The sequence below is a fragment of the Leclercia barmai genome (assembly GCF_049312895.1).
Taxonomy (GTDB): Bacteria; Pseudomonadota; Gammaproteobacteria; order Enterobacterales; family Enterobacteriaceae; genus Enterobacter; species Enterobacter barmai.
Genome location: NZ_JBMNWZ010000008.1, coordinates 1 through 57,505, shown reverse-complemented (window position 1 = coordinate 57,505; position 57,505 = coordinate 1). Strand labels below are relative to the sequence as shown.

The 57,505-nt window shown below is 54.1% G+C and carries 55 protein-coding genes (1 of these 55 cut by a window edge); 17 read left to right on the top strand and 38 right to left on the bottom strand.

What is annotated here, in order from left to right; translation table 11 throughout:
• The 4 genes from ACOYA6_RS21430 to ACOYA6_RS21415 form a co-directional block, all read right to left on the bottom strand.
• Positions 1-563: the 5' portion of a flavin monoamine oxidase family protein gene (locus ACOYA6_RS21430; RefSeq protein ID WP_422655369.1), read on the bottom strand. It extends 532 nt beyond the left edge of the window; the window shows 563 of its 1,095 coding nt (coding positions 1-563); it begins with the start codon at positions 561-563; its stop codon lies beyond the left edge, outside the window.
• Entirely contained in the window at positions 560-1,249 is a 690-nt protein-coding gene (locus ACOYA6_RS21425) for a cupin domain-containing protein (RefSeq protein ID WP_422655368.1), read from the bottom strand. The genes ACOYA6_RS21430 and ACOYA6_RS21425 overlap by 4 nt, the downstream gene beginning before the upstream one ends.
• 32 nt (positions 1,250-1,281) lie before the next feature.
• On the bottom strand, positions 1,282-1,626 hold the full coding sequence (locus ACOYA6_RS21420; protein ID WP_422655367.1) for a carboxymuconolactone decarboxylase family protein: 345 nt from the start codon (positions 1,624-1,626) through the stop codon (positions 1,282-1,284).
• Between the two features lie 220 nt (positions 1,627-1,846).
• Positions 1,847-2,761, bottom strand: a complete 915-nt coding sequence (locus tag ACOYA6_RS21415; protein WP_422655366.1) for a LysR substrate-binding domain-containing protein — start codon at positions 2,759-2,761, stop codon at positions 1,847-1,849.
• A gap of 176 nt (positions 2,762-2,937) precedes the next feature.
• Here ACOYA6_RS21415 and ACOYA6_RS21410 point away from each other — a divergent pair, with 176 nt between their 5' ends.
• The 6 genes from ACOYA6_RS21410 to ACOYA6_RS21385 all read left to right on the top strand — a co-directional run bounded on the left by ACOYA6_RS21410 (position 2,938) and on the right by ACOYA6_RS21385 (position 8,403).
• Entirely contained in the window at positions 2,938-3,714 is a 777-nt protein-coding gene (locus tag ACOYA6_RS21410) for an SDR family NAD(P)-dependent oxidoreductase (protein ID WP_422655365.1), read from the top strand.
• Between the two features lie 45 nt (positions 3,715-3,759).
• The gene (locus ACOYA6_RS21405) at positions 3,760-4,230 is read left to right on the top strand and encodes an OsmC family protein (protein WP_422655364.1); all 471 of its coding nucleotides are present in this window, start codon (positions 3,760-3,762) and stop codon (positions 4,228-4,230) included.
• A 38-nt stretch (positions 4,231-4,268) separates the two neighbouring features.
• Complete coding sequence (locus ACOYA6_RS21400) at positions 4,269-4,787, top strand: carboxymuconolactone decarboxylase family protein (protein ID WP_059307824.1); 519 nt, start codon at positions 4,269-4,271, stop codon at positions 4,785-4,787.
• A 27-nt stretch (positions 4,788-4,814) separates the two neighbouring features.
• Positions 4,815-5,843, top strand: a complete 1,029-nt coding sequence (locus tag ACOYA6_RS21395) for an alcohol dehydrogenase catalytic domain-containing protein (RefSeq protein ID WP_164540468.1) — start codon at positions 4,815-4,817, stop codon at positions 5,841-5,843.
• Between the two features lie 4 nt (positions 5,844-5,847).
• Positions 5,848-7,053 (top strand): MFS transporter, encoded by a 1,206-nt coding sequence (locus tag ACOYA6_RS21390; RefSeq protein WP_422655363.1) that lies wholly within the window; start codon positions 5,848-5,850, stop codon positions 7,051-7,053.
• A gap of 189 nt (positions 7,054-7,242) precedes the next feature.
• A complete protein-coding gene (locus tag ACOYA6_RS21385; RefSeq protein ID WP_422655362.1) occupies positions 7,243-8,403 on the top strand; it encodes an IS30 family transposase in 1,161 nt (386 codons plus the stop codon).
• Positions 8,404-8,853: 450 nt separating this feature from the next.
• On the opposite strand, the gene ACOYA6_RS21380 is transcribed toward ACOYA6_RS21385, so the two are convergent.
• Positions 8,854-10,041: a YiiX/YebB-like N1pC/P60 family cysteine hydrolase gene (locus ACOYA6_RS21380; protein ID WP_422655361.1), complete on the bottom strand. Its 1,188-nt coding sequence runs from the start codon at positions 10,039-10,041 to the stop codon at positions 8,854-8,856.
• 396 nt (positions 10,042-10,437) lie between these two features.
• Between ACOYA6_RS21380 and ACOYA6_RS21375 the strand changes: the two genes are divergently transcribed.
• From ACOYA6_RS21375 to ACOYA6_RS21355, 5 genes are all read left to right on the top strand, one after another.
• Entirely contained in the window at positions 10,438-10,698 is a 261-nt protein-coding gene (locus tag ACOYA6_RS21375; protein WP_422655360.1) for a hypothetical protein, read from the top strand.
• A gap of 314 nt (positions 10,699-11,012) precedes the next feature.
• Positions 11,013-11,363, top strand: coding sequence for a hypothetical protein (locus tag ACOYA6_RS21370; RefSeq protein ID WP_422655359.1), 351 nt, complete (start codon positions 11,013-11,015; stop codon positions 11,361-11,363).
• Positions 11,364-11,505: 142 nt separating this feature from the next.
• Positions 11,506-12,039 (top strand): DUF6884 domain-containing protein, encoded by a 534-nt coding sequence (locus ACOYA6_RS21365; protein WP_422655404.1) that lies wholly within the window; start codon positions 11,506-11,508, stop codon positions 12,037-12,039.
• Positions 12,036-12,542, top strand: a complete 507-nt coding sequence (locus ACOYA6_RS21360) for a hypothetical protein (protein ID WP_422655358.1) — start codon at positions 12,036-12,038, stop codon at positions 12,540-12,542. Before ACOYA6_RS21365 ends, ACOYA6_RS21360 begins: the two co-directional genes overlap by 4 nt.
• A gap of 599 nt (positions 12,543-13,141) precedes the next feature.
• The gene (locus tag ACOYA6_RS21355) at positions 13,142-13,921 is read left to right on the top strand and encodes a TraX family protein (protein WP_422655357.1); all 780 of its coding nucleotides are present in this window, start codon (positions 13,142-13,144) and stop codon (positions 13,919-13,921) included.
• A 782-nt stretch (positions 13,922-14,703) separates the two neighbouring features.
• Here ACOYA6_RS21355 and repA read toward each other — a convergent pair.
• Complete coding sequence (gene repA / locus ACOYA6_RS21350) at positions 14,704-15,717, bottom strand: plasmid replication initiator RepA (RefSeq protein ID WP_422655356.1); 1,014 nt, start codon at positions 15,715-15,717, stop codon at positions 14,704-14,706.
• A 539-nt stretch (positions 15,718-16,256) separates the two neighbouring features.
• On the opposite strand from repA, the gene ACOYA6_RS21345 reads away from it, so the two are divergent.
• From ACOYA6_RS21345 to ACOYA6_RS21330, 4 genes are all read left to right on the top strand, one after another.
• Positions 16,257-17,960, top strand: coding sequence for a hypothetical protein (locus ACOYA6_RS21345; RefSeq protein WP_422655355.1), 1,704 nt, complete (start codon positions 16,257-16,259; stop codon positions 17,958-17,960).
• Between the two features lie 151 nt (positions 17,961-18,111).
• Entirely contained in the window at positions 18,112-19,101 is a 990-nt protein-coding gene (locus ACOYA6_RS21340) for a tyrosine-type recombinase/integrase (RefSeq protein WP_422655354.1), read from the top strand.
• Between the two features lie 397 nt (positions 19,102-19,498).
• Positions 19,499-20,638: a DNA cytosine methyltransferase gene (locus ACOYA6_RS21335; RefSeq protein ID WP_422655353.1), complete on the top strand. Its 1,140-nt coding sequence runs from the start codon at positions 19,499-19,501 to the stop codon at positions 20,636-20,638.
• Positions 20,631-21,614 (top strand): DUF4928 family protein, encoded by a 984-nt coding sequence (locus ACOYA6_RS21330; protein WP_422655352.1) that lies wholly within the window; start codon positions 20,631-20,633, stop codon positions 21,612-21,614. The genes ACOYA6_RS21335 and ACOYA6_RS21330 overlap by 8 nt, the downstream gene beginning before the upstream one ends.
• A 315-nt stretch (positions 21,615-21,929) precedes the next feature.
• Here the strand turns inward: ACOYA6_RS21330 and ACOYA6_RS21325 are convergent, their stop codons facing one another.
• From ACOYA6_RS21325 to ACOYA6_RS21185, 29 genes are all read right to left on the bottom strand, one after another.
• On the bottom strand, positions 21,930-22,712 hold the full coding sequence (locus ACOYA6_RS21325) for a DsbA family protein (RefSeq protein WP_422655351.1): 783 nt from the start codon (positions 22,710-22,712) through the stop codon (positions 21,930-21,932).
• A gap of 24 nt (positions 22,713-22,736) precedes the next feature.
• Positions 22,737-28,169 carry a conjugative transfer relaxase/helicase TraI gene (gene traI, locus ACOYA6_RS21320; RefSeq protein WP_422655350.1) on the bottom strand — a complete coding sequence of 1,811 codons (5,433 nt, stop codon included), beginning with the start codon at positions 28,167-28,169 and terminating at the stop codon, positions 22,737-22,739.
• A complete protein-coding gene (gene traD, locus ACOYA6_RS21315; RefSeq protein ID WP_422655349.1) occupies positions 28,166-30,781 on the bottom strand; it encodes a type IV conjugative transfer system coupling protein TraD in 2,616 nt (871 codons plus the stop codon). The genes traI and traD overlap by 4 nt, the downstream gene beginning before the upstream one ends.
• Positions 30,782-31,003: 222 nt before the next feature.
• Positions 31,004-31,735: a conjugal transfer complement resistance protein TraT gene (traT, locus tag ACOYA6_RS21310; RefSeq protein ID WP_181726319.1), complete on the bottom strand. Its 732-nt coding sequence runs from the start codon at positions 31,733-31,735 to the stop codon at positions 31,004-31,006.
• 160 nt (positions 31,736-31,895) lie between these two features.
• A complete protein-coding gene (locus ACOYA6_RS21305) occupies positions 31,896-32,453 on the bottom strand; it encodes a hypothetical protein (RefSeq protein ID WP_181726318.1) in 558 nt (185 codons plus the stop codon).
• Positions 32,454-37,022, bottom strand: coding sequence for a conjugal transfer mating-pair stabilization protein TraG (gene traG, locus ACOYA6_RS21300; RefSeq protein WP_422655348.1), 4,569 nt, complete (start codon positions 37,020-37,022; stop codon positions 32,454-32,456).
• Positions 37,022-38,386, bottom strand: coding sequence for a conjugal transfer pilus assembly protein TraH (traH, locus tag ACOYA6_RS21295; RefSeq protein ID WP_422655347.1), 1,365 nt, complete (start codon positions 38,384-38,386; stop codon positions 37,022-37,024). Before traH ends, traG begins: the two co-directional genes overlap by 1 nt.
• The gene (locus ACOYA6_RS21290) at positions 38,379-38,648 is read right to left on the bottom strand and encodes a hypothetical protein (RefSeq protein ID WP_181726316.1); all 270 of its coding nucleotides are present in this window, start codon (positions 38,646-38,648) and stop codon (positions 38,379-38,381) included. The genes traH and ACOYA6_RS21290 overlap by 8 nt, the downstream gene beginning before the upstream one ends.
• 17 nt (positions 38,649-38,665) lie before the next feature.
• Positions 38,666-39,265, bottom strand: a complete 600-nt coding sequence (gene trbB, locus ACOYA6_RS21285; RefSeq protein WP_181726326.1) for an F-type conjugal transfer protein TrbB — start codon at positions 39,263-39,265, stop codon at positions 38,666-38,668.
• Complete coding sequence (locus tag ACOYA6_RS21280; RefSeq protein WP_258559865.1) at positions 39,255-39,476, bottom strand: hypothetical protein; 222 nt, start codon at positions 39,474-39,476, stop codon at positions 39,255-39,257. Before ACOYA6_RS21280 ends, trbB begins: the two co-directional genes overlap by 11 nt.
• A 70-nt stretch (positions 39,477-39,546) precedes the next feature.
• Positions 39,547-40,329 carry a type-F conjugative transfer system pilin assembly protein TraF gene (gene traF / locus ACOYA6_RS21275; protein ID WP_181726315.1) on the bottom strand — a complete coding sequence of 261 codons (783 nt, stop codon included), beginning with the start codon at positions 40,327-40,329 and terminating at the stop codon, positions 39,547-39,549.
• Positions 40,326-42,185 (bottom strand): type-F conjugative transfer system mating-pair stabilization protein TraN, encoded by a 1,860-nt coding sequence (traN, locus tag ACOYA6_RS21270; protein ID WP_422655346.1) that lies wholly within the window; start codon positions 42,183-42,185, stop codon positions 40,326-40,328. The genes traF and traN overlap by 4 nt, the downstream gene beginning before the upstream one ends.
• On the bottom strand, positions 42,182-42,799 hold the full coding sequence (gene trbC, locus ACOYA6_RS21265) for a type-F conjugative transfer system pilin assembly protein TrbC (RefSeq protein ID WP_422655345.1): 618 nt from the start codon (positions 42,797-42,799) through the stop codon (positions 42,182-42,184). Before trbC ends, traN begins: the two co-directional genes overlap by 4 nt.
• 9 nt (positions 42,800-42,808) lie before the next feature.
• A complete protein-coding gene (gene traU / locus ACOYA6_RS21260; RefSeq protein WP_422655344.1) occupies positions 42,809-43,810 on the bottom strand; it encodes a conjugal transfer pilus assembly protein TraU in 1,002 nt (333 codons plus the stop codon).
• Between the two features lie 74 nt (positions 43,811-43,884).
• Positions 43,885-44,094: a hypothetical protein gene (locus ACOYA6_RS21255; protein ID WP_333854385.1), complete on the bottom strand. Its 210-nt coding sequence runs from the start codon at positions 44,092-44,094 to the stop codon at positions 43,885-43,887.
• Positions 44,095-44,169: 75 nt separating this feature from the next.
• On the bottom strand, positions 44,170-44,694 hold the full coding sequence (locus ACOYA6_RS21250; RefSeq protein WP_422655343.1) for a hypothetical protein: 525 nt from the start codon (positions 44,692-44,694) through the stop codon (positions 44,170-44,172).
• On the bottom strand, positions 44,685-44,981 hold the full coding sequence (locus ACOYA6_RS21245) for a hypothetical protein (RefSeq protein WP_172693784.1): 297 nt from the start codon (positions 44,979-44,981) through the stop codon (positions 44,685-44,687). Before ACOYA6_RS21245 ends, ACOYA6_RS21250 begins: the two co-directional genes overlap by 10 nt.
• Entirely contained in the window at positions 44,978-45,613 is a 636-nt protein-coding gene (traW, locus tag ACOYA6_RS21240; RefSeq protein ID WP_148569923.1) for a type-F conjugative transfer system protein TraW, read from the bottom strand. Before traW ends, ACOYA6_RS21245 begins: the two co-directional genes overlap by 4 nt.
• Entirely contained in the window at positions 45,610-46,014 is a 405-nt protein-coding gene (trbI, locus tag ACOYA6_RS21235; RefSeq protein WP_148569922.1) for a type-F conjugative transfer system protein TrbI, read from the bottom strand. Before trbI ends, traW begins: the two co-directional genes overlap by 4 nt.
• On the bottom strand, positions 46,011-48,611 hold the full coding sequence (traC, locus tag ACOYA6_RS21230; protein ID WP_422655342.1) for a type IV secretion system protein TraC: 2,601 nt from the start codon (positions 48,609-48,611) through the stop codon (positions 46,011-46,013). Before traC ends, trbI begins: the two co-directional genes overlap by 4 nt.
• Complete coding sequence (gene traV, locus ACOYA6_RS21225; protein WP_422655341.1) at positions 48,608-49,171, bottom strand: type IV conjugative transfer system lipoprotein TraV; 564 nt, start codon at positions 49,169-49,171, stop codon at positions 48,608-48,610. The genes traC and traV overlap by 4 nt, the downstream gene beginning before the upstream one ends.
• A gap of 57 nt (positions 49,172-49,228) precedes the next feature.
• The gene (locus ACOYA6_RS21220) at positions 49,229-49,624 is read right to left on the bottom strand and encodes a hypothetical protein (protein ID WP_422655340.1); all 396 of its coding nucleotides are present in this window, start codon (positions 49,622-49,624) and stop codon (positions 49,229-49,231) included.
• A gap of 30 nt (positions 49,625-49,654) precedes the next feature.
• The gene (locus ACOYA6_RS21215) at positions 49,655-50,116 is read right to left on the bottom strand and encodes a hypothetical protein (protein WP_422655339.1); all 462 of its coding nucleotides are present in this window, start codon (positions 50,114-50,116) and stop codon (positions 49,655-49,657) included.
• Positions 50,110-50,550 (bottom strand): hypothetical protein, encoded by a 441-nt coding sequence (locus tag ACOYA6_RS21210; protein ID WP_422655338.1) that lies wholly within the window; start codon positions 50,548-50,550, stop codon positions 50,110-50,112. Before ACOYA6_RS21210 ends, ACOYA6_RS21215 begins: the two co-directional genes overlap by 7 nt.
• A gap of 10 nt (positions 50,551-50,560) precedes the next feature.
• Positions 50,561-51,964, bottom strand: coding sequence for an F-type conjugal transfer pilus assembly protein TraB (traB, locus tag ACOYA6_RS21205; protein WP_422655337.1), 1,404 nt, complete (start codon positions 51,962-51,964; stop codon positions 50,561-50,563).
• Positions 51,961-52,701 carry a type-F conjugative transfer system secretin TraK gene (gene traK, locus ACOYA6_RS21200; protein WP_181726304.1) on the bottom strand — a complete coding sequence of 247 codons (741 nt, stop codon included), beginning with the start codon at positions 52,699-52,701 and terminating at the stop codon, positions 51,961-51,963. The genes traB and traK overlap by 4 nt, the downstream gene beginning before the upstream one ends.
• A gap of 11 nt (positions 52,702-52,712) precedes the next feature.
• Positions 52,713-53,297: a type IV conjugative transfer system protein TraE gene (locus ACOYA6_RS21195; RefSeq protein ID WP_181726303.1), complete on the bottom strand. Its 585-nt coding sequence runs from the start codon at positions 53,295-53,297 to the stop codon at positions 52,713-52,715.
• Between the two features lie 5 nt (positions 53,298-53,302).
• Positions 53,303-53,605, bottom strand: a complete 303-nt coding sequence (gene traL, locus ACOYA6_RS21190; protein WP_172693773.1) for a type IV conjugative transfer system protein TraL — start codon at positions 53,603-53,605, stop codon at positions 53,303-53,305.
• 3 nt (positions 53,606-53,608) lie between these two features.
• Complete coding sequence (locus tag ACOYA6_RS21185; protein ID WP_172693772.1) at positions 53,609-53,962, bottom strand: type IV conjugative transfer system pilin TraA; 354 nt, start codon at positions 53,960-53,962, stop codon at positions 53,609-53,611.
• Positions 53,963-54,159: 197 nt separating this feature from the next.
• Between ACOYA6_RS21185 and ACOYA6_RS21180 the strand changes: the two genes are divergently transcribed.
• The gene (locus ACOYA6_RS21180; RefSeq protein ID WP_422655336.1) at positions 54,160-54,801 is read left to right on the top strand and encodes an Arc family DNA-binding protein; all 642 of its coding nucleotides are present in this window, start codon (positions 54,160-54,162) and stop codon (positions 54,799-54,801) included.
• Positions 54,802-54,839: 38 nt separating this feature from the next.
• Here the strand turns inward: ACOYA6_RS21180 and ACOYA6_RS21175 are convergent, their stop codons facing one another.
• The gene (locus ACOYA6_RS21175) at positions 54,840-55,226 is read right to left on the bottom strand and encodes a relaxosome protein TraM (protein ID WP_172693770.1); all 387 of its coding nucleotides are present in this window, start codon (positions 55,224-55,226) and stop codon (positions 54,840-54,842) included.
• 610 nt (positions 55,227-55,836) lie between these two features.
• Here ACOYA6_RS21175 and ACOYA6_RS21170 point away from each other — a divergent pair.
• Positions 55,837-56,376 carry a lytic transglycosylase domain-containing protein gene (locus ACOYA6_RS21170; protein ID WP_262660939.1) on the top strand — a complete coding sequence of 180 codons (540 nt, stop codon included), beginning with the start codon at positions 55,837-55,839 and terminating at the stop codon, positions 56,374-56,376.
• A gap of 27 nt (positions 56,377-56,403) precedes the next feature.
• Here the strand turns inward: ACOYA6_RS21170 and ACOYA6_RS21165 are convergent, their stop codons facing one another.
• Entirely contained in the window at positions 56,404-57,225 is an 822-nt protein-coding gene (locus ACOYA6_RS21165; protein ID WP_394854202.1) for a DUF932 domain-containing protein, read from the bottom strand.
• A gap of 11 nt (positions 57,226-57,236) precedes the next feature.
• The coding region (locus ACOYA6_RS21160; RefSeq protein WP_422655335.1) for a hypothetical protein at positions 57,237-57,505 on the bottom strand (269 nt) is incomplete at its 5' end.

The window sequence follows — 57,505 nt, the reverse complement described above, 5'->3', positions numbered from 1 at the left end:
GTGGGTTTGAAAACAATTTTTGCCGCCTGTGCGGGGGGCAGAGCCAGCAGGACGTGATCGCAGGCGAAGGCCATGCTTTTACCATCTTCCGCTCGGCTATGCACCAGTACTTCTTGACCTTTACTGGAGACAGTCATGACCTGTTGGCCAAGCATAATTTTCCTGGACGGGATCTGATTTTTCAACGCAGATGTCAGGGCCTGCATACCGCCTTTGAGCCTAAATGATGCTGGTGATGTTTGATACGATGGATAACGTTGTGGTGCAGAATGGCGCTGGCGCTCAAACAGCATTTCTCCCGGGCGAGTCTGCGGGATAAGAGAGAGGCCGAGCGCATTAACAAGGCGTGCGAGTTCGGGCTGCATTTCTGGCCAGAACCATGTGGCCCCCATATCGACATGAAGTCCGTCAGGGGTGTTTGCTAACATCTGGCTTGAAAGCACACGCCCGCCGGCTCTATCTCTTGCCTCCAGTATCGTATAGGCCACACCCGCCTTTTCAAGTAATGTCGCGGCGTATAAACCACTCACACCTGCGCCGATAATAACAACTTTGCCGCTCATGAAGTGACTCCGATCAGGGTTTCAGGGCTAAGATGCCCCGTTTTCAAATAGAGAAGAGTATCCGTCCCAGCGGCCAGCAATGCGGGCATATCTCCTGGCGGCAGCCGTAACCAACTACCTTTCTCATATTCACCTTGCGGATCTGTGAGGGTCCCTTCCAGTATCATCAGCTCCGCTCCTCCAGTCAGGGGAGTACAAAAGAGACGCTCGCCTGGGGCGATTTTCAGTAGCATGACGGTTTCAGATGCACTGGAGAAAAGAGGGCACACTTGTCTTCTCGGTTGACCGTGCCAGTTCGACATATCCTTCGTATTGATTCTTAAAGGCTGCCATTCTTCAGGATTCATCTGGCGCAGCTTCACGAAAATGGTCGTACCGCCATGACTCGAAGGTTGATGAGAAGAACCATCCGGGCTGCGCAGATACCAGCCTGCCGGGTAATCAATCCCGTTCTCTGTAAAGATACCGCTCAGGACCAGAATTTCTTCTCCACCAGGGTGATTGTGTACGGGAAAAGTAGAGTCAGGGGCATACCTGACAAGACTGGTCGCCCGGGCCTGTTCGCGACCGATTCTGTCGAGCATCACTCGCTCGACACCAGGCTGAGGGGAGGCTACCCACTGGTAGCGGTCAGGCGTCATTACAGCACGCTGTGAGAAATCTGAATTCAGTAACATCATATTCATAATACGGCACCCTTGCAGGTGCCCTTTGGGGGTTAATTGTTCGGCAGGCTGTCGTAAACATCCAGGGCACGTGCAGTGTAAGTCAGCGCTGCACCAGTGTTCAGGTTAATGGCGACGGCCAGTGCCTCTGCAATCTCTTCACGGGTAGCACCGTGCTTAACCGCAGCATCAACATGTACGGCAAGACATCCATCGCAGCGCGTGGTGACAGCAACGGCCAGCGCTATTAATTCGTGTGTCTTAGGATCAAGATGTTTGTTTTCAGATGCGCCTTTGTCCATCTGCTGAAAGCCTTTCATAAATTCTGGCTGCAGTTTGGCAAATTTACCGATGGTTGCGAGCAGGCCGCTGCGATATTCATTCCAGTTTAAAAACATGTCGGGCTCCGGTTGGTATAGGTTTTAGATAAAAATGACGTCCCTGGCCAATGCCTCTGGCGCATTTGCAAGGTTCTATATCATTCACTGGAGACGATTATCAGAAAGCCCGGTAACTTCAACAAATCAGATATTCTTGCGAAGCGGTGAAGAAATTCTATGTCGTGATGTTGGTAGCGGAAGAGGCATTACGCGATCGATTGATGCCTGTGCCTGGATATTATTCAGTTTCCGACATGACGTCCTGAAGTAGCCAGTCGTGAAAAATATTAACTTCACTACGCATAACCTGCTGCTGCGGGGTTACCAGATAATACGACCATTTTAGCGGCCAGCGATAGTCGGGCTGCAGCTGCGCAAGCTGTCCGGTTTCGATAAGTTTCTTCACCAGAGCATATCGTACGATAGCTACACCGCGACCGCTCAGAGCGGATAGAATCACCGCTGAGGTTGAATTGATATGAAGTCCGCTTTCAAGTGCCTCGGGGGCATTCACAGTCTGGAGCACCTTGTCCCACGATGGAAAATCTGCGCCGGGATGAGGGGTATCATCATAAATAAGCTTTTGCGTGGCGAGCCACTCACCACAGGTTAATTTGCCTTCCGGAACAATACGCGGACTGCATACCAGCACGGCTTCTTCATCCATCAGCCAAGTTTTATTGACGCCCGGCCAGTCCCCCTGTCCACAACGGATACCGATATCCGCCTCCCCGTGCGACACGTCCATCAGTTTTTCCGTAACGTTAAGCCGCAGGTCGATACTTTCATGGGTTTCTGAGAACCGGTTCAGTCGTTCCATTAGCCAGTTCATCATCAGTACCTGAGAGGCGGTTACTACAACGACCGAACGCGCGCGACGTCCGCGTAGTTTGTTCAGGCCAGATTCCAGTTTGTCCAATCCCTGGGTGATGTCCAGCAGGGCTTCTTGTGCTTCATCAACCAGCGTCAGGCGCTCCTTCCCTGAACGGGTGCGGTGAAGAAGCGGATGTCCCACCCAGTCTTCCAGTGCGCGGACAAGCTGGCCTACTGCGGCTGGCGTAACGCCCAGCTCCTGTGCCGCGCCAGTAAAACTTCCATGCCGGGCTGTAGCTTCAAAAGCATGCAGCCATTTCAGCCGATTTAGCGATCTCATTTCATATTTCCTGACTCATTATTTTCTTCAGTATACGTTAACGAGAAAGATTTTCTTTCCTGCTTCGCAATTTCTTCTCATTCGTCAATACCGGGGGAGGGTGGCATTCTGATTTCACAGGATGAGGGGGCTGCCTTCTCATCAATGACAATCCAATGAATGTAAAGAGGTTAGCGATGAACGCATCTTTCTCCGGTAAAAAACTGTTAGTGGTCGGTGGTACAAGCGGTATGGGTTTCGAAACGGCGAAGCTGGTTCTGAAAAACGGTGGCAGCGTTGTGCTTGTTGGCAATCGCCAGGACAAAGCCGAGCAGGCTCGCCAGGCGCTGGCTGCAGACGGTCAGGTTTCTATCATCGTTGCCGACCTGATGACAGAAGAAGGGATGCAGCACGTAGTGAACACTGTTAACGCCGAACACAAAGATATCAGCCTGCTGGTGAATGCGGCTGGCGTATTCTTCCCGAAACCGTTCACCGAACACGAGATGTCTGATTACGACATGTACATGAACATCAACCGCGCGACCTTCTTCATTACCCGCGACGTGGTGCGCAACATGGTTGAGGCCGGCATTAAAGGCTCTATCGTCAATATCGGCTCCATGTGGGCGCAGCAGGCTATCGGTGCCACTCCGTCTTCTGCCTACTCCATGGCGAAAGCCGGTCTGCATGCACTGACCAAAAACCTGGCGATTGAGCTGGGTGAAAAAGGCATCCGCGTGAATGCCGTTTCTCCGGCCGTTGTTCACACGCCGATTTACGAAGGCTTCATTCCGAAAGACGACGTGAAGGACGTGATGAACAGCTTCGACAGCTTCCACCCGATTGGCCGCGTGGGTACCCCTGTCGATATCGCGGAGACCGTTGCCTTCCTGCTTTCGGACAAGACTGGCTGGGTCACCGGCGCCATCTGGGATATTGATGGCGGCGTGATGGCTGGCCGTAACGCCTGATGACTCTGCCGCACGCGGGCGACCGTGTGCGGCACTGGAGTACTTATGCAAATCCAGACCGCAAACTATGACCTTGTCACCACATGGCAGGGGGGTATGGCCAGCCGCACGCGTTGCCAGTCTATGACGGGTGACAAGCGCCAAAGTCACGTTATCGATTCAGATGAACCTGTCGCGCTGGGTGGCGAAGGGCGGGCGCCCGGTCCTCAGGATCTGCTGCTGGCAGCTTTTAACGCCTGCATGACGGCTGCCTTTGTTCAGGAAGGCATTGGTGCGGGCATCACGCTGACCCATCTTGATATTGAGACCCGCGGTGAGCTTCCGACGGGAATATCCCGGCACTGTGAAAAAACCACAGATATCTCTGCTGGCAGGCTGCAGTATGTCATTCACGTCAGCGGGAACGGGACGGCCCATCAGTTCGAATGCATCCATCAGCGGGTCATCAACGCCTCCCTTAACCGGTGGTTACTGGCTCAGAACATGACGATAGAGGGTGATTTAATTCTTATCTGATGCGGTCCGGATACCCTGTTTAACCTGGAGAAAACACCATGACCACACCACGCGTGACCCCCTGGCAGGATGGTGAGCCTGTCGATGCGGACCTGCTTAACGCGATGAAAGCCCGACGTCCCGGTGGGGAACTGATTGGCATTGACCGCATATTGCTTAAAAGCTTTCCGCTGGCCACAGGCTGGAATGAACTGATGGTCCGGGTTCGTCAGCAATTTTCCCTCAGCCTTGAATACCGGGAACTGATCATGTTGCGTGTTGCCTCACTCAACAAAGCAGAATTTGAATGGAACGTGCATTACCCTGCTTATCTGGATGCAGGCGGAACGGCTGAAAAAGCGGCTGCACTTGAGCCTGCCTCAGTGTCATCCCTGTTTAATGAAACCGAAACCCTGCTCATCCGGCTTACCGACCAGTCAACGCACGGAGTGGTCGTGGATGCAGACATCATCGACGAACTGAAACGCCGGCTTGGGGAAAAAGAGACCGTGGAAGCTGTCGCGACCGTTGCGGCCTATAACATGGTGTCGCGTTTCCTTGTCGCCCTTGCCATCTGATACTCCCCCTTTTTACCGGTGCAATTTATGAATAAAAAATATCGCGCTATGCAGATCGTTGCCCCCGGTGTGCTGGAAATGACAGAGCGACCGATACCCGCTCCCGGCCCGGATGAGGTGCTTATCAAAATTGATGCATGCGGAGTATGCGGTGCCGATCTCCGGGACGCGGAAAAAGCGCCGCAGGAGGGCCAGCCCGGGCGTATCCCGGGACATGAAATCGTTGGATACATTGCGCGCAAGGGCGACAGGGTGCCCGATATCTGGCAAACCGGCCAGCGAGTCGGGGTCGGGCGTCTGGGCGGTTACTGTCAACACTGCAACCCCTGTCGCAGCGGACTTTTTCATCTTTGCGAAAACCAGCTGACGCCAGGTCTCAGCTGCGATGGCGGCTATGCCGAGTACGTTGTCATGCGTTATACCGCGCTGATCGCTATTCCCGCAGAACTCTCTTCCGTGCATGCCGCCCCGATCCTCTGCGCCGGTACGGCTACCTTTAACGCGCTGCGTCATTCCGGCGCCAGGGCAGGCGACAGAGTCGCTGTTCTCGGGATGGGGGGACTGGGCCACATGGCCGTTCAGTACGCCCGTAAAATGGGTTTTGAGGTGACGGTAGTGGCGCGTGGCCATGAAAAAGAACGTGCGGCCTTTCAGCTGGGCGCGCATCACTACATCGATGCGCTCAGTGAAGACGCATCAGCGCGCCTTAAAGCTGACGGCGGGGTGAATTTTATTCTGGCCACGGCTTCGGATTCAGAAAAGGTCTCAGGCCTGCTGCCTGCTCTGGCCCCCCAGGGGAAAGCGATCCTGTTGGGGACCGGACGAACGCCCCTGCAGATTATGCCGGGCATGATGATTGGCGCGGAACGCGCGCTGTCAGGTTCCTTCGTCAGCACGCCCGCTCAAACCGAACGTGCGCTGCGTTTCAGCCACCTCTTTCAGACGTTGCCCGTCACAGAACAACTGCCGCTTGAGCAGGCCAATGAGGCGCTCAACAGGCTGAAGATGGGTCAGGCGCGTTACCGGATGGTGCTCACAATGAATCAGGATAATTAATCCCATGTCCACAGAACCGTTCCTGCCTGTTGCAGACCAGAACAATAATATCATTCGCCTCTCGGCCGCCCAGGCTCTCGCCGGTGCTAACTCGGTGGTTTTTTATGCCACGGGGGCCATTGTGGGTAACGCTATCGCGCCCAGTAGTTCTCTGGCTACGCTGCCCATCACCATGTTTGTTCTGGGCATGGCGGCCTGCATCCTGCCGTTAGGTTCACTGGCGCGAAAAAATGGCCGTAAGGCTGCCTTTATGGTCGGCACCGGGGCGGGGGTGATTACCGGACTGATCGCTGCACTGGCCGTCCTGATTGGCTCATTCATCCTCTTCTGCGTTGCCGCCTTTATCGGAGGGGCATATGCAGCCGTGGCGCTCAGCTTTCGTTTCGCCGCCACCGATGGTGTGACACCGGAACGACGGGCACGGGCGTTGTCGCTGGCGATGGGAGGAGGGGTGATCGCCGGTGTGGTGGGCCCCATGCTGGTTTCCGCAACAATGCATCTCTGGCCACCTCACACCTTTGCCGTCACCTTTCTTGCCCAGGCGTTCGTGGCCATCATCTCGGCGTTTATCCTCAACGGCGTGAAAACAGCCGAACCTGCCAGTGCAGCCAGAGCGGGTGGGCGGCCTTTGCGCGAAATAGTGCGTCAGCCGGGCTTTGCCAGAACCGTATTTAGCGGCGCGGTCACCTATATGGTGATGAACTTCCTGATGACGGCTGCACCGCTGTCGATGCACATGCACGGCATTTCTCAGCAGGCGTCCAATCTGGGGATTCAGTGGCACGTTATTGCCATGTACGGCCCGGGATTTTTCACCGGCAAGTTAATCAGCCGTTTTGGTGCCATGCGTATCGCCGCGACGGGTCTGCTTATCACTGCATGCTCTGTCCTGGCCGGTCTTGGTGGAACCGATATTTTCCATTACTGGCTGTCGTTGATTTTACTGGGCCTTGGCTGGAATTTTGGCTTCACTGGCGCATCGGCGAAAATCATTGAATATCACCGTCCCGAAGAGAAAACCCAGGTCCAGTCCCTGAACGACTTTGTGGTGTTCGGGGTGATGATCGTCGGGTCATTTTCTTCAGGAGCGCTGCTCAGTCTCTACGGCTGGAACGCCGTCTTGTGGGGATCTCTTGTTCCCGTCGGTCTTGCTTTTTTAGGTATTGTTAAGGAGTTGCAGGCAAAAAAACAGGATAAATTAAGCTTCTGATGCAGTTTTATCAGCAACCTGGCAGCGGGTTATGTTGATGTGCAAAGTATTTAAAGCCCAAAATCAACGAGCATGATTATAGGCATACTTGTCGATGCTCACTGGCCCCATGATCTCATTAATGTCCGCTTTTCGCTGTGAGTTCAACGGGTCGATGCAACGCTATCCTTAATCAAGGGGGACGTTGCCATGAAACGAAGAACGCGCATTTACTACACGCCAGAGCAGAAGGCGATTATCTGGGACAGATATAAGCAAGGTGATTCCCTGCATGATATCGCAAGGATGTTCGACAGATATCATTCTTCTATCATGCCCACTATCCACCAGACTGGTGGATACCGCCCCCCTGTCCGAAAGCGACACAGGTTAGCGCTTTCGCTTGATGAAAGGGAGGAAATATCCAGAGGACTGGTAGCAAAACGCAGCATCAGGGACATCGCTGCCAAATTATCAAGAGCGCCCTCAACGATTAGCCGCGAGGTCAGTAGGCACGGTGGTGCAAAACAATACCGTGCAGCAAAAGCCGATGCTACTGCGTGGGAAAGTGCTTTGAGACCAAAACCTTGCAAGCTAATTAGAAGTTCCACGTTGTGTAAAATCATTGCAGAAAAGATGCATCAGGACTGGTCGCCGGAACAGATCGCCGGTTGGCTGAAACGCTGTTATCCGGATAATCAGGAAATGCATGTGTCACATGAAACGATTTATAAAACGCTTTTTATACAAACCCGGGGAGCATTAAAAAAAGAACTGCAGCAATGCCTCAGAAGTGGAAGAGCGGTGCGTAGATCCCGAACGTCATCCCTTAAAGGGAAAGGATTAGGGAAAATCCCGAAGGCGATACCTATCAGCGAAAGGCCACCGGAAGCCGCAGACAGAGCCATACCGGGTCACTGGGAAGGCGATCTGATCCAGGGCTCGAAAAACTCCTATATCATCACCCTCGTAGAACGTCATTCCCGTTTTGTTATGCTGGCGAAGGTCCGAGACAACAAGACCATAACGGTTATATCTGCACTCATCAGACAAGCCCGGGAATTACCTGCTGAGCTTTATAAAACATTAACTTGGGATCGTGGTGCTGAAATGACCAGCCACACACGATTTACTGTAGCGACAGACATTCAGATTTATTTCTGTGATCCTCAATCTCCCTGGCAACGTGGCTCAAATGAAAATACGAACAGATTGCTCAGACAATATTTTCCAAAAGGAACTGACTTATCGGTTCATAGCCAACAACGACTAAACAGTATTGCCAGGCAGCTCAACGAGAGGCCGAGAAAAACGCTAGACTATGAATCACCGGCAGAACGGTTCAATAAGTGTGTTGCGTCCATCAGTTGAACTCACAGCTCAAAGCGGACCTTCGGTTTACACCTGTATTTAGCTTTGAACTCCCTCCTGCCGTATCTCCTTCACCTTTCCTTACGATGGCTCAGTCCAGATCCGACTTTGAAGGTTTTCAGATCTCTGCTGAAATGAGAAGCGAAAACAAAAAGCACGGTAACCTCAGCATCACTTTAAGCAATTACTGCTCCATCACAAATTACAGCTTTGAAGGACAGAAATTAGTAACGCATTGCATAAATGCTAGGTTTGCATAACGAGCAAAACAAAGATGATAGTTGTGAAAGATCAGCAGTCTGAAACAGCAGGCGGCCCTTAAGGGCCGCCGGTAAATATGTTAGCTCATGGCAAGCGGGGGTTATCTTCAGAAGGGATCTGGTATCTAAGACTCAGCCGCGACAACCGGCACATATTGAATGTGTTCTGCGCTATACAGTATTGATCCTCTCAGGAAATCGCAATCTCCGGCGCATACTTTCTGATTTCATTTAAAATAGCATTACTCAGTTCATTTATTTCACTGAAAAATGGAATATCTTTTTTTAAAACTGAGTACTCTACTATGATTACGGTACGGTCATACAGCGCCTGCAATAAGCCTTCATATATAGAAAATTCAGCTTCAAAATATTTCAGACCCCATACAAGATTATCTCTGCCGCTTATGTATGACTGCAGGCGGGGCACAAGAACCTGAGCTTCTTTGTTGACCTCTCCCCAAAGCCTCTCAGAAATTTCATTACCGTCAGCATTTTTGCTAATGCGGGCACTGAACAGATCAAAATCGTAGCGAAATGGGTTCTGTTGCCTGTCCATTTCAATATGATCTAGATAGCCTGATGCCTGCATGGCCTCTGTCATTTCCCCGTCAAGTCCGGGAGAAGTTCTGTTTTCGAACACGGCCTGCGTAATGTCATTTAACGTCGTGACAGTCACTTCACCGTCTGAGTCCCCCACCGTTTTGATACCATGATTTTTTAAAATAACGAGTGCCGCTTCCACAAAACGAACAGTGTTTTTAGCATGACTGGCGTGCGGCGAAACCTCAAGCGCGAATGCAGCCTCTTGTTCGGAAGCAGGGCGGACCATATCCGGTACTGTCACCAGAAACCCGCTCCGTTCAAGATCAGCTGGCGAGCAGAAATTCGCATCACTGACAAGATTTATGCCTGCTTCTTTATAACATTGCGCCACTAAGCGTGAACAAAACTGTTTTCTGCTGTTTTCTCTGAATTGCCGAGTAAATACAGGACCCTTCACTAAAATGGCTTCAGCAACTGAATACTGACTGCCCACGAGGTAACGAGCCTGATTGCACAAAATTGTTGTTATTTCTCTTCCCGGATCTTTGGCAAGCCTAAGGACTTTGAAATCAGATATGGCCCTTACCGCCGATCGGTTTGGAATCCGACTGAATACGCCCCCGTCCCTTGTTGCTTCAATAATCGTCCCGCCGACGTATATCATTGCATGAGAGTAGTGGCTGCCGGTATTCTTGCAGATTATATCTGAATGCATTTCATATCCCCGCTCCAAAATAATATCTCCGGGACGGAGGCGGTCATGATGCAGTATGAAATACGGGCCATCATACTCATGCGAACTTGTTGATTTTCCCATCTGTTCAATTTCCATGTTTTTATGTGTTGGATCTGTCCAGTTTACAGGAACTCGGCTTTAATAATGGCTTCCTTGATTACGAATAGCGTTGCATCGACCCATTGAATTCACAGCTCAAAGCGGACCTTCCGTTCCCACCTGCCTTTTGCTTTGAACCCCTTTCTGCCGTATCTCGTTCTCCCTTCCATACGTTTAATTAGTCCAGATCCGACTTAGCCTTTTTTTGGATCTGCCAGGCGGCAAGCTGGCAAAGGATATGATTATTGAGCAATGCACACTAAATCATACTTAATGTGATATATGTCGTAATTCATTAACATCATATCTGATATGATCTGTACTTGATAAGTACAAAATAATTCACAATATGATTTTACACCTAACCGGACATTATCAGACGGAGCGTGCAGGATGGAGAAGGAACTGAATTTTTCACTCAGCTATGAGCAACTGACCCGGATAGCGGAAGAGCGTATCCGTGAGTGCGAGCTGGACAGCCAGGGCGCTAAGTACATCAGCGAATCGGGTAAGGCCAGCGCCATTCTGGGATTCTGGTATGAACTGGCCATCAATGGTGCGCCACTGAACAATTACGAACAAACCAAAGCGCTCATTGACGCCGATCAGCAGCGCCTCAGAAAACTCATCTGGCCGGAGACGGATAAGCAATGACTCAGGCACGCCGACCATCACCGCTGCAGCGGCGGGTACTGATTGTGCTGGCCGCACTGGAGGCACGTCATCCCGGAACCCCCGTACCTACCCGTCTCATTGAACGCCTGATGACCGAGGCGGGGGACGCTCCCGTGTACGGGCCAAACCTCCGTGCCTCCTGCCGGCGCATGGAGACCGCGGGCTGGCTGCGCACCCTGCGCGCACAAAATCTTCAGCTGGCCGTCGAGCTGACGGATGCCGGCCGCCAAATCGCCAGTCCACTCCTGGAGGCCGAACAGGCTGCAGAATCAGAACGCCGCCGAAGAGAAAGAGTGGTTGTACTACCTGGCGCTAGCGGTACTGACACTGGCAAGCCATATGACAGAATGGTGGAGCTGGACGGCATCTGTCATATGGCTTGCCGTGCCGACTTTGTGGTGTGCCTTAATGGCCGGACCTGCCTGCAGCTGTGGGACGTCGCGGGCGAAGTTACCCGACTGGAGGGCGATCCCCTTCAGGTGGCGCAGTGGTTCGGCTGCTGCCATGCAGCCGGCATGGCCGTGCGTACGCAGATTAATGAAAGTTCTACTCCGGAAGAAGGTGTTCCGGTACCGGCATCCGATTTCCTTCAGGGCAGTGAGCAGCCCGATTCAGAAGGAAGTGCTTCAGCGGAAAAGTCCTGAGCCGGGCCAGCGGGTCCGGCCGTACTCACCTGATAGTCACCTGCACGCAGCGCAAAACCATAGCAGTCGGTGAGACGGTGTTCCCGTACACAGAAAACGGCAAACCAGCTTATATTAACTGGGGTAAAATGCTGAAACGGTCCTGGAGCACTGGGGGAACTCTGCCGGCGGGAGCGTTGTACACCGGCAGCACTGGCGACGGGCTGTGGCCGCAGCCGCCAGTACCGGGGCGGAACTGTGGGTGATTTCGGCTGGACTCGGATTACTTCATGTCACCGACACTATCGTGTCCTATGAAGCGACGTTTGCATCGATGCCATTCCGCCATCGGGAACACTGGTCTCGCCTGACAACATCCCCGCCAACGGCTCGCCGTTGCGCTTCACTGCAGAAGCTGATGCAGGCATGCCCGCACGATCGCTTTGTTATCGCCGCCTCACCTGTCTATCTACATGCGGTGGAAGAGGATCTGCGTGCAGGAAGCAGGGAGCTTGCCTCTCCAGGACAACTGACCATTGTGACCTCAAAAGCGTGGCAGGGTAATCTGAACGCCCGGGTGTGCGTGACAAACGCCGGAATGATGAATGACCTGCGCACGAATATGACGGGACTGAATATAAGCTATTCAGCACATCTTATTCAAAATGAGAACCAATTACAGGGAACAAGTCCATGAGCAATAAGCTAACCGAGAAAAAAGTCGATGACCTTATTGAAACGTTGAATGCACTTATTTGCGAGGATGACTTACTTAACCGTGAACAGCGTGAAAATATGGTCAGAACGGTGGCGGTAATGGGTGGACTACAAGAAAGGCTGCGTGTCATTTCTGCATCAAAAGAAGCCCGTAAGCAGGCAAAAGCTGATAAAATAAAAAAGCCGCGTGAACCAGATATTGTTTTTCCACGAACCGGTAAAATATGGATCCAGGAAGAATCAGAAACCATTCGGTCCATTATTGACGATATACCTGACCATGATATTAATAATCATATCCTCTGGCTTTCAGAGAAGCTTGGAAGAACGCCTTATGCCATTGCAGTGAAAATTGTCAGCGAAGGTCGGATGGATGAAGAATGGACGAAAACATGGAAGGAAGCCGCAAAAGAGATACGAGAAAGGCATGCGGCTGCGGCTGCGGAACAGCAGCTTCCGGATACCAGTACATCAGATAAATAAGCAGGGGTTAAATCAATGAAAGTTACTATCGATGTAGGGAAACTTTGTAAAGGTGTCGGCTTTTTTACTTTAATGGCCTGTGCTGTCTATTCTCTGGTATATATATTTTTAATGGGAATCAGAATACTTAACACAGAACCGACCTGTATAGGGGAGTTGTGCTTCTCAAGCGCAATGGATGACCCGGTTCTGGGATGGGTGTGTATTTTAATGCCATCTTTTCTACTTTTGTTCGTTTTTTTTAAAATATTCATAAGCCGGGATAACTAAGGCAATAAAGAATGTTATGTAACAGCTAACGATCGAGAGGATGTTTTTTTGATAAGACATACAAACTTTAACCTAAACTTTTTTTCCCTTCTGCCGATAATTATAAGGTCAGGAAGGGAAGTGAATGAACGATTTTCATATTTTAAATATCTGTATACAGAATAAAGATACATCTGGTTGCATGCGGGTTCTGCGCGATAAGACTGAGTTTGCAGCACGTAAGATCCTTGAAAAACTCAGGGTCAGAATATCGAGCCATACAGGCAGGGCTTTCTGGCTATGGGTTCAGACCTGGCTTCTGAATGCCTGCCGTCAGGAGAGTAAAGACTGTGATTCTGCCAGCCCAAATACGTCAATTAAATCTGTTTCCTGCAGGGATCAGTCCTGCCGCTCTGGACCTGGTGAAGGTTCTGGCACTTATGGCCATGCTGATCGACCACGTCAACACGCTGTTTATAACCCCACTCGATCCGCTGATGTATGCGCTTGGCCGGATGGCCTTCCCCCTGTTCACGCTTATATGGGCGATGAACGTGCATGGCAATCCCGAACGCCTGCAGCATCGCGCGAACCGTCTGTGGATGTGGGCATTACTGACCCAGCCGGCGTTCATGCTGGCGTTCCGCCATCAGCTGCCCGGATATGCCCTGAATATTCTCTTCGTGTTTGCCGCCGTAACGCAGCTGCTTGCCCTGAAGCATCAATACGGGAAGAAAGGACTGATGATCGGGGTGATGATCGTTGCCGCTCTGATTGTTCCTTTGACACCCGGGAGCTTCGGAATGGCGGGACTGGCTCTGGCCTGTTCTCTGGCCGTCGTTTACTCACCCGTAATGGAAAAATGGCACCGGGCCGCAGAACTGGCGGCCGTTATCTCCCTGGCATGCCTGAACGGTGTTTCGCATCTTGTTTCCGCGCCGGCGGACACGTTGCTTTTTGTCACACTGCCGACCCTGGTTTTGCCTCTCCTTGCCGTCACCCTGGCACAGAAGCACACCGGCGAAGATGGCCAGCGTTTTATGCCACGAAATTTCTTCTACTTCGCCTATGCCGGCCATCTGTTACTGGCAGGCATCCTGCTCTGTCTTCACATGCCCGCAAGGGCATAAAGGCGACAAATATCGGTATGTCAGTCTCTGTCGGTAAGGGTCGCCGTCACCGGCTTTAGCCGCTGCGGATTGATAGTTTCTGCCTTAACTGACCTTCCCCCTGCAGGGCCATACCCGCTATAAGCGACTCAGTAGCTTCGGTGCGCGATCGGAGTGGTCACGGCGAGGCTTTGCCGAAGCCGGGGCTTATCTCCGCGTTATGCGGCCCGGAGGGCCGCTTACGAGCGTGTCACTCATTCTTTCCAGCTACGCTACTAAAAGCGACTTTATTTCTAGTTACAACATCCCTCGTATAGCGATGCTGTTCCGGCCCTTTGGGCCGGGGCGGCGGCGGTTTTGCAGGGGTAAGGTGTGAGCCTGATGTCGGGTTCTGGCCAGAACGGGACCCGGCGCTTGCGACGGGGGGGAAGCTTTGATTTTATCTGAGCGCGTGGCCGTCAGGCCGCTGCATGCGAAGGCATTATTGATATCCACAAAGTGGCAGAAGACAAAGATCCACTCTGGAATGTAATGAACAGAGTGATAAAAAAGGGGGTTAGATAATTTTGCGGGTTCCCTGTTGTTCATTTCCGGAAAGCACGACTTATCCCTTTGCGGATTTCTGTGGAAAACCTGGATGATCGACATTCTGTGCCGTCAGGATGGGAAGTTTTACTTCTGAATACTCAGGCAGACAATGTGCGGTGAATAATAAATGCGCGACTTTCCCGGAAAAAACCAGCACAAAAAGCCCCGGTCAGGGACATGTATACAGAAAGAGAGCTTAGCGGTTTGTGTCGCTGTTAATCCGGAGGTGACAGAGCCAGATCCAGCTGATACAGATGCTGTACGGCCAACTGGGTCAGTCGTTCAGGCGTACACCAGTACGCTTCATCATGTGAAAGGGTTTTGAAAATCCATTTTTCCATGACATGAAGACGTTCTTCTGCTGGTAGCTTAATCAGATTGTTGGCTCGCTTGCGTTCAGCCCCTTTCTTCCGGCGGTAAGTGAGGGCATCACGCCGCTTCTGAACTGACCAGTACTGTCGGGCCTTATGTGGGGTAATATCATCATGTTCGGTCATCGCACCTTCATGAATCAGTCGTTCACGCTCAGCGCTGAGACGAAGTTTCTTCTCCTGTTCTTTTAGCAGTTTGTCCATATTGACACCCAACATTTTAAAACCAGCGGGAGTGATATAGACATAAACAGGGAGCCAGGAGCGGGATTCACGATCCCAGATACGTTCTTCTGCCAGACCCAGTACGCCAAAGCGTACTTGTTCTTCAATAAGGCGTGACAAGCGTGACACCGTCACCTCGGTTTCCGGTATGACGTTGCCTTTAGAATCTTTCATACTCAGTTCTTTCGCCAGGCGAGAAATACACATGCCGACTGTATGCTTGCCGGCATCGCAGAAACTGACGAGCAGGGGCCAGAGAGCATCAATAAGGCGCTGACGTTCGGGACGGAAACCGTATTTTCGGCCTGCCTTCCGGCGACCAGTAACGTAAAGAGGATGGCGCGAGACGTGACTACGCAGCCTGGACTGCCCAGTCGTCCTGTCAAACATCACGAGCCGGTTGTAGGCATGGCCCAGTTCCCCGGAAAGCTTTTTATAATGCGCCGGGCGATACCACACCGGAAATTCACATTTGGCACGAGTTGAATGGTCACCGCGCGTACGGCGGGTCCGTTTTTTGGCTGGTACGATGAGAAAATCATCCTGAGTTCCGGCATCGACTTCCTGCCAGAAACGGGTCAACTCATCGGCCGGAAGCTCAGACCAGTGGAAAGGTTTTTGATTGTCATTCACGGCGGCCTGTTCTTATGGCGGCCGGGTGTTGTTTTCTATGGTGCATGCGTTATAATCCTTCACAGGCGTCGCGCCTGCTTTTGGACCCCCTGATATCTGACGATTCCGCCAAGTTTCAGACAGATTTCGGGGGGTTTGTGCATTCAGGCTCCGGGGAAACCCCGTCACCTGCTCCTGAACGTTTTAACGGACACGTCCTGTCTCTGTTTGTTTACGGAAGTCCGCATTTCTTCCGTAAAACCATCTTCTGCCACCTAGCTGCCTCACCACAAAGCAGTCAAACCTTCAGTTTGAATTAGGTCACAAAAGTAATCTGAATCAGCAATATGTCCCACCACAAGACGATTGCAGATGTTTCGAATATTACATGTTCGTTAGCTCATTTTCCAGATGAATGTCGATAAGCGTTTGGATAATGTCGTCGATACAGTTTTTCGCTATCAACACTGTATCGAGCAATGAAATTGGTTGCTAGAAAGTAGATGTTTTGTTGCGTATGATTAAAAGTCAACCTTAAAGGCTTCTAACATGGACTTGCTATGGCTTTTGTATCAGAAAGAGAAATTGTAAAAAAGATATTTAGCAAAAAATTTGACTTTGCGTTTCTGGCGTTTTTCTATACTTCCTCGGTGTATTTTCTTCTTTGTAGTGGAGTTCTCTTTCAATATTTTACAGCTGCCTTCACAAAAGGTAATTGTTATGAATGCTCAATGAAACTTGATTACATAAAACAATTTTATTTTTCACAAGGAGCAGCATGGTATCTCATCTCTGCCGTTGCAGTATTTATTGGAACTGTCTTTATACAGCATAGGATTAAAGGTTATTTAACTTTATTAGCTCTCACATGGATCGTACTAACAATAACAGATGTGGTTTTAATACACGCGTTAGACGATATAGCTATGAATAATATTTTACTAAACATACTTTACAATCTTTTTGGAGCGATTTTGTTGTCTCTGTTTGTGTGTTTATCAAACTCGCTCCTTTATTACCTTAATAAAACAAAACAAATCCCAATGGTATTATCGGCAATGCTTCCATTGATTGCTGCAATAATAATAGCAATGTTTATAACCGCCGTTATATATTTGTTATTTGCTAGGCAAGCCGTAGAGATTGAGATGGATGTATCTGAAGGCTCAGACATCGCTTATGTAGGTGTAAAAGATAATGAGGAATCATTTGGGTTTTTAAATGATAAAAAAACAGACACACCAACATATTTGGACGTAATGAAAAATGGTAGTTTGATCTTTAATGATATAAAGGGTTTAAGTGGAGCTGATATCTATATCGTCTCAGGTTGTTATGCACTTCCAAATTTACTTCACAATGTACCGCTTGATGCTAAAAAATCTTTTCTGAATGTGAAAAAGATAGAAATTACACAGAAACTTCCGATGATGGGGTTCATACAAGGTGAATCCGCGGATGTGATACCTAAAGCGGCATCAAGGTTAAGTTTGAGCAAGCAAGATGATGAATATATGCTAGCCTCAAGTGTTACTAATTCTCAAATAACATTTGAATCAAACAATGCGCAATTAATGGTTGCTTTCGCATTTATGCCAATAACTACAAATGGCATTTTGCATGATTATAAATATGATATAGTGATCAATAATAAGAAATATAAAATTGAAAATCATGTCGCTCCCTTGTCTAGGCTTGATAAAAATAAGAAGATGAAATGCGAATATCAGCAAATATCTGAATTAACAAATAGTTATAGCGTTAACGCTAATTATTTGACGGGCTTTTTACTTGTCTTAAAACCAGATGATATTATCAATTACAACAATAGCCCTTACGTACTGCTTAAGACTGACTTTGCTTTCTATAAGAAAACATACCAGAAGCTTGATAAAATTTATGATGATATAAGTAATGGGAAATTAACTTCTCTGAGAGCAACAGGTATCTCCCAGTTTAGTATCAATGGGAAACATGTGTCGTTAAGGCCAGAATCGGAGATAATCATTTCTGAAGGGAATTTGTATGGGCTAGTTAATAAAAGTAAGAAAATTAAAATTTATGGCACTGCAGATCTTGTTTTTGTTGATAATAAGATCATGAATCTTCGGAAAATCACGTATTTACAATCTAAACTTGAGATTTTCGGCTCTTCTATTGTAGATATTTTAAAGTATATATTTGGTTTAGGTCTGCTAGCCATTTCAATAAAGTGCATTTATTCTTACTTTAAGAATGATGTTAATGAAAATTTATTCCTGTAATGCATTTGGCTCCACTAGGGGCCTTTTTTGAGTCTACTTATTAAAATGTACCTTTGAAAAAGTAGACTTTCTGCAGTAAGCTTCACGGGGCCATTTCCCCCGTTTTTTCACGCAGCACGCCGGACGTTTTCCGGCCGGACCGGAGCCTGACATGAGCCTGTTACCTGATGACGGACAGGAACGTAATCTTCTGACAGAAGCGAGCCCGCTGGATGAGGAGTTTCTCCCGGCCCTGTCCTGCCGTGACGCCCCGGTTAATCCGGCCCGGGCCTATCTCCTGTCCCTGAACTCGCCCCGCAGCCGGCAGACCATGACCTCCTTCCTCGGGATCGTCGCCGGGATGCTCGGGGCCGTAAGCGCGGACGCCTGCAGCTGGGGCAGTCTGCGCAGGCATCACATTATGGCCGTCACCGAACTGCTGCGTGACACCGGCCGGGCCACGGCCACCGTCAACACCTATCTGTCAGCGCTCAAGGGCGTGGCGAAGGAAGCCTGGATGCTCCGGCTGATGGACGTGGAGAGCTTCCAGCATATCCGGGCGGTGCGGAACCTGCGGGGCAGCCGGCTGCCGTCCGGCCGGGCCCTGCCGCCGGAGGAGATCCGGGCCCTGTTTGCCATGTGTGATGCGGATCGCAGCAGTCTCGGGCCGCGGGACGCCGCCATGCTGGCCGTTATGCTGGGCTGCGGCCTGCGCCGCTCTGAGGTGGTGGGGCTGGATCTCAGTGACGTTGTCACGCAGGACCGGGCCCTGCGGGTGCTGGGAAAAGGGAACAAGGAGCGGCTGGCCTATATGCCGGCCGGGACCTGGCAGCGGCTGCAGTTTTGGCTGGACCAGGTCCGGGATGGGACGCCCGGGCCGCTGTTCACCCGCATCCGCCGTTTCGACACCCTGACGAACGACCGCCTTACCGACCAGGCCGTGTACCACATCCTGCAGGTGCGCCAGCGTCAGGCCGGGATTGAAAAATGCGCCCCGCACGATCTGCGGCGAACCTTTGCCACCGCGATGCTGGATAACGGGGAGGATCTGATCACCATCCGGGACGCGATGGGCCATGCCAGCGTCACCACGACCCAGCAGTACGATCGCCGCGGTGAGCAGCGTCTGCGTGCGGCGCGGGACAGGCTCCTTATGCCCTGATAAATAAACATCCTGTTATCTTGTTAAGTTAACAGGACAGTACTCCGCCTGAACCTGTTCTTTCCGGTGGCTCCGGATCGCCGTTGCCTGTGCCCTTCCTGCGTGTTACCCGCAACCCTCTGCCTGGATGGAGAAGTAGCCCCCGGACCTATTACTGGAAATTATCAGGCTGTTTGCCACATGTACCCATATCACGTTTTTGCTGAGTTAACCAGGTATTGCCAGTTGACGGAATTTGGCACACGGGCTGGCGAAATGTGAAACAGCCTGGACATATTATGAGGGTTGATGGCCACTATACAGACGATAAGCAATTTTAAAGTGACGATTCATCGGGAGTAAGTGCCTGACTGGTCACTTTGTGGGATGATACACATATGAAAACGGGAGATATTGAGTGAACATAATACCGATTAAGGGCGATTCCGGATGGACCGCGCTGGAATTCTTTGCGGGTATCGGCCTGGCGAGAGCTGGAATGGAACAGGCAGGTATTCAGACAGTCTGGTCTAACGACTATGACCTGAACAAAAAATCGATGTATGAAGGTCACTGGAAATCTCACCAGCTTTTGTTGGCTGACATTCATACTCTGAAAAGTGAAGATCTGCCAGCCGCAGATGTAGCCTGGGCCTCCTCGCCCTGCACAGACCTCAGCCTGGCAGGTAAACGTGTAGGTCTTCGGGGCGGTCGGGAATCATCCGCTTTCTTTGGTTTTACTGATCTGCTTGCCGGCATGAATGAACGCAGACCTGAAGTGATTGTTCTTGAAAATGTCACGGGTCTTGCCTCCTCTCATAACCGGGAAGATTTGCGGGCTGCGGTTAAAGAGTTTAATACGCTGGGTTATGCAGTCGATGCAATCACCCTGGACGCCCGACGTTTTGTGCCACAGTCCCGGCCCCGGCTATTCCTTATAGGAGCAAAAAATCCGATTGATGGCGGCGAACATGATACGTGCCTGAGGCCGGACTGGCTCTCATGGTTACATAAAGACCCTGAAGTACGCACCTTTATGATGCCTTTACCTAAAGCCCCCGATCTGCTCAGTCAGGGCTTTACACTGGAAATTGAGACTATACCCGACAGCGATCCCCGGTGGTGGAATGCTGACAAAATCGCCCTTTTTAAAGAATCGATGACAGCGGTTCAGCGTGAAAGATTAGACCACTTTGTTGCTCTGGACAGTACAACTGCCCGTACAGCCTATCGCCGGACGCGCAATGGCATTCCCGTATGGGAAATGAGGGCAGAAGATATTTCCGGATGTTTGCGCACAGCGCGAGGCGGCTCTTCCAAACAGGCTGTTGTGATCATGGGTCAGGGTGCGCTAAAAATCCGGTGGATGACAGGGCTTGAGTATGCACGACTGATGGGAGCTGGCTGGTACACGCTGGAAAACTTGCGTGACTCCCAGATCCAGTATGGTTTCGGGGATGCCGTTGCGGTTCCTGTTGTTGGCTGGGTGGCCCGGCACATGATCCTTCCGCACCTGGAGGCGGCAAAAAAATCACAGGTAATAAAAGTGAATGAATAAGTTGAGTTACAGCGAAGCATACCTTGCAGCGGCAAAATCCTGGTACGAGGGTGAGCGAGTCAGGAACGGTTCGATAAATACCAACGTCATGAATGCAGGGCTGATTGTTTCACGTATGATGGCTGATGGCATGCCCATTACTGACGAACGACTGTACAGTGAGGGGAAAAGCCAGGTGCGGGGGCTCAGCGGCTCCACCATATCGAAAATTCTGGAACAACATGGCGAAACCCGCATTTTTACTCGTGAAGGGGGACGTACATCCAGGGGAACCATCTTCCTTGCTGCAGCGTTTCGGGATGTGCTGAACAGTACTCAGGTTAATGAAAATGAGCCTGTCGACGTAGCACTGGTTGCAAACCAGCTTGAAGCGTTCTTCACACAATGTGTTCGCCTGGACTATTTTGACAAACAGAGAATAACCGTCGACCTGGATTACAACAAGCCTGTCTCCTCAGTGGTAAACGATATTCTTAAAGCTGCGGCTGAACGTTCTGACAAACCCACCGGTGTGGTCCTCCAGCATCTTATTGGTGCCAAACTTCAGTTACGTTTTCCTGATGTTAAAATTGGCAGTGACAGGGCCAATGCGGCTGATCTGCACACGGATCGTGAAGGTGATTTTCAGGTGGGCACAACTGCATTCCACGTAACCACAGCGCCTATGGAAAAGTTAATATCACGTTGTGTTGAAAACAAACGTGCAGGTTACAGGCCGGTCATCCTGACCCTTGAAAGTAAGGTCATTGCTGCCCGCCAGATGGCTGATAACGTCGGAATGTCTGAGCAGATTTCCGTCCAGGCTGCTGAAACTTTTATAGGCAACAACATTGAAGAGATTGCTATTTATGACGGCGATAAGATCCGAGAAGGCCTCGCAAGGCTTATCCGGACGTACAATGCCCGCATTAATGCCATAGAAATAGATAAATCTCTTATGATCGATGAACCTCGTTGGATCCTTAACATACTCTGACCTGTTTACGAGAGAAAAAAAGGCAAATAAGCTCAACGAGTTGCTTTGTTTGCCACCCGGGCTGAGGCGCAGGTCTATAAGAGCTGACCTCCCTGTTAATTAGCATCACGATGTCAGTAGTGCCTAATCCCGGTACTGGCAGGTGCCGGCTTTAAGCGATAAGCGACCATGGAACCTGTTCGGTCTGCCTGGCCCTACGTTCCGGAGCCCGTCGAAATATCCACACCATGAGGCCATTCAGTAGGAATGGAGAGAATATAGGGAAAAAACTGAAGTGGTTCTCATATGCAGGCCACTTCCGGCTGGCAAGCACCGCTATAATGACGCTTTTTTGATAGCTCCTTCCAGCCTTTCTGCAGGAACCGCTCCAGGGATCACCGTGATATTTTTCGGTGTGGCACCCGTTACTGGCATGATAATGATGCCCGGGGTGCCGGTCAGACTCAGCGCTTTGGCCAGTTCGTCATTTTTCTCAAGCGCTGATGTAAAACTCTCTTTGCCGGAGTCACGCCAGCCGGCTTTTGCAGCGGCCCGATCGATGTCCTCTTTCGTCAGGTTGCCTTCATTTTTTCCGGTAGCATAAATCGCGTTGTGATACGTGACATACGCCTCTGCCCCTTTCTGTTTCCAGACTGACAGTCCGCGTTCGGCGGCCGTCCGTGAGTTTTCCCAGCGATCGGCAAAAATTGGCCACTCCTTAAAGATGTAGCGCACGTCCGGATGCGTCTTCATCACCTTCTCAAGTTCCGGTGCCACCGAGCTGCAGTGAACGCACTGATAATCGAAGAACTCGATGACGGCCACCTTTGCGTTTTCCGGCCCGAAGGCCGGCGTATTCGTGTCGTTCAGCAGGGCCACCTGGTTATCCATGACCCTGACGGCAAACTGCAGCTGCTGTCGCGCCTCCTGCTGCGCCTGCAGCTTCTGGCTGACAGCGACCAGGACCTCCGGGTGTGACACCAGGTATTCCGCGGCAATTTCCCCGATCCTGGCTTCCTGCGCCGGGGTAAATACTGGCTGAGGGGCTGAGGCCTGCGCAACCGAATTAAAGCAAATGTATGTTGTAACTATAAATGACGTTAAGGTATTCAGTTTCATGCTGTGCTCTCCTGAATGTTCGGATTAACGTTCTTTCTGAATGGTGCGCGTGAGGGTCTGCTCTTCGATTTCCGGCATACGGCCACGCCCGCTGTCAGCGGCCTGGCGCACCATATCCTGCTCAACCCGGGCCAGATCCGTAACGACGCGGGAGGCCCGGCTCTCTTCACCGGCAGATTTATCCGGTACCGCGATGTCCTTACGCACACTGTCTGCCAGTTGCATTTCGCGCCCGTCCGCCTGATCACGCTCACGCACACTGGCCAGAACATTGCTGTCGGGTATCAGCTGTGCCGGTTTTTCCGGATTCAGTTCTTCCGGGCGCAGTTTCACGGCCTCTTCTGCCGGCAGTACAATGGCGCGGACGTCGCTCTGCTGCTGACGCACAGCGTCCTGTTCGCGGGCCTGCTCTGCCAGCTTCAGTTCGCTCTGACGCTGGAGTTCATCCTGAGCGGTCAGGGTACTCAGGTTCAGCCGCAGTCCTTCATCCTCACGTACTCCCCCGCTGACCTTCATCAGGTTTGCTGAAGGCGGCTCCTGCCCGGTCTGCCACACCACTCCATCCTTCGGATGCGTTCTGACGGCATCCAGCGCAGCCGCCAGATCGTTTACCACGACCGTATTACCGGACTGGCTTCGCTGCAGGACCGCGCCGCGTGCCCTCTCCGTCATCACCATGCGTACGTCGCCCTGCGTCAGCCTGCCCTCCGGGCTGGATACCAGAGAGACCAGCGCCAGGCCCGCGCTTTTGCCGTTGTTGTCATACACAGGTAACGCCAGCGCCGGCTCCGGAAAACGACGGGTTGCCGGTATAACCTTCGCCGTCAGTGAGGCCTCGCCCATTTCCTGATGTCTCACCCAGGCACGACCAATCGCGGTTTTCGTAACGGGCTGCCCCATTGCCCAGATGGCTTTTGCCTGCTGGCGCTGCGTTTCCGGGGCCAGCGCATCGTGCGCTGTTTTGATATCCCGTTCCGGCGCTGCGACTGCTTTTGTCCAGTCAGCCTTGCCGTCGGTGTAAATCTGCACATGCTCCTTTGCACGCGAGGCGGATATGTAGAAGGCCCGCTTGCTGGCCAGCATTTTGCGGCCCCCCTCGGTACCCTCAAGCGAAATGACGTAGTCTGTGCTCGCGCCCTGCGCGCCGTAACCGGTCACGGCCCAGGCATAGTCAATGTGCTGCTGCGCCCGGACATTGCCAGGATTGATGGTAACTGTTCCCCTCTCGTCCCTGAGCCGGATATCGCCCGTCTGGCTGACCGCATCCACCGTAAAACGCTGATTACCCGTCTGGCCATGTTCGCGGTCCGTGAGCGTGAAGCGCAGCTGGTCGCCTGAGCGCACCTCTATCTGACTGCGCCGGAACAGCTGCACGTCGCCAGTGATAAGCTCTTTTGGCGAATACAGGCCAATTTTTCCTTCCTCGTCCCGCACCGTGACCGTGTTGCCGTTGCGGTCAACGGCCAGCACGTCCTGGTAGCGATCGCCGCGTTTCACCACCAGGTTCGCGTCCCAGGCGGCGGTTTTATTGAACTCATGGCGGGTGTGCGAAATTTTATCGAGTACCGGTACCGTGACGGCTTCCCTGCCCAGCTCCCCGCGTTTAACCAGCTGGTCATGAATACCGGCATTGACGGCATTACGGTCGGCGTTCAGCTGGGTAATGATGAGCGTACGCGCCCGGGCATCCGGCGTGCGGCCTGTCCAGTCGCTGACGATGTCGTTTACCGGGCTACCCGTCTCCTCGAATGCGCTTTGTGGCACACTGGCACCGGCTTCGCGGGCGATACGGTCAGCCGGCTGGGCTTCAATACGCTTCAGGGCGGCGCCGATGCGGTTGTCGATAATGTCGTGCACCGCACCGCGCAGCTGCACGTCTTTCTGGCGGACAATTTCCTTCATGATGACCACGTCCATCGGACTGCGCTCCTGCATCAGCTTAAACGGTGCCCCGGAATCAACAGCCTCAAACTGGTCTGTATCCCCCATCGAGACCGCGCGACCGCCGCCAGCTGCAATGGCCTGAAACAGCGCGGCGGTGTCCTGGTTCCCGGCCATCGAGGACTCATCGATCAGGAACACCTGGCCCTGGTAGTCCGGCTTTTCGCCCGCGGCCTTCGCCTGGTCGTGCTCCACAATAAAGGATTTGATGGTCTGAGCGCGTACGCCAACGTCGCTCATTTCCTTTACGGCCTGGTGCGTCGGCGCAAGGCCGGTCAGCTGTGGTCTCGCATCTGCCGGCAGCGTATCGAGTGCGGCAACCACGGCCTTAATCTGCGTGGTTTTTCCCACCCCAGCATAGCCCTGGATACCTGTGAACTGGTCGGTACTACCAAGAACCAGCGTTGTCGACTGCTTCTGTCCGCTGGTCAGTCCGTTCAGCACCGCCTGCGGGACGTTATCGAGCAGCGGCTGCTGCGTGTTTTTGCCCGCCTCCACCGTGCGCAGAATGGCTTTTTCCATCTCCCAGGTGGCCCGGGCTATCAGCTGAGGCTCACCCCGCACGGACACCCGCAGCAGCTCCCCGCCCTTCACCATTCCTGCGATTTCATTGCCCACGGCAACAAGATCAGGATGATATTCACTGGCCGCCTCCGCCAGCTTCAGTTCGCTGAAGACCACATTGCGCTGGTCATTCACCGCACGCCAGACCGCCAGACCGGCATCGGTGCGTACGGCATCATGCAGGCTTCCCACCGCCTCGCTGACATCCTCTCTGCCGCTGAGGCTGCGGACAAGCTGTACGGGTGAGGCGTTTGTTTTCATGCGCTGCAGACGGGCTTCAGCCCGGTCCTGCACTTCTGCAGTGAACACCTCCGCTCGATGGCCACTTTGTGCCAGCGAGTTCATGGTCTGGGTGGAAATATCACGGGTGTTCAGCGCCGCCAGTACCACACCCGTGTCGTTATCCCGTCCGCCCGGGGCGCTGACATAAGCGTGCGTCACATACAGCGGCTGGTCTTTCGGCAGCGTCAGGGTATCTTCTCCGCGCTTCACCTCAATACCCTTATCGGTAATGGCGGTCACCTCCAGGCGATCTTTTGCCTTCAGGCTGTGTTCGCGATCACCCGCCACAGCCAGCAGTTTTTCACCGGTGGCCACATTCAGGGTTTCACTGCTGAACAGCCGCCAGTCGGCGCTGACCTCCCCGATTTTCATCCGGGTCAGCACCCCGTCGCCATCGATAAGGGACAGGACGCGCGTATCTTCATGCACCCGGTCAATCACGTAGGATTTGCGCGTTCTTGAATCCCGGCGATCCTCAAGGACCATGCCAGGCCTGTACGAGCCGGGCATACGGCGGGTTTTATTGTCGAGCCAGACCGGTTGCCGGGCTTCAATCTCCGCTCCGTCACGTCCCAGCTGGCCGGCATTCTGTAGTGCGTCGCGTACGAGGCCGGTCAGCTGCGCCTGCTCCCGTTTACCGACCACCACCGCGGTGACGTTTTCACTGCCCCCACTCAGCTCCGCAAAGCGGTTGGCCAGCGCTTCATAGCGGTCGCGCTTGTTGGCAATACTGATCACTTCTGCTTCCAGCCCTGGTGCAGGTTCGGTCCGGCGGGACCGGGCCACGCCTGCTGACTCCAGCACCGACATGGCATTGCCGTTCGCCTGGCGTCCGGCGCTGTCGAGAAAGACCAGCTGCGCATCCTGCGCGCGTGCCTCACCCAGCAGGACCAGCGTCTCCTTGAGTCCCAGACGCTCGGCTCCCTCAATAATCAGCGTGCTCTGGGGTTTGAGGTGAAAATCCCCGCTCAGAATATGCTGCCGACTGAGCAGCCGGTCACGCAGCGTGTCAGACCTGGCCAGCGAGATGGCGCGCTCGGCAGAGCTGGCCAGCACCTGAACGTCGCGACCGTTTGCAGCAGAAATATCGGTCAGCTGCACGGTCAGGTCGCGGATCCCGGCCACGCCTGAAGGGGCATTCATCAGGACCAGGGGATCCGTCTCCGCCACCGCCAGTGCAGGCGGCGCATACTGTGCCGGCCGGGTAAAGCTGACAACTTTGGTGGATTTGAGGTGTTCCTGGCTCAGGGCCTGAATGGAGAGTTCATCCAGAAGGTGAATGCGGGAGGTGAAGACCCCCTTTTCGCTGTCCAGGGGCACAATCATGCCGTCCTTCAGGGCTGCATCGATAGCCACACGGATATCCTTGATCTCCGGCAGCTGTTCGCTCAGTTCAGCGGTGGTCAGCATCAGCTCACCGAAGGTAAACCGGGTTCTGGCGTCACTTAACTGCGAGATGGCCAGTCGTACCGACTCCGCAAGTTCAGGCTGAGGTATGTCTGCATGGAGATCCCGCGCCGGTGAGGCCGCGCTGGGTACCAGTGTTTTTTCAGGTTCCTTCAGGGAGGGCTGACGCAGGGTGTCAGCCGGGTGTGATCCGGGCTGGCGTGCCGTGTCGTCCCGCTCCGCCGGCACCTCCGGTGATTCCGGGCTTTTTCCCGTTTTTTCTTCCGGTGCGGAACGCGTCACCGCCCCGGGTTCTGCACGGCTGGCAGGAACCGGTGTAGCCCGGTCTGGCTGCGGGGGCGCATCGCGAAGCCCGGACTCACGCGGGACCACGCTCTCCTGATACGCTTTCAGATCGAACCCTTTTTCCTTCATCTGGCCGAGCCAGCGCTCCATCAGACGCAGGCGGGACGGGTCGACTTTCGCCTGGCGGGTATCCTTCGCGGCCACGTCGCGACTGCGCAGCGTGGCCTCTGCCCCGATAGCCCCCTCGATTTCCCGGCCCCGGGAGGAAAACTCCTCCCGCACCGCCTCCGGTACGCCTTTAATCTCCCACATGCCGTGCTTGCCTACTTCCTCCACCTCGTGGCCAAGGGCCTCCACGCGCTGGCGCAGGGCACCCCGGTAGATTTTGCCGAGCGTGACCTGCATCTTCATGACCGTTTCGATAAAACCGGCGTTGTGAATGTAGTCCGTGGCCAGCGCCTTCCATTTACCGTCATGCTCAGTCATGTTGGCGATGAGAAGGTGAGTGTGCAGCTGCGGATCGAGATTGCGCGAGGTGTCGTGGGTAAAGGCAGCCGCCACCATTTTGCCGGTATGCACAATGGAGGTGATACCGTCCTTTGTGGCTCGCGCGGAGATAAGCTTTTCCACATAGCCTGCCGCCACCTGCACGGCATGGTTATGCGCCTCCACCATCTCCTTGTCTCCGCCAATCAGGCCCAGAATCGAGACGCTTTTGGGTGCCGAAAACGTCAGATCATGGCCGGGACGGTGCACATGGTTGCCATTAATTTCTCTGCCCAGGCGCGAACCGTCCGGCAGACGGCCTTCGAGCACAGCGGTCAGATCACCGCCCCGGACATTGCCCTCGAGGCCCAGCTCTTTTGCGCCTTCACCCAGCCAGAGACTCTGTAGATTGCCCAGAAAATAGTAGTTATCGGAATTGCTGTAGTAGCCGGCGGCCGAGCCTGCCGAAGCCACGGGGGCGACTGACATCATAGTTCAGGTTCCCTGTCGTAATAGTGTTGATCGTTCTCGTCGTAACCCGGGTCACCCGCGTCACGGTGCAGTAAAATGTTCTCTTCTTCCTGCGCCAGACGACGGTTCGTCCGGTGTGCTTCGTCCGGATTTGCCGGTGTGACCGGCTTACCGGCTGTCGTCAGGCTCAGGCCACCGTCGGGCAGCGCAGTCACCTTCATCTCAAGATTCATCGACTCGCCGCCGTTGTTGTCCCCGGTCCCGGAGTTACTTTCTGACGGTGCCGGACGCTGACGCGCTTTTTGCAGAATGCTGAGTACGGAGGTGGCCGGCTGCTCTGGAGCGGTAGTGAGGTTGCGAAGGCGTTGCACTGCAGCAGGTAGCGTCGCCTGCTCTGCAGGTGTTTCAGCAACTTCGGGTTCTGAGGACATGGACGGCGCAGATTCATCAGTCACGGGGGCTTCCGGAGCCGTACCGGCAGAAGAGTTCCGCCCGTGAAGAAGGGAAATAACGTTACTTTCCCCGGACGAGGTGACAGGTGCTGTCACCACTCTGTGGTTGTCAGGCTCAGATTCTTCGATGGTTGTCTGCACTTCGGAAATGACGGGCACCGTCACCGGTCGCAGGTTGCGTATAACCGGCTTTGCACGGGCTGGTTTCTTCCCTGCCGCAGGTTCAGTTACCGGTTTTTCCTCGCGCGGTGTTAACTCTGCAGGCGCGCCGGCAGACGATATCGGGGCAGCACTGCCGGCAGCCGGAGTGGTCTCAGTCCCCTTCTCCAGCACTTCATCCCCGGTCGGGAACGTCAGCCCCGCAGCCGTTGCCGCCCGTTCATTCTCCTGAATGACCTTCTCCAGCTCCGGACTCAGCGCGTCGCGAATATTGCGCTCCATCAGCCCGGCGTGGCGTTTTTTCAGGGCGCGGTACTTCAGCTTCAGGCGGACAACCGGATACTCGCCAGGAAGACGGACGTAAAAGCTGAGGTTAGGCAGGCGCATGATCTGCTCGTAGTCAACCACGGGGTCGTTCACCTCGTCCTTACCGAGCGACACGCCGTCACGCACCTGGTCCAGACCATAGCTGTTCTGCTCGCGGATCTTCCGCCTGCGCTGGTTACCCAGCTCCTCTTCAACCACTTTGGCCATCTCCGCACTCGGGGAACGCCCGTACATACGGGTGTTCATCAGGTCAAAGATGCTTTTGGCCAGCTCGCGACCGTAGACATGAACCAGCTGCGCCATGTTCTGCATGCCCAGCACGAAGCAGCCGCCGAACTTACGCGCCTCCGCCAGCGTCTCGGCCAGCTCAGGAATACGCTGCAGGCTCGGCGCCTCGTCAATAATGAACCACACGCGGCGATCGCTGTTTTCTCCCATGCTCTGCAGCATCAGCGTGGCCAGAGATACCCACAGCGAGATCAGCGGCCGCACGCTTTTACGATGGCGGGCCTGGGTGGAAATAAAGAGCCAGCTGCTGTCATAGCGATCCTGCGTCATCCATTCCCGGATGGTGAAAGGCGGTTTAGTCCCGTCGTCCAGCCCCTGCAGATAGCGAAGGGCTTTGGCGTAGTTGGTCACCACTGAGCGAATGGAGATGGCCGTTTTCTCAATTTTCTCCTCGACCAGGTTGGCCGACGGAGTGTTGGCCAGATAGTCACGGAGGCTTTTCATGCTGAGTGACAGCAGGGTTTTGAGGAATTTTTCAATACTGCGCTGGGGATCGGCTGACATGCGGATCGCCAGGTCAGCAAAGATGGTGCGCGAGCTGGAGACCCAGAACGGGTCCGACTCACCTTCCACCGGGATGAGGCTGGCGGCCAGGTTGTCGTAGTCAACCGCATCAACACACTCGCCCCACATGTGCCAGTTGGCACAACGCTCGTCATGGGCATTCAGAATGAAATCGGTGGACGGGTTGTAATGAGTTTCAGTGAAGGTACAGCCGGAATCGTAGATGATGGCCCGGTCACCGCGTTTGCGAATGTAATCAAGAAGCCAGCGAATGAGGGTCGATTTACCCACCCCGATGGTGCCGTGCATCAGAAAGTTCAGCACCTCCGCCATCCTGACCATGTGCAGGTCGCCCACACGCAGATCGGACAGCTCGCCATTTTTACGCAGCAGGGTGTTCACCTCTGCCGGCCTGTCGGTCAACTGCATGCCGGAAATGTATTCGTCCTCGCTCTCCTTACGACCGATATCAGCGATAAACCAGGTCACCGCCGCGAACACCACCATGCTGAAGATGCCACTGGCCCCGGCGGCCCACTCCAGCTCCCGCAGGCACTGGTCGCCCATCACCTGCATATATGGATCGCTGTAAATCTGCGGCAGGGTCATATTGAGCACCATTGCCGTCGCGGTCGGGGCATACCAGTAATGAACGTCGTAGATTGTTGGAGTACCCGTTGCCGGCATCAGATCGATAAAACTGCTGTTCATCCAGGCGAACCACCACAGCGAGCCGTTATTGAGGGTTTCCTGGGGGATACGCCAGAAAAAAATGGCGGAGGTAAGCGCGGCAAACAGAATGAAAATCCAGAAACCGATCCAGTTATTCACCTGAAGGAACATGCGCCAGCGGTAGGCAGTCATCTGCCCGCCCTGGGTGAGGTTTTTACCAGCGAAGCTCATAGAAATTGTCCGGCAGTCATCGCATCGCCTGAACGGCAATGTGACAGAGTGGAAGAGGAAGAAAGCGATCCCAACGCTCGCCGCAGACATGGCTGCGCCTGACGCAGCTATGTGAGGAAGCGGAATATCACGGGAAGAAAAGAAAGCACTGACGCACCTGACCCTTAACGGGGAGCCAGGCTAAAGAGAGCGGGCCGTGGCAGGTGCCACAGCCGTCAGGTATTACATAATGCCCACGATGGACTTGGCAAGCTGCGCTTCCAGTACGGGTTTAGCCTCTTCGAATTTGAGGTTCACCTTATTCGCATTCGAGACCACGCGGGTCTGGTATTTGGCACGGTTGCCCTGTTCGGTACTGGTCTGCACTTTAACAGCAGAACTTCCCTGCTTCAGGGCCGCCACGCTGTCAGTGGTGACGGTTGCCTTGCTGCGCTCGGAAATCTGCAGATCGGTCACCATCGTGTAGTTGACGTCTTCCACCATCGCATCCGCAGCCATACCAATCAGGCCACTGGCCAGCCCCACACCCAGGGTCGCCCCGGCTGAGGTCGAATTATAGGCGGTGATACCCGCTCCCAGAGCGGCTCCCATTGCGGCACCTTCATAACCGGTTTTCAGGAAGCCCTGTGATTCACGCAGGTCCATTTTCTCGGCTTTCAGCACGTTGGCCTGGATCCAGTAGTAGGCGCTGTCCGGTGAGCTGGAAACCCGGTAGCCTTTCGCGGTCAGTTCGCTGGTAATCTGCGCCTGCAGGCCTGACATGTCCTTATCGGAAGTATTACGGATCTGCAGATAAACGGTCTTCTCGGATGACGGCTCCAGCCAGATAGTTTCACTCATCTGGGTTTTGACATCGAGATTACGTTTCTTCACGGCGGTGGACATGGCACCGCAACCAGAAAGCGCCAGAGTTGAAGCGACCAGGCCTACGACGGCTAATTGTTTTAATTTCATGAATTCATCCTGTGTATAGTAAAACATCCCGGTTAGTGCTTTCGCACTAACCAGAATGTTATCGGCTGATTTGTAAGGAAATTTACACTTGACGGATTAAAAAACCCGCGCTCGGTAGGATGAGGGCGGGTTTTTATTTACTGAATGGATGCAGATTTACTTAATTGAGGATTTTTTTTAGCTTATCAATTAGAGCGCCAACACCGTATTTAGTAACTTGTAGATTTACGATCAGGCTAGCAACGAATGTTGCTAAAAACATAATTATAGGAATTGAGAAGAGAAATATCTCATTTTTAAAGCACGCCAAACTTAAGGCCAGTAAGAGAATTACATAGATAAAAACACCCTTAGCGAGTCCTTTTTTGAAAGTAGCGATCAAAGCGGTACTATTTCTAACCTCAACAGGAATTGAATGATAAAGGCTTACATATGGAAGAACTATTATCATTTGTGCGAGGCCAATCACTACTGACATATAAATGGGTATTGCGTCACCTGAAATAATACCATCAACTAATAAGTTAACGGACATCCCTTGTTTACTTAGGTTAGCGCAAACAGCCCAAAAGGTTATAGTCGAGAAAATGACTCCTATCAGTGGGATAACTGACGCTACTTTCAATGCATCCAATGTTGATGGTACTGGTCGATTCGCATCTGCAACCCCATCTAATATTGCTTTAAAATCACGATTAACATCGTTGAAAGTTAGCATTTAACCCCACCTTTTCCTTAATTCTTCAAGGTTCTCTTTATGCATCTCAATTTCATCACGCTCAAGGAATGGCATTGCTTTCTGTTTCAGTTCCTCTATCTTCTTACCTTCATGAAACTGGGATTTAATGTTTTCCATCTCATCTTTAAATATATCACTGGATGCCTGAACAGTGGATCGATTTTTGCCAATTTCCCCAGCAGATTCGTTGATATTCTGCTCATTAGCAGATCTTTGTTCTGCGATACGACGCTGAATTTCATTTTGAGGCGCAAAACCTAAGCCCGACCGCTCTGCGAGCTTCGCCTGGTTTTCAGCAAGCGACTTTTGCATACCTTCGGCAGTTATGCGCCCGTCAGGCAGGTTCATCTTCACTGGCTCCGTTGTATGGCGTGAAGCTGGCTCCACTTTTTCCTGCTGCCCTGTTACCAGTTCTGCATGGTGAAGATGGGAATCTTCACGACCGGCAGTTTGCCCGGTAACGCCCGGCTGAGCCTGCTGACCGTTATGCTGTGCGACCGTTTGCTGCTGACCACTCGTTTCTTCAGAATTTACGCCGTGCTTCCCGGCAGGGTGTTGATCGCGTGCAGCATCATGTGATTCATGCATCATGCTTTGTACGCTGCCGTCTGGTTGCACAGCTGATGTTTCGCGGGAAACGACCTGATGTGTCTCCACACCTTCCTGGCTATGGCCAACATTATCACCCCGACCCGCAACATGCCGGGTCTGCCCGTGACCGGAAAGGGTATTCGCTGTACCTTCCGCCTGATGCAGGTTATTCCCGGTGCCTGGAACCAGCTGCGATGAAGATGTGCCAGGATGGCCATCTGACGTGAGCAGTTTTCCGTTAGTCTCTGCATTATCCTGACCGGTTTGCTGTGTAGACGTGTGCAACTGGCTGTCAGCTGTGTTCCGGGTCGCCGTCTGCATGCCGGTACCAGACGGTCCGTGAACCGTATCCTGTACGGCATTGTCCACGCTCGACGACTCTCTTTGCCCGGTATTTCCCGGCACCATTGTTTGCCGCCCGTTCAGTTCTGTATCACCCCGGCTGCTGTCAGCTTTATGGTGGCCAGCGGGGTATTGCTGACCGCTGTATGATTCACCCGGGTTCTGCTGGCTTTCGTGCGTGTTCCGGTTTGTAGTCAGCATGCCGCTTCCGGACTGCCCCGGAACCGTATCCTGTGGCGAACTCCCCACATTCAGCCCAGAAGAGCGTTGTCCGGAGTGAATTTCAGTCACTGGCTGCGATCCGCCACGGTCTGCATGTTCCCAACCGTTTTCCGTACCCTGGCCGGCAGCTTGTCTCTGCTGAGTGCCAAACGAGCCAGGCTGGGTCTGCTGGCTTTCATGCGTGTTCCGGGCAGCGCTGTGCATGCCATTACCGGGCAAGCCGGGAACCATTTCCTGCGAGGAGGTTCCGGCATTCAGGCCGGAACTGGTTCTTTGCCCGGACGGCATATCGGTACGCTCATAAGATGTTGTCTGCTGGCCATTCGGGTACATGTTGCTCCGTCCGTCTCCTGTGCCCGGGTAGCCGGACTGACCCTGCTGAGTATCATCCTGTCCGGTCCGGTACTGAGGACTGTCCGGACTGAACCGCGATGCGCCTGGCAACGTATTGCTTGCCATGCCCTGTGGTTCATCCTGCACGCTCAGGCTGTCTGAACCTCTCTGCCCGGGGCTTATCCCGGCGCGCTCAGAAGACAGGCTCTGTCTGCCGCTACCCTGCGGATTTTCAACATACTGGGCATTTACCGGTCGTTGTTCATGCAGCTGTTCGGAATGCCCATACTGATTACCCGAGCCGTCACGGGTTCCGGTCTGCATTCCGCCGCCGGTGTGGCCGGTCATTGAGGCCTGATACGGCTCCATACCGCTGCCGGATTGCGACGTGACAGACGAGGGCTGCTGCCCTGTAACCGGATATTCAGTTGCTTCACCCCCGCTGCGGGTACTACCTGCCGGCAGGGACCCTGCCTGATACGTACCGTTTGACACCGGCTGCTGTCCCTGACTGCTGTTCCCCGGTGAGTTATCGCGACCCGCATCCCGGCGAACGATGTGCTCACCACTGAAGGCAGCATGTTCCGCTCCACTGCTCAGGTCAGAGCGCCCCTGCTGATAATTCCCCATAATTTCGGGTTTGAGTCGTTCGTTCACAAACTCCATAGCAGCTTCCCGGGCAGAAGGCGCGCTGGTAAGCATGCCCTGTGCCTTATCACCGTATTTACCTGCAGCCCAGTCCACAAACTCCTGGGTGTAATTAGTATCGAGGCTGGCGCTCTGGTTCTGGGCCAGCGTGGCCATACGGCTGAACTCGTTACTTTGCGTGGAACTGGTGGTGTACTGATGGTACTGGCTCTGGGCATCATTCAGGGTCGAGGCAAACTGCTGCACATTGCTGGTCGCGGCATTCTCGCTATGGTTTGAACCATCCGTCACCCGGCTGCTGGTCACCATATCCATACCCTGGCGGAAGTCATTAACCGCCTGGCTGTTTCTGTCGTGACGCATATCCTGAGTATCGGAATGGGTTTCTTGGGTGCCGTGAGAGCTTCCGCTGGCACCCTTAACCTCGGCTCCACCATGTCCCTCAAGCGTCACGCCCGTTGCCCATTTGCCAATTTTGCCTAGCGCCTGATCGCCTGTATTAAATTTCACGCTCGCACCGGCATTAACGCTGCCTTCAACCGATTTGGACATCAGCTGGTTATAGGCTTCCTGGGTGGAAATATTATTGGCTTTCGCATAATTTTCCGCCGCAGACATCATCATGCTGGCACCGCGCGTCGCGTTGGTGGTCTGGCTGTTTTCACTGCCCCGGGTCAGGCTGTCGCTGGTACCGGTCTGCCTGGACAGCTGGGAGAGCTGTGACCAGCCACTGGTGACGCTGTGGTTGTAACCATCCAGTGCAGTTTTAGCCTGCACATCTGACTGGCGTGCGGATTCCTGGAACCCGCTGCTGGCCAGCTGGCTGAGCTTCATGTTCACCGGCAGATTCGACATCGCGCCGGAACCGTCAATGACCGTATGGCCACCGGACGTCATGGTCTGGGTGGAGCCATTATCCGCCTGCCACGTCTGCTGTCCCTGACGCTGCATCAGGTTAGTGTCCATCTTGTTCTGGCTCACGTTATCCATCGACATATTGTTAAACGACCAGTTGCCATCCGATGCGGTCGCCGCCACACCGGCCGAGCCAAATGCTGCCGAACTGAGCACGCTTCCCGCCACCTGTGAGCCGATGGCCGAGGCGCCTTTGGTCAGGTAGAACGCCAGGATCGGGATGGACAGCGCAAGATAACCGGCCAGGTTCGCCACATCCGAATGCTGCAGCGCCACCACGTCTTTGTTGGCCAGAACCAGCGCGGTTCCCCCTGTTTTCGACTGCAGCCAGTAATTCGCGGCATAGTTCAGAATGGCGAACATGACCGGCCACATCTGGAAGTAAATAAATCCGCCCGCATACAGCTTCAGGGTGTTCAGGCCAAACAGACTGTGGTTGGCCGCAGCCAGGGCAATCATGAGCGGGAACAGGCACACCAGGATCAGCATCAGCAGTGACTGCGCAAAGGGCAGCGTTCGGGTGGCCAGAACATTACCGGAAGCCCAGCTTAGCCGCTGTTTCGTTGCCGCATTCTCGCTTGCCAGATTTAACAGGTTAGCCGTGTCTGACGAGCGGGCTGCAAACCCTTTTATCCCCTGGCGTACCGCGCTGTTGGTAATATTGTTCTTCATGATTTGCGCGGCACTCATGCCGCCCGCGTAGAAGTAGCCGTAGCTTTCTCCCATCGCATTCGCCAGCAGGGTGGTGCCATTCATTTTCGTGCCAAAGATTTTACGTACCAGCATGCTGAACGTGGCACTGCCGGGGTTGGCTTCCATATTGGCTAACGCGCTGATCTGCAACGCAGCGTCCCGGCAGGTCATAAACTCGCGTGAAAAAGGCGTGGTGTGAAAGATGCCCCGCAGCGGGCTTGGGCTACTGGTGATAAGCCCCATCGGATCGGAGGAATTGAGCAGCTGATTCACGGTGTATTTCTGATTGAGCAGGATGTCGCCAATCACGCAGTTTTCCACGTAGTCCGGCAGCATCTGTGCCAGCTCCGGATTTTGCGTGGTGAAGTCGCTGGTTTCCGCCACGATCTGCGAGCCGAACAGCATTCCCGTCTTGCTGTAGGTGATGGAATCAGGCCGCGCCATCAGGGTGTCGTACACGGAGGACATTTTGAATCCCACACTTGTGGTCAGGGAGGCGATCGCGGCCAGACCCACCGGTACATTATCCGTTTTCCAGACCGCGGCCGGGTCTGAGATATCAATCACCTGCACGGAGCGTTTGGGTGCCAGCAGGATGGTGTTGATCAGCATAAAAATGGCCAGCCACTGCACAAACACCATCGGGTTACGTTGTTTTATAAAGGTCAGCAGTACCGCCAGCACCGCAAAGGTGCCGACCATACGCATCAGGGTACTGAACGTGTTCGTCCCGATCAGGGTGACGACGGCATCGAGCGCCGTTTTCCACATTCCCCCGCCATAGATTGTGTAAATCTCAAGCATCAGCGATCACCCCAGCGGTAGTTGCTCTGATACGAGCCAGAAACGATTGTGGATACCTGCTGTTGCAGGTACTGCATGTTGCGGTCAATGCCATCGAGCGCATTCTGGTCGGCGGCTGACTGCAGCTTCATGTCGGCCAGCAGACCCTGGGCGTGGACCACGTTATCCCGCAGCCGGGCGGCAGCTTCTTCCGGAAAGTTCTTGCCGGCCAGCGACAGGCTCGCCTGCTTAACCAGCTCCTGGAGATACTGGATCATCAGGTCCTGGGCGATGAAATCGGACACCTGCAGCAGATACGTCGCGCTCATGCCCATGCTCTGGGCATTGGTCAGGTATTTCAGGACCGGCACCGATGTGGTGTTCACAAACCCTTTCTCCTGATCGCTGAGCGCGGTGTCATACTGCAGTTTGAATTGCATAGAGAGCATCAGGTTTTTCACCAGGGTCACCAGGCCACTGGATTCATTAATCGTCAGGTTGGTCACAGAAGGTGCAAGGCATAATGTCGTCTCATCACAGCCATAGACTTTCGCCGTTCCCCCGCGCATCAGCACCTTGATGAGGTCCCGGTTGTCCACTAAGGGCGTCAGAATAGTGACACCCCCGGTGTTGTTGAAAATGATGGACCCGACCGTACTCATGACCAGTTCTTTCAGGGCACGATCGCCGCTCAGCAGTCCGTTTTTGCTGAGCGTGTCCCAGATGAGGTTTTTATTCTTCAGAACCTGATCCTTCTGCGCGTCACTGGCGCGGGCTGTCACGTTGTTGCCCTGCCCCCCTACGGTGCAGCCCTGACGGGAAGCCGCCCAGTCGGAGAACATATTCGTTTCGCCCGCAATGTCCTGACAGATTTTTTGCTGGGAAACCTGGGTCACCGGCCAGAGACCGCCGATGATGCCCTGGGCCGCCTGACAGGAACTCATGTTCGAGGAGTTCACGTCGCTGGCGAGTTTCTGCAGGAAGTCCTTCGCCTGCTTCAGCTCCGGCACCATCGTCTGCAGCCCCAGATCGAAGGCATACCCGGCCGCGTTGCTCATGATTTGTTTCACAAAGCGCTGGATCTCTTCCCCGCTGATCATGCTGAATGACCCCAGATAGGCATCGATACCGCCGCAGCCGGCGTTGAGGGATGGCAGCTGCATGGAGATAAGCTGAACGTTTTTAACGGGGTTACGCAGGTAGACTGAACCGCCGGAGAAATACCCGGCCGCCTGTCCCTGCCATGCCTGTGCCTGAGAGACGTTGCCGCTGTAGCCCAGACTGCCGAAAAAGCCGTTCAGATCGCCGTTCACATCAGCCTGTGCCGGCAGCGCGGCCAGCCCTGTCACAAAAATCGCGGCGGCCGTCAGCCATGACTTAACCATACCGGGCCTCCTTTGCAGGCTTGTCTTTCAGTGCAAGACGCAGGGCATAATGTCCTGCGGTGGCGAGCATAAATCCGGCGCTCAGCGAGATGAACAGCAGGACCGGCAGGTCCTGAAGAACCATGATCAGGTCCGTCCGGGACAGGGCACGCAGGAGCCGTGCGGCGAGAAAACCATAGAATGACGCGGACACGAGCATCGTCACGCTGAAAAACAGCCACACGCGCTCGGTACGCGATAACGCATACGAATTTGTAGTCATTTTGTAGTCCGGTTGTATTACTGAGGCGTGAGCTGGGAGCTTGCGGGCATCGGCGGCAACATGCGGGGATCGAGGTTATCCATATCGGCCTGGACCAGGCTGGCCATGCGGCTCTCCAGCGCCGGCATGTCCATCACTCCCTGCGTCAGCGGGTACGCCTGCAGGGTATTGACGTTCACCACAAAGGCCGTTGGCGTGGCGATCGGCAGACCGTTACCAAAGAAGGTGACAATCTCGTCAGCAATAGGTGACGCCGGGTCTGTTTTACGCGGTACCAGCGGGTGCGGCCAGGACACATCCCCGCCGCCGTCCAAAGTGTACGGGTAAACCCGGATATTGTGCTCATCGGCCCATTCTTTCAGCTGCGGGTCAAACTTCGCGCTGTACTGGCAGTGGGCCTGCATAAAGAGCACCACCGCGTAGTCCTTCATGTTGGCCTGCCTGCCATCCGGCAGCTGCATCAGACTTGGGGGCGGCACAACCGGGCTGGCAGCAGGAGGAAGAGCAACCGTCTGTACTGCTTTTTCCGCTTCAAGGGCCATCAGTTCTTCCCGCACCCCGGCATGTGCCAGCACCGGCAGTACCATCAGAAGTGCCATCAGGGTTCTACATTTCATGGCCGGATACCCCATCATGCTTTGCCCGCTGTGCCCTGAAGGTGCGAATACCGCCCTGAACCACCATCCCGGCTGCGGCGGCCCACAGCGCATAACTCAACCAGATCAGGCCGGTCTGTGTCATCGTGACGGACAGTGTCATCAGCTCGCTCAGTACGAGCGCCATCATGCCCCAGAATATGAGGCCGGCAAAAAAACTAACGTTCATCATGGTGCTCCTTTTTATGCAGACCAGACGCATCGCGGTTGAGGATGAAAAGTGAATTTGACATGAAAGGCTCTCAGGAATTGGGTTTAAAGCCAGTGGCCACGTTGAGGAATCGCTTCGACAAATCGTCCTGGGTCATAAAGCCCCAGGACAGTGCCCGGTAGTTTTTGCTGGCCGGATCCACGAGGAACAGGGCCGGGAAATGGGTGATGTTCATCGCACGGGACTGCCCGGTATCCGGGCGACTTTGCGGCAGCGTCGCGGCCACCTGTCCGTCCACCGATACCGGGATGAGTGATATCCCGTTCGTTTTCGCAAAGCTGGCCACCACGCCGGCCATCTGCACATCGATCGGGTCGCTGCCCCGGTAGAAATAGAACAGGCCATACTGGCGGGACAGCTTCGTGACCGCATCCTGCTGCTTCTGCTGATCCCGGGTCTGCACAAAGGGGGCCATGCTGTTGTAGTGCGGATATTCCAGGTTGTAATCCAGCTCCGGGTGACTCAGCTGCGCGGCCGCAAAGGACTGGCTGAACATGGAGGCCCGGTCGGTCCAGAATTTCTGCCAGCGCAGAAACGTTGCCGTGTTCTCCCGGGTGGGATACAGGATGGCGCGGTTAAGCGCCTCCATTGTGTAACCCCGCAGCACCTTTGCCTGCTCCTGTGCGGACAGTTTACTCAGGTCAGGCAGGGTCTGCGGTGCAGGCGGCCGGGGTTTTTCAGGCCGCGACGGGGGATCTTTCGGTTCGTTGTACCAGAACCAGCCCGTGAAGGGTTTGGCTGGGGTGATGATTTCCTCAGCCATGACCGGCCTGCTGATAAGGGCGATAAACAGGATGCTCAGAAGATGTTTCATTTCCCTCCTCCCTGCTGATTGACCTGGGCGGCAATGCGGTCCTTGATCTGCTGCACCTGCGCGCTGGTATCCGGCACGCGCTGATTGTTCATCAGGTCTTCATAAAAATCGGAGAAGTTAATCAGGTCAAAATTAATGGACTGCAGCTCCGGTACCGTAATGCCCCGGCAGTCCGGGTTGTCACCGCTGCCGAAACGCACGCCCAGCTGATCGCGGCGGCCCTGCTCCTGAATAATGCGTGCCAGTTTTCCGTCAAAGACACAGTACACCTGACTTTTCTGGATACAGGCACCGAGAACCTGATGATCGCAGCGCTCCCCGACACTGACGGTGATTTTTTTGGCCTTCGCTTTTCCGATTGCCATTTCATCACTGTTACACGCCGACAGGCCTGCGTCCTGGCCCCATCCTGAGTCCTTGCAGCAGTTGGAGAAGCCGGCGAACGCCTTCCGGCAGCTCATTGCCCTGCCGGTAAAGGCCCTGACGTTAATCGTGCTGTTCTCGTCACGCACATCCTCAGCGGCAGAGGCCAGGCCGGCCAGCTTCGCCACGGCAGTATCAAAACCGTTGCTTCCTGCCCCGTTGGTGTCATCACAGGCGCCTGACTTACAGATATAATCCCCGCCACACACCAGGCCACCCGACTGGTACGTGGTCTGGCACTGGTAGGTGTAGTCTTTATGCGAACAAATCCCGTCCACAAACTCAGAGCACGTTTCGCCGGCTTTCGTGCAGGATGCATTGCTCATCAGGGAGGCGCAGGTGCCGGTAGTGTTCTCACTGACCAGGTAGGTATCGGTATACTGCCAGCAGTCGCTGTGAACGGTCTGGGTCTGGCCGTCAACCACAACCTGCCGGTCACCGCCGGGAATGGAGCAGACCGAGCCGGTTATTGTTCCGCCAGGGCTTGCCGGGCAGACAGACGGCGTGGACGTTGACGCAACCCAGACTTTGATGGTCGTCACAACAGTTATTGTGACGGTGATTTTTGCAAGGCCGCTGTTAGTCGGGTACTTCTCCGACATAATGGTTCCCATCATCATATCGATGTATTCAGGCACGCTGTTGGTGAGGGTTCCCCGAAGCAGGCCATCAGCCGGGACAGTCTGCTGGGCGACATTAATGTCAAAGGTGTTGTCGACATCCTTCAGCTTCTTCGATACCCCATAAAAATTCATGGTCGAGCTGTAAAATGGATTCCCTTTGTTGTTTTTCTGGGAGGTGGTGACAGACCCTTCCAGCATCGTTGCGCCGGGTTCATTCAGTGGCAGACTGAACTGAAGTGTCTTGTTATCTATTTTTTTAAATTTCAGTGTTTCTGGCGGGATCACGATCGTTTTAGACGACACCCGCTCCTCATAATGGCCGTCTATTTGTGTATCACGGGTACAGCTTTTAGATACCGCCACATCCGCGCTGCAGTTGTAGTTCTGAAAAGTGGTTTTCGATACTGTCACTTCATTGCACTGTTGTGCCGTTCCGTTAAGCACCCCGTCAGCACTGGCTTCCGCATTTTTACCGATGGTGATAAACGGCGCGTTCGGATCGATAGCCGGTACCGGATTGGTATTTCCGGAACTGATAACCGACTGCGCCGCATCATTGCCCGAAAGTGCAGCCTGGCCTTTGTTGGCCAGCCCGCCGTCGCCCCCCGTGACGCCGTTGTAATACCCTTTTTCTGGCGGATTCGGTGTATAGCCGGGAATGGCTCCCGTTACCGCTCCGGGATTGTTGAGGCTACCGGTGCCTGCCCCGCTTTGGCTTTTGCCAAAGCTGGCCCCGGCATTAAACCCGTCATCAGCCGCAGCGGGGAGTGCCGGGAGTAACAGCAGTGCAATCAACGCGAGATGTTTCATTTACTGCCTCCCGCCAGAATCTGCCTGGCCGTCGCCGCGCAGTCGCCACTGCGGGCCACTTTCTCCAGCGCCTCCTCCAGCGGCAGGCTGCCTCGGATCACGTCATAATGTCCCGGGCAGGTCACAACCAGCGCCGGGACCACCCCGATGTGGTAGTCGCTGTACAGGGTGGGATCAATCTGTACTCCGACCGCCTTGTCCTCTTTGCTGAGTTCGAATATCGCCGCGGCCGTCCGGCGCATGTCGTTATTCAGCAGCCCCCGGATCGTCGCAGGGATACTGAAACGCCGTGCATCCTGGAGCATGGGCAGCAGCCCCTCACGGGGAATACCGAGACTTACAAAGTAAATGGCCGGAAACGTACCGCGCTCAGCCTGCCCTGACTGCTGTGCGGCTATCTCGCCCTGCAGACGGCTAATCAGATCGTTCTGCGCGGCCGGCAGGGTCACTGTCTGCTCACCCAGGGTATTTTTGAATGCGCTGAATGCCTTTTCCTGCGAGGTGATCCATGCCTTATCGTGCGACGTGAGTTCAGCGGGTTCACTGGCCCCGGAAAAAGGCGTGCAGCAGGTCAGAACGCTGAAGAGCAGCGCCCGGAGATGAGCTGTTTTCATATTCAGTCCTTACAGAAAGACGCAGTTACGTTTGCGCCAGAAGAGATAGCCGAAGTTCTTTTTGGAAGAGGGAGAATTGTGCGTGGTACCCCACAGCTGGGTGCTGGCCCCGAAGGGATGGCAGTTGCCGGTTTCGGGATACATATTGACCATCTGATAACGCCAGCGCTCCTTCGGGATGATCGGTGAAGGGTACTGGTTACAGACGGCGCTATCTGCCCCGACAGAGTTCCAGACCAGACCTTCCCGGTGCATCTTGAATGCCATCCGTTCGCTGACCAGCAAAGACGACTCAAGGGGGGAGAACTCTCCGCTGGTATACCCTGTCAGGGGATAAATGGACCCCTGGCTTCCGGCACACCAGAACAGCGCGGATACCGGCACCCCGGCGGAACTCGATACGGCATCAGCCGCGCAGGCTCCCTGGGCGACCAGGTTACCGAACAACGCCGCTTCCGGGTTAATCAGCATCGACAGCGTGCTGTCATTCCAGAGGGGATCCACTTCCGACAGATACGCGATATCCATATCCCCGGTCTGCAGGCAGCCGAGACTGGTAATGATATTGAGCCAGAAAATGAGCGGATATTTATACCAGTGGACATGGTAGAACGTTCCGGCAGCAGGCCGGTCACTCTGGCCCGCCGTTCCGGTCCCGGTTCGCCCGAGATTGATTTTGAACCCGCCCATATTGACCATGACGCCCGGCTCACGGGTCACGTCCACCATCGCCATCGGCTCCCAGAATCCGATAGCCAGGCCAACACGGTACAGCACCCCGACCGGGCAAATCTGGATGGGTGACGACGGGTTTGCGGTATCCCGCTGCGGCCCGGAAGCCAGCTGAATATTGCCGAGTGACATCGGGAACAGGCATTTCCAGCACACATCCGATATGGGGTTAACCCAGCGCCCGTCACCGGCATTGCTGGCATGAGCCGCAGGCGCAGGCTTCAGCGCCCACAATACCAGGGCAAGACAAAAGACAGAAAACCGGGAACAGGATTTCATGGTAATCAACTCCGTGACAGCCGCAACCACCAGACGGGTGAGAAGGCCAGTGATAAAAACGAATGGATTGTGGCTCAGTGCGTGGCGGCTTTTACGATGATGGCCAGACGCTGTTCCCGCGACATTTCGTACAGGGCGAGAATGGCGCCGCGAAGCACGGATGAAGGGCTGTACAGCGGGTTATCGGTGAGAATTTCATCCAGCCGCAATGCCGAATGTTCGTCATGGCGTACCGCTGTGATGGGAGAAGTCCGGCCCTTTTTACGGTCAGGGTCTTTTTTCATGTCGTTACCTTTTCGTAATGAGAAGAAAGCGGGACGGGATCAAGCCCGCTGGAAGGGGGAGTGGAGAAATAAGGCTTACCGGGACCGGGTGATGTACCAGCCCTGCCGCTCACTGCCCCGGATAAGCACACTAAGCCACATGCCGGTGTACCCTTCTTTCGTTGCGGCATCTTCGCAGGCGTTCATCGCCTGCTCAGACAGGGACGGTGAGGTATACCCCTGGCGCGCCCGGAATATCTGCCGGCTGATGACACGCCGGTCGGTATCCGGCAACGCCATGCGCAGCGATTCGTTGCGCGTCAGTTCGTAACCTGCCGCAAACAGGGCCTTTTCCATTTCAGCCAGCATCACCTGGTAATACTCCCGGTTGGCGAAGGTGTACATGGCATCGGCATGCTGGCCACTGCCAAATGCCGGAATGACAGGTTTTACCTCCCGGCAACGCCTGTCACGCCGCGCCTCTGCAAGATACTGCAGCGCCAGCCACCCGCCTGTCAGCAACACCACCGCCAGGATACCGGCCAGGCTCTCACTTTCGCGCAGGCACGCCATCACGCCCTGCAGGCCATCAGCGGGAGCCAGGCAGCGGATCACAGCCATAAGCCCATCTCCGCCATTTTTTCCCGGATAAGCCCGACAAGGTAATCAGGGAAACGCTCATCCCGGCTTTCCGGTTCGACCAGCTCCATATCGTTTTCACTGAGCCACCGGAACCAGGCCTGGGTGGCGAATACCGGGTTCCATGATTCAATCTCCGGATACAGCGCTTTCAGTCGTTCCGCCGTCCCCGGGCGGGTGATTCTGTTTGCGGGTTTGCGCTTGCGGTCATTGCCGGGCGCGGCGTTGCGCATTTCGGGGAACAGGTCACCCAACGTTGTCGATGTCATTTTTTTGCTCCTGATACCGGAATTTCTTCCACTTTCAGCACGCGTCCGTCGCGTGAGATACGGGCGGGGATACGTTCAAAGCCAAACTTGCGGGTCAGCACACCGGCCTGATCAAAGAAGATGCGTTCATCCAGTGCATCACTGACGTCTTTGATATTGCCGTTCACCAGGATCACCTTAAAACTCACCTGCCCGGCGATCTGCTTTTTCACCCACGCCAGCTGCTCTTTATCATCGCCATCAATGAAGAACAGCACTTGGCTGTAAGGCACTTTGTCCAGCGGGTTCACCTGGTCACCCTTGCGGGCAATCAGGTTGCCCTGCGTGTCGGTTATGGTTTCCCTGACGGTGAAGGTCGGGTCAAACGAAAACGCACGGTAGTCTGTCGCGGGCGACAGGCCCTCCACCGGTGCCGGGCGAACGGCATGCTTTTTTACCCGCTCCGTTGCCTCTTCCCTGAGCCTGTCCAGTTCCCCTGACTGTTCCATGCCCTGCAGGCGGCTCTGAATAAACAGCAGCATGTCCTGCTCGGCAGGCTCGAAGACGTTGCCCCAGGTTCCCAGGTCTTTCGCCCCGCAGCTGGCTGACAGCGTCAGCAGCGCCAGGGCCGTCAGCAAGCGTTGTGCTTTCACAGCCCCTCCTTCACCCGCCGGGCGATATCCTGCTGAATCTCTGCGGTGATATCCGTCTGCGCACTCATGACCGCCGGCTTCACCAGAATGATGCCGTTATGGTCAGCCTGCCAGGCGGCCAGGCTGTCTGTCAGCGCCGCATTAAAACGCGTCGTCAGCAGCCTGGCCTTGTCCTCATCCATCTGCAGCCGGGCCGACTGCTGCATAAAGAGGTCAACCGTGCCCTTCATGTCGAACACCACCACTTCCGGCGTGGTATTTTTCATTACCACACAGGCAATCCCGGTCAGGACGAGCTGGGAGACCAGCACATACGCCGCTATCTTTATCCCTCTGGACGACAGTCTGCGGGTCAGTTTCACGCGGGCTGTCTGGTCGTACTGTTTCTGGTTGTCTGTCATGCTGCTTTCACCCACTCTTCCAGTTCACGAAGTTCATCACCGAACTTCTTCTCAGCCAGCAGATACGCGGCTTCCTCTGATGTGGCACCGGCCTTCTGCGCGTTCTGCATATAGGCGAAGTCCTCACCGCGCGAACTGAACATGGCGCGCGTAATGGGGTCGACAAACAGACGGTGGAACGAGCTGAACTCGCCGGCACTGATAAGCAGGGAGCTGTAGCCGGTCTGCAGGGCGGGCTGGAAGCCACGGATAACCTCTTTTTCCATGTCCGAGAACTGATCCGGGTTGTCGGAGAGGTACTGCTTGAACGCCCTCGCATCCTGCAACAGCGTGATTTTGGTTGAGCTGTTGTTCCAGGCGGCTTCCGCTTCCTTACTGGCACTGAAGTCCTTGATACCCTGGGTGATGGTGATGAACGAGCCGCGGTGACGGCGCACGGTGCGGTAGCCGGTTTCGATAAAGCGGGCCGCGTGCGGGTTGGAGCCGCCGAGTAGTCGCCAGGCTTCGTCGATGATGCAGACTTTCTTCAGGTCGCGCGGGCTGTGGTACATCTTTTCCTGAATCGCCAGGATGAGTGAGAACAGGATGGAAGACAGCAGCTTCGGCTTATCTTCAAGGCTCAGCAGCTCCAGCACTGCAAAGCGCGTTTCGCCATCAAGCGTCGGATTGTCAGCGTTGAAGTATTCGCCGTCCGGCCCCCAGGTGCAGTAAGTTTCCAGCAGCATGGCCAGTTCCGCCAGGCGGCTGATGATGGTCGGCTTGTCGGCAAACGCGCCGTTCACGTCCGGATGGGTCAGGTAGTTATGAACGTCATCGATGCGGGCACCCTGCTGCTTTTTCTCCCAGGCGTCCATCACCGCCTTCTGCAGAATGGCCTCACACACACCATCAAGCGGCTCAGTAGGGCTGGCCAGTACCGTCAGCAGACGGACAATCCCCTCAGCGGAGTGCTTGATGTCCTTAACGTTGGCAAACGGGTTAAACCGCAGCTTCGCCCCGTCAAGATACACACCGCCGGCCTGCTGACAGTAGTTCTTGTAGCTGTCGCCCATGTCGATAACCCAGGCGAAACCGCCGGCATTCAGGACGTCGCGCAGAATGCCCTGCGTCAGGAATGACTTCCCGGCCCCGGAGGTCCCGGTCACCGCAATATTGAAGTTGGTGCTGCCGTTCTCCTCCCCGAACATGTCAAAGAACGCCACCTGGTTGCGGTAGGTGGGCAGTGGCATGCCCACGTGCGACAGCTGACGCTCAGCCACCACCGGCATCAGGTTCACGGCATTCCACGATTTGCAGCGCAGCGTCGCCCCGGTCATTTTCAGGTCCTCCCACATCCCCTCCTGCATCATGAACGGGAAGCAGGCCAGCCAGTTACGCATCTGCTGGTACTGCACCGTCACCATCTCCAGATCGTTCTTACGGAACACGTTCACGGCGGCCAGTTCACAGGCCTGCGCGTCCGTATTGTTATCCGGGGTGAACAGCGTGAGGTTGAGGTAGGTACGGCAGAAGGCGATCTCATTGCTGGACAGCTGCTCGCGGTTGCGCCGCCATTCATCTGCCGCGCGTTTGGTTCCCGGGAACAGCTGGCCGTAAGCCGACGCGGCTTTCTTGGACAAATCCATGTCCTTACGCAGCGCCTCGTTCTGCGTGGCGGTCTGCTCCTCGAGTTCTGTGGTCCAGGTGAGCATAAACGGACACGGGATCCCTAAATCAGGGAAGCGCAGGTTCTGCAGGTTATCGGCCCCCTGCCACAGGGCGAACCGCCGGGGGTTTTTGTTGAGCTGCATGTTGATCACCCGGCAGGTTGACGCCGGCAGGCGCGTCCCTCCGGCATCAATACTTTCAGGCAGTTCAAGGCGAATATGCGACGGGCGTACCCGGACATCGATGGACGGGTCAACAACCTGACGGTTGAGCTTTTCGTCCTCGTTGTACTCACCGCTGGAGGTCATGACCTGATCCTGACGGTAGTTCAGCATCTCGCGCATGGCAGACAGGAACGCGTTCACATCCGTGTTTATGGAGTCGATACGCGCTGCGCTGAGTGAAACGCGGATGGTGTTCCGCACCTGCACCAGGTCATCCATGATCTGCTGGGTAAAGCGTTTCGCGGGTTTACCGTACACAATAAAGATGCGGTAGTTTCGCAGATACAGCGGGTATTCCCGCTCGTTGGCCAGTCCCTTCAGCGCCGAGCGCTCCCAGAACGCGCGGGTGATTTTATTGAGGTGATCGGCCATCTCACCCTTCCACATGTCGGTGCTGACGCCACGGGAAATACGCTCCCCGACACACTTGCTGGCCAGCAGAATGACGCTGACCGGCGTTTTGCGCGGCAGCTTCTTGCGCAGCATGTCATCGAGGGCGGCGATCACCTGCTCGTTTGCCCCCGGCAGCGGCGCGGCTTCCAGGATAAACCCGGCGGTACCGGCATTCACGAACAGCTCGTTGGCCTCATCGTAATAGCGGTACGGCAGGGCGGCGACCAGGGACGGATAGCCCCATGTCTGCTGAAGGTTGGCCCGGGCCGCCGCCGCCCCGTCCTCCTGCTTCCGGCCTCTGACCAGATCCATCAGGCTGTCGACGACGTTCATTCCCCGCCCTCCCCAATCACGCGATAGCTCTCATCCCAGTGGGATTTGTTGCGGACAAACTCCACCACTGAGGGCTGGTGAAAGTTGTCATCAGTGTCCACCCAGGGGGCGATCCACAGGCGCTGGGTGGCATCCGGAATACGTTCAGCCGTTACGCGGCCTGCCGTGTTAGCCCGGGTCACTGTCGTCAACGGCGTGACATAGCCGGACGTGACACGTGGTGTGCCGGTAAGGCCCGCATCGCCGGACGGCGCGGTCGTCAGCAGACGCGGTGCAGGCTTGGTGGATGGGGTTCCGGTTGCTGCGACAGAAACAGGACGCCACGGATTAACAGCGGGAGCCGTGTTACGCAGTGCCGGCAGGGTTTCACCCGCAGGCTTTTTTGCAGCTTTATCGGCCGTCAGGTCGTCCAGACTTTTACCCTGTGCAGCCAGTTTGTTAGCCTCACCGGTTGTCAGGCACTGGTCGGTCGTCGTCTTGTTGCAGTCGAAATCAGAATTCATACCGGCGCAGCCGGTCAGCGCGCTGCACAGCAGTGCAGCACCCATCAGTGTTTTCATGGGGTAACTCCGGTTTTAATTAAGGGGTGTTCAGGGAGGGATAATGCTCAATACGGATTAACTGTCGATGCGATTCACAACAATGAAAAGTGCCTGCAAAAAAGTGCTTGCGGCCACGCCGCCAAAAAATAAGTCCAGCGTCAGAAAGTTCAGGTTCATCTGGATGAAGCCATAAACACTGCCCAGTATCAGCATCACGATCCACGGGATGACTGAACCGAACATAAGGGGCAAGTCATCGTCTTTTTCAAAGGCATAGCCACTAAAGAACACGAGGAACACGTTTATGAGCAGGAATACTCTCCAGTAGACCCAGCCTTTATCACCCAGGCCTTTAAGGTTGAGCGTTGCCCACACTGTTAGCTCGATGGTGAATACCAGGGCAGGAATAAGGGTATGGCGATAGTTATACAGGATTTGGTTCAGTGACAATTTTCTGACTGTCGTTGTCATTTCATCTCTCCAGCGCTAAACATACGTAAGTCACTCAACCGACCTTACAGCGCCTGACTGCTGGCGAGTGGCCAACGGCCTGGAGTGCTGCTCCCGGTTCAGATAAATGTCCCCTCTGGCTTGCGAAAGGTTTTCTTTCTGCCATAATCGCCGGTCGTCACCCTTGCCCTCTAAATTGACTTCCTGCCGTAAGTAGACAAACGCATCCACAATCCGTCCGAGATAGTCATCAACAGAATATGCGTAGCCCCGTGCCGGGCTGTCATAGTTCTGCGTTAAGGGCATGTGGGCATCGTGGAGAAAATGTCTGAAATCCTGTTGCGCCTTCCAGGCCGGATAGTTCCCGGCATAAAAATAAATATCGTTAATAAATTTCGTATAAGGACTCAGAAGCTGTTTCAGTTTCTTGTTTTCTGCATATACCCCTCTCATTTCGTCTTCTGTTATGCCCCCCAGGGCTTTAATCAGCAATCGTCTGACCCGGTTCAACATAACTCTCCCCTTACCTGTTCAACCTCAATGACTGGCCCTGCGCTGGTTTCAGCATCGAGCCATGCCCGCAGATCGTCCTGTTGCAGCTTTCCGGCTACCAGCATGGCCATGCATAAACGGTGATACGCTCCGGGATCCTGCGGCCGGTAAACCTTTAACTTTTTGCCGATGACCACTGGCCAGTCGGTGGATGAAAGGGAGGCCATCGCGAACGCCGCCAGGCCGACCAGCACAGTATTGAGTCCGAAAATACACAACGTCTTCTGGTTAGCCGATAACTCAGCCAGGAAGACAAGCAAGGCACCGGCCAGAATCATCCCCCCGCTAAAGTACAGGCTGCATATCCCGCTCTTTTCACTCCCGGACCAGGTGCGCCAGTCATTCTGAATCGCCTGCAGCAGCGCCCTGTTTTCAGGGCTGTCTGTCACACTCATCTGAGCCTCCTTAATTGATGGTGTCACCGAGGCGCAGCTGGCTCGCCTGACGCAGTACGTCATCCGGGTTGATGTTGCCGACGGAAGTGGTGCTGGTTGTCGTCTGGCTGACGGGTTCCGGGGCAACAGCGTTGTGCGCGGCGGTACCGGCTTTCTGCAGTTCCTCTTTCGCCTTCTCTTCCTCAGCATCTTCCAGCGTTTCAAGACGGAAACCTTCCTGGAACACCACCGTGACACGGTTACCCGCACCAATATCAATCACAGGATGGTATTGCTCGGCGCGTTTGATCCAGTACTGGCTCAGAGTGTCAGCAGCCTTGCTTGCCCCGCCGCCGAACCCCTGCTTGAACACGTCACCGGCGCTGACGTCCGCTGTGGCACCGAGCCCTACGGAAGGTGTGGCGGCAGACTTGATGCCTTCCCCGAAGCCGGACAGCATGCCCGCTGCACCGGCGTAGCCGACAATCATGCCGTTACGCATGACCGGTTTTCCGCGAATGCCTCCTTTACCCTGATAGCTGACGTGACCATTGAACGCCATATCGACGTGCTTGCCATTTTTCAGCACGCAGCTGATGGTTTTCGTGCGAACCTCACCGCGTTCACTGGAAATATCCCCCCAGATTTCACCCACCACAAAGCAGCCCTCTGCGCTGTACTCTTTGTCGTTTGGCATCTGGATGCTCCCCAGCAGGCGGAACGTCACGGGACGGGTATTCTGCTTGCCGGTCACGCTGGCGTTGGCGTCGGCACCTTCAATCATGATGGCGTCAGAAAAGGAGCCGGACGGGATCCAGGGTAACTTCGTGGGTTTCTTTTTAAGCTTGTCGTAGCTGAAGGTGGCGGTTGTCAGCCCGCCGCTCATATGCTGCCCGCTCCCCCCCGGATAGAATCCTGCGCCCTGCCCCCTGTTCAGCGTACCAGTGGCGGCCGGTGCGCTTGCGGGGGTGACGGTGTAGGCATCGGGTCGGGGCTGGCCTGCAGCAACCGGCCCCGGCAGGGGAATGCCATCCGGACCGGCAGGTGGTGTCTGCTGGCCGGATGATGTGGTGCCCGGGGGAGTTCTCTGCAGCTGCTCAGTCAGGCGCTGGATTTCCGCATCCTTGTCGGCCAGCTTCTGCTCCGTGGTGAGTTTGTTCTGGGTGACCTGCTGTGCAAGCGTTCCCAGCTGTGCCTCGAGCGCGGAGGTTTTTGCCTGCTGCTGCGCCAGCGCGGACTGGGCAACCTGCTCGTTAAACGCGGCGGTAACGACGCCCGCCATATTGGGGGCGGCGGCAGGCGCGACCTGCTTTTGTTGTTCCTGGTGGTGTCCGTACCAGACCACGCCCCCGGCCGTGGCGGCGCCGGTGAGAACAACGCCCGCCAGAATGGCGAGCTGGGTGCGGCGGGTTTTCAGGTTTTCATTCAGACTCATGAGTGTGGCGCTCCGTCATCCGAGAAGACAATCCAGGCGTACCCTTCGCCACCTGCGTAAAGCTGGTTTTGCGAAAGCATGACTGCCCTGACGCCCCTGAGCCAGAAATCCCGTTCACGCAGACTCTGCGTCACGTTACCGGGATTGGTCATGCGAAAGCGCACTACCCGAAGATGATGCCCCACAAACTGACGTTCCGGCGTGAGACGAACTCCGGTCGGGGGCGCGTAGGTTTTCATACGACTGACCGGGTATTCCGTGTAGTCGTCCGGAACCTGGCCATTAGCAACGGTACGCGCCAGGGTGACCAGCGTTTTTTCGTAGGTCTGTCCTTCCTCCCAGGTTCTGGCGTCGTCATTCTTACGCACGGGAGGAGAGAGAGGCGTAAACCGCAGCGTTTTACCGCTCCCTGGCTGGGGCCTGACATTAAGGCTGAGTGATGAACCGTGATCGGTCTGGATGAACAGTGTGAAGTTCTGCCCGACAAGCGGGGACAGAATGAGGGCACCCTCTTCGGTGGTGCTCTGGTCATAGGCACCGGAGGGTCCGCTGATGCTGGTAATCAGTTCCCCGTCGACAACAACTTTATTGGGACTGTTATTGCTGAGACTGACATTAAAGGCGGCGTCATTCTCAAACGGGATGGCAGCAGGGGCGGAAGCGGCCCGGAGGCCGCTGGTAAATAAACCTGTTGCCAGTAACACAGCAGCAGCTGCCGGTGAAATGCGGTGATTCATGGGCAGTCCTGTCAGTTAGTGGTGGTGACCGGTTGCAGCTCCGAGAAGTCCAGAAGGTTAACCTGGCCGTTCTCGTAACGTATTTTGAGTCGGTAGCGCTTTTCCTGGTCGGCCAGTGGTGTGGTAATGGCTCCGTTGGTGGTGGAAGATTTCAGCGTGCCGCTGAACTCGACCACACCAGGTTCTGCCATCACGCGAACTTCACGGGTATCGAACCGGGTGGTGATGCCTCCTTTTTTGATGCGTTCCGCTTCAACATCCAGAGCCTTTTTGAGGAGGTCACGTTCAGTTGAAGGGACAAACCCGAGCAGCATCTTCTGGTTGTTGTCGATGTTTTCCGGACTCACGTTCAGCCGCCAGTAAATAAAGGAGGTGGCAAACATGGTCATGCCGGAAGCATCGGCACCAGAAGAATCGGAAGCGAAAGGCTGGTTATAGGACATCGGGGTGGTGATAGTTTTCTGGGTGGTGGCGAAATACCATGCCAGCGACCCCGTCAGTACATTTCCCGCCCCCAGAAGAAAGACTAAGGAGGAAAGCCCAATAAACGCATAACTGAGCTGTTTATCACGCTCACCTTTAACCTGTAACTTCATGGCGATTAAGCTCTCCAGTGTCGGAAACTGGAATCAGGTATCTGGCGAAAGGCGACTTTGAATAACAGAGTTGGAAGATACCAGTAGCAAAAATTCAGCAACCAGTATGACCCCTGCCCTTTTTTCAGATACCTGACCAGGGCCCAAAGCAGGCCCGCAATTACGGTAAGCTCAGTTGACATATCATTGAGTACACCGAGCAAAATCAGGGGGGCAACAATAATAAGTTCATCGAGAGGCAAACCTAAATAACGGTCCTGCTGATTGAGCGTTTCCGGGAAGTAGTATTTATCTTCTTCCCCACTCATCTTTTAGCTCGCGATACCGAAAGCAACACGGGTAAAGATAATCGCCATAACGATGCCGACGAATACCAGAGGAGAACGGGCCTTAATATAAATGAAAAGCCCCATGATGATTTCGGCAATATAGAACCATTTCACCAGAGAGGAGCCTGAACCAAAGGTGCTGTTCACGGTGGTTTGCTGAGATGAAAGTAAATCAGTACCTGCCGCCAGTACCGGATGCGCGACCATAAGTGAAATTAAAACCAGGCCCCCGTTTTTGACGAATTTCTTTAACTGGCGGTTTTCACGCGCCTTACTGAATAAAGACGCTACCGCCCGTCCCTTCACGATGTTAAGGGCATTACCTTTAATGGACATGCTTGTTTTCTCCGAAGTAAACAAAAGTGATGTGCGCAAGTCGTTGTTTACGCACGCGATATTGTCCCATGACCTCAAAAAAAAAAAAACTGTGACGCATGTCACACTTTTAGATATCTTTCGGATTTATCTGAATATAGAAGTGCGTAGGCTTGATTGTCTGCCAGGTGGCTGGATTGCAACGGGGATCTACAGCTATGAAAGTTAAAGAAAAAATGTGGGAAGGCCGTGGCCGGCCGCGCAAGTTCCAGCCGGGTGAAGCGGTGGAATGGCGGCTGCGTATACCGGATAATTTGCTAATGGAGCTACGAATATGTGCCAGAGCAGGGAAAAGAAGTGTTAACGATGAAATTATTGCCCGCCTTTTATTATCCCTTAATTACCAGCCTGATGTGCCTTTGATAAAAACTGCAGATGCAGAAAAACTGATTTCTCTGGCTGTGAAATTTGAGTTATGGCTGAATGAATTACTGGATGCAGGGGGTGAAGGTAAGGAGGAAGAAAATAGTAACCGGCCCCATGAAGAACTGCTCTGGATGTGGCGGGAGGGCGCAAGAACTTTACTTCCCGGAAAAACCACAGGTTACAGTATGCGTATTCCTGAAAATCTTGCAGAAGAAGTCAGGACAATGGCCAGGGTGCATGGTCGCAGTCTGAATGACGAAATGCTGACACGACTGATGAGTACGCTGGGTTATTTTACCGCCCGCGTTCTTGACCAGAACGAGGATGCGCAGGCGCTGAAAGTGCTGTGTATGGAGTTTGAAGTCTTCTTAAAAGAAAAAATATCTGATGCGGAGAAGAGCGGGCTGCCCTGGGATAAAAACAGCCCTCAGTGATCGATGGCGGCCGGATTGATTTGGCCGCCAGTGAATTTCTACTTAGAGACAAAATGCTGATTACCTGCATTATCCTCTGCATCGTTAATCGCGCTGATGCTTTGATTAACCAGCTCATCCAGTGACCCTCTGTATTGTTCACCTTTCACCGAAACAAAAATTTCAGATACAAGAGCAGTTAAAATCATAATTCCTTCCCGGGAACCGGACACTTTTTGTATCAGGTCACGACGAAACCCTTCAAGGTCAAAGACTGATGCTTCATCTTTAGATTTGTAGACCATCAACCCCAGACGAACGAGTTCATTAACCATAGAAGAAAAGTTCATGTCTGAGGATGTTGCACCCTTCTGAATCTCAATATCAAGAATATCCTGAATTTCGCGGTCTATTTTATCTTTAAAGTAGATGTTCTTACGAGGCATCTTATTTTCCTGTAGTTTTCACACAGTGCCTGATGCAGCACTGCAAGGTTGTAATTTGTCTGTGAGTGGCTATGCCTTATCGGCCCATTAAATAAGACAGAGCGAAAATGATGTGTGCTAATCCGGCACTATCATGTGTGCTAATCCGGCACCATAGGGTGTGGGGATACGGCACTGTTATGTGTGGGGTTCCGGCACTGTTTCATTTTAAGTTACTCTAATTATTAACTACACACAATCCCCACACTTTACAGTGCCGTTACAGGCACTGCTGTGTGTGTTAATCCGGCACTGCAATGTGTGGGGTATGACACACCTTTTATGCCTATACACTTAAATCCCGCATTACTGGTTATCTTATCCACCTGAATTTAAAGATAAAATCTGCAAGACAACGTCTTGCGTGGGGTGTGATGTTTTAAATGGTTAGTAAAGAGCGGCTCTGATATACCTGCTCCGGTCTGGTTTTGTTTATTGTGGGGGGTTGGTAAACATGTCACTAAAAGCGCTTCCGCGCGTTTGTAGGAAATTAACTTGATTCCGGTGATCTGCCGGGGTATTTTTTAGAGCACCTTCCACAGCGCCTTATATTTCGCTAAAAGGCATAAACATGAAAATATCGTTGTTCCCCACTGCCCTGCTTGTAATGTCATTGTCTGCGGGTGCGGCTCCACAGATGTGCTTTGACCAGGCAGGAAAGGATTACCAGATTGACCCGCTGTTGCTGATGTCAATTTCTATTAAAGAAAGCAGACTGAAACCAAAGGCGATCAACGGATCGAATAGCAACGGCACAGAAGATGTCTGCGGTATGCAGGTGAACAGCTCCCATTACGGAAAACTTAAAAAATTTAATATCAGCCGGGAAAGGCTTTTAAATGATCCATGTATTTGCGTGTACTCAGGCGCGTGGGTTCTGGCGCGCAACTTCCAGTCTTACGGAAGAAACTGGGACAGCGTGGGAATGTATAATACGGGACCGAACAAAAAGATGATTGATCGCCGTCGTGCGTATGCCCGTGATATCAAAAATATATATCGGGTGTTACTGGCCAGAAAAGATATTCTTGCACAGCGTGCCGGGGGTTCGGGAGAGATGGTCGGCGGTGCCGGGGTAAAGACGGATTCGCCTTCGATATTGGCACAATAAAAAGCCGCTCATGAGAGCGGCATATTTTCAGGCCTTCAGCTTTGCAAATTCTTCCGCCATTTTCCACAGCGCCTGATTCAGTTTAATATCACCATCAATGCCGGTGACTTCACGCGTTCTGGTGCGCGATCCTTTCGCCGTCTTACCGGAAATCCCGCCCTTGATCACGTTTTCCTGAATACGGTTAAACGTGGTCCATAAATCGGGGCTTTTGTCTTCCCAGCGACGGGACTGTAATAACTGGTCAGGAGTGACAGGGGAATGACCGCCATCATATTTATATTCCAGCGCAGCGGCGCTTAAAAGACGCTGTTCCGGCTCCGACAGCTGGATGCCTTTCATCAGGTCAATATTTCCAGAGACTGTATCGAAGGTTTCCAGAACGGTATAAGCACCCTCAATAACCTGCCCCACAATATCCCCTTTGTGAGGGACTTTAATCTCGCCAAAATTTTTCCAGGCGACCAGACCATTTGTGCATATCTGACGGAACATGCCGGGGATCATTTTGTAACTGCTGGAGCCATCATGGCTGTTCAGCAGAATAATTTCCGGGACTTCTTTACCCGCGATTTGATCATGGCGACGCAGGCGTAATAAGTGTTTGGTGAACTCACGTTTTTCAACATCGCGGGTTCGTGACTGCGTGGCATAATAAGGCTGGAAACCTTCTTCACGCAGGCGATCCAGAATTTCAATGGTCGGGATATAGGTATAGCGATCTGAGCGTGATTCATGTTTCTCGGCAGAAAATGCGCTCGGCACAATACGCTGTAATTCGTCATTGGTCAGCGGGCGGTTCTGGCGAATAGAAGTAGGTGCGCGGTAACGGTTTGCAAAGCTGATCATAATATTCCCCTTTAATTAGATTTGACTGAAGTTAAAACACGGAAGAAATTTTCTTGCGGCAGCGTAATAGCGACCGGCCAGCTGTCCACAATCCAGATCGAAACACGTTCATCGCTGTATTTATTCAGCATGATCATTTCAAGGCCGCATGCTGGCGGTGTGAAAACGGCTGGCTGCGGTTCGCCTTCGGTTGCTGCCAGTACCCAGCAAAACAGCTCGGTAAACTGGGCAACGGAAAGGGTTGAATCACATCTTCCGGAAGATTCTTGAGCGGCGGTTT

Bases quoted from the DNA above. Each gene is read 5' to 3' on its own strand.
- ACOYA6_RS21360 (WP_422655358.1), top strand. From the start codon at position 12,036: ATGAGCAATAAGCTAACCGAGAAAAAAGTCGATGACCTTATTGAAACG.
- ACOYA6_RS21325 (WP_422655351.1), bottom strand. From the start codon at position 22,712: ATGAAACTGAATACCTTAACGTCATTTATAGTTACAACATACATTTGC.
- ACOYA6_RS21405 (WP_422655364.1), top strand. From the start codon at position 3,760: ATGCAAATCCAGACCGCAAACTATGACCTTGTCACCACATGGCAGGGG.
- ACOYA6_RS21250 (WP_422655343.1), bottom strand. From the start codon at position 44,694: ATGGCTGTGATCCGCTGCCTGGCTCCCGCTGATGGCCTGCAGGGCGTG.
- trbC (WP_422655345.1), bottom strand. From the start codon at position 42,799: ATGAAAACAGCTCATCTCCGGGCGCTGCTCTTCAGCGTTCTGACCTGC.
- traG (WP_422655348.1), bottom strand. From the start codon at position 37,022: ATGCTTGAGATTTACACAATCTATGGCGGGGGAATGTGGAAAACGGCG.
- ACOYA6_RS21395 (WP_164540468.1), top strand. From the start codon at position 4,815: ATGAATAAAAAATATCGCGCTATGCAGATCGTTGCCCCCGGTGTGCTG.
- ACOYA6_RS21255 (WP_333854385.1), bottom strand. From the start codon at position 44,094: ATGAAAAAAGACCCTGACCGTAAAAAGGGCCGGACTTCTCCCATCACA.
- ACOYA6_RS21290 (WP_181726316.1), bottom strand. From the start codon at position 38,648: ATGACTACAAATTCGTATGCGTTATCGCGTACCGAGCGCGTGTGGCTG.
- traT (WP_181726319.1), bottom strand. From the start codon at position 31,735: ATGAAATTAAAACAATTAGCCGTCGTAGGCCTGGTCGCTTCAACTCTG.
- traL (WP_172693773.1), bottom strand. From the start codon at position 53,605: ATGAGTGGGGAAGAAGATAAATACTACTTCCCGGAAACGCTCAATCAG.
- ACOYA6_RS21345 (WP_422655355.1), top strand. From the start codon at position 16,257: ATGGCTTTTGTATCAGAAAGAGAAATTGTAAAAAAGATATTTAGCAAA.
- ACOYA6_RS21380 (WP_422655361.1), bottom strand. From the start codon at position 10,041: ATGGAAATTGAACAGATGGGAAAATCAACAAGTTCGCATGAGTATGAT.
- ACOYA6_RS21425 (WP_422655368.1), bottom strand. From the start codon at position 1,249: ATGAATATGATGTTACTGAATTCAGATTTCTCACAGCGTGCTGTAATG.
- ACOYA6_RS21330 (WP_422655352.1), top strand. From the start codon at position 20,631: ATGAATAAGTTGAGTTACAGCGAAGCATACCTTGCAGCGGCAAAATCC.
- traF (WP_181726315.1), bottom strand. From the start codon at position 40,329: ATGAAACATCTTCTGAGCATCCTGTTTATCGCCCTTATCAGCAGGCCG.
- traH (WP_422655347.1), bottom strand. From the start codon at position 38,386: ATGGTTAAGTCATGGCTGACGGCCGCCGCGATTTTTGTGACAGGGCTG.
- ACOYA6_RS21195 (WP_181726303.1), bottom strand. From the start codon at position 53,297: ATGAAGTTACAGGTTAAAGGTGAGCGTGATAAACAGCTCAGTTATGCG.
- ACOYA6_RS21410 (WP_422655365.1), top strand. From the start codon at position 2,938: ATGAACGCATCTTTCTCCGGTAAAAAACTGTTAGTGGTCGGTGGTACA.
- ACOYA6_RS21170 (WP_262660939.1), top strand. From the start codon at position 55,837: ATGAAAATATCGTTGTTCCCCACTGCCCTGCTTGTAATGTCATTGTCT.
- ACOYA6_RS21215 (WP_422655339.1), bottom strand. From the start codon at position 50,116: ATGTTGAACCGGGTCAGACGATTGCTGATTAAAGCCCTGGGGGGCATA.
- ACOYA6_RS21385 (WP_422655362.1), top strand. From the start codon at position 7,243: ATGAAACGAAGAACGCGCATTTACTACACGCCAGAGCAGAAGGCGATT.
- ACOYA6_RS21420 (WP_422655367.1), bottom strand. From the start codon at position 1,626: ATGTTTTTAAACTGGAATGAATATCGCAGCGGCCTGCTCGCAACCATC.
- traK (WP_181726304.1), bottom strand. From the start codon at position 52,701: ATGAATCACCGCATTTCACCGGCAGCTGCTGCTGTGTTACTGGCAACA.
- ACOYA6_RS21340 (WP_422655354.1), top strand. From the start codon at position 18,112: ATGAGCCTGTTACCTGATGACGGACAGGAACGTAATCTTCTGACAGAA.
- ACOYA6_RS21185 (WP_172693772.1), bottom strand. From the start codon at position 53,962: ATGTCCATTAAAGGTAATGCCCTTAACATCGTGAAGGGACGGGCGGTA.
- ACOYA6_RS21210 (WP_422655338.1), bottom strand. From the start codon at position 50,550: ATGAGTGTGACAGACAGCCCTGAAAACAGGGCGCTGCTGCAGGCGATT.
- ACOYA6_RS21175 (WP_172693770.1), bottom strand. From the start codon at position 55,226: ATGCCTCGTAAGAACATCTACTTTAAAGATAAAATAGACCGCGAAATT.
- ACOYA6_RS21165 (WP_394854202.1), bottom strand. From the start codon at position 57,225: ATGATCAGCTTTGCAAACCGTTACCGCGCACCTACTTCTATTCGCCAG.
- traV (WP_422655341.1), bottom strand. From the start codon at position 49,171: ATGAAAACACTGATGGGTGCTGCACTGCTGTGCAGCGCGCTGACCGGC.
- trbI (WP_148569922.1), bottom strand. From the start codon at position 46,014: ATGACAGACAACCAGAAACAGTACGACCAGACAGCCCGCGTGAAACTG.
- ACOYA6_RS21375 (WP_422655360.1), top strand. From the start codon at position 10,438: ATGGAGAAGGAACTGAATTTTTCACTCAGCTATGAGCAACTGACCCGG.
- traU (WP_422655344.1), bottom strand. From the start codon at position 43,810: ATGAAATCCTGTTCCCGGTTTTCTGTCTTTTGTCTTGCCCTGGTATTG.
- ACOYA6_RS21245 (WP_172693784.1), bottom strand. From the start codon at position 44,981: ATGACATCGACAACGTTGGGTGACCTGTTCCCCGAAATGCGCAACGCC.
- traN (WP_422655346.1), bottom strand. From the start codon at position 42,185: ATGAAACATCTCGCGTTGATTGCACTGCTGTTACTCCCGGCACTCCCC.
- traC (WP_422655342.1), bottom strand. From the start codon at position 48,611: ATGAACGTCGTCGACAGCCTGATGGATCTGGTCAGAGGCCGGAAGCAG.
- traI (WP_422655350.1), bottom strand. From the start codon at position 28,169: ATGATGTCAGTCGCCCCCGTGGCTTCGGCAGGCTCGGCCGCCGGCTAC.
- ACOYA6_RS21180 (WP_422655336.1), top strand. From the start codon at position 54,160: ATGAAAGTTAAAGAAAAAATGTGGGAAGGCCGTGGCCGGCCGCGCAAG.
- ACOYA6_RS21415 (WP_422655366.1), bottom strand. From the start codon at position 2,761: ATGAGATCGCTAAATCGGCTGAAATGGCTGCATGCTTTTGAAGCTACA.
- traB (WP_422655337.1), bottom strand. From the start codon at position 51,964: ATGAGTCTGAATGAAAACCTGAAAACCCGCCGCACCCAGCTCGCCATT.
- trbB (WP_181726326.1), bottom strand. From the start codon at position 39,265: ATGAAATGTAGAACCCTGATGGCACTTCTGATGGTACTGCCGGTGCTG.
- ACOYA6_RS21390 (WP_422655363.1), top strand. From the start codon at position 5,848: ATGTCCACAGAACCGTTCCTGCCTGTTGCAGACCAGAACAATAATATC.
- ACOYA6_RS21280 (WP_258559865.1), bottom strand. From the start codon at position 39,476: ATGATGAACGTTAGTTTTTTTGCCGGCCTCATATTCTGGGGCATGATG.
- traD (WP_422655349.1), bottom strand. From the start codon at position 30,781: ATGAGCTTCGCTGGTAAAAACCTCACCCAGGGCGGGCAGATGACTGCC.
- ACOYA6_RS21305 (WP_181726318.1), bottom strand. From the start codon at position 32,453: ATGCTAACTTTCAACGATGTTAATCGTGATTTTAAAGCAATATTAGAT.
- ACOYA6_RS21400 (WP_059307824.1), top strand. From the start codon at position 4,269: ATGACCACACCACGCGTGACCCCCTGGCAGGATGGTGAGCCTGTCGAT.
- ACOYA6_RS21220 (WP_422655340.1), bottom strand. From the start codon at position 49,624: ATGACAACGACAGTCAGAAAATTGTCACTGAACCAAATCCTGTATAAC.